This window comes from Paenibacillus sp. UNC451MF (genome assembly GCF_000686845.1).
In the GTDB taxonomy this organism is placed as follows: Bacteria; Bacillota; Bacilli; order Paenibacillales; family NBRC-103111; genus Paenibacillus_S.
Genome location: NZ_JMLS01000038.1, coordinates 1 through 41116, shown reverse-complemented (window position 1 = coordinate 41116; position 41116 = coordinate 1). Strand labels below are relative to the sequence as shown.

45 protein-coding genes and 1 pseudogene are annotated in these 41116 nt (G+C 45.1%); 30 read left to right on the top strand and 16 right to left on the bottom strand.

The window, feature by feature from the left end; translation table 11 throughout:
* Together BP97_RS0128415 and BP97_RS0128410 are read left to right on the top strand one after the other, a co-directional pair.
* A partial coding sequence (locus BP97_RS0128415) for a helix-turn-helix domain-containing protein (RefSeq protein WP_156043380.1) occupies positions 1 to 756 on the top strand: 756 nt, incomplete at its 5' end.
* A 78-nt stretch (positions 757 to 834) separates the two neighbouring features.
* On the top strand, positions 835 to 1536 hold the full coding sequence (locus BP97_RS0128410) for an IS3 family transposase (RefSeq protein ID WP_156043378.1): 702 nt from the start codon (positions 835 to 837) through the stop codon (positions 1534 to 1536).
* A gap of 430 nt (positions 1537 to 1966) precedes the next feature.
* On the opposite strand, the gene BP97_RS0128405 is transcribed toward BP97_RS0128410, so the two are convergent.
* The 5 genes from BP97_RS0128405 to BP97_RS0128385 are packed head-to-tail and all read right to left on the bottom strand — an operon-like array spanning position 1967 to position 4280.
* Positions 1967 to 2263, bottom strand: a complete 297-nt coding sequence (locus tag BP97_RS0128405; RefSeq protein ID WP_028552143.1) for a spore coat protein — start codon at positions 2261 to 2263, stop codon at positions 1967 to 1969.
* Between the two features lie 10 nt (positions 2264 to 2273).
* Positions 2274 to 2474, bottom strand: coding sequence for a hypothetical protein (locus BP97_RS0128400; protein WP_028552142.1), 201 nt, complete (start codon positions 2472 to 2474; stop codon positions 2274 to 2276).
* Positions 2475 to 2505: 31 nt separating this feature from the next.
* Positions 2506 to 3642 carry a zinc-dependent alcohol dehydrogenase gene (locus BP97_RS0128395; protein ID WP_028552141.1) on the bottom strand — a complete coding sequence of 379 codons (1137 nt, stop codon included), beginning with the start codon at positions 3640 to 3642 and terminating at the stop codon, positions 2506 to 2508.
* Positions 3639 to 4025: a spore coat protein gene (locus tag BP97_RS0128390; protein WP_028552140.1), complete on the bottom strand. Its 387-nt coding sequence runs from the start codon at positions 4023 to 4025 to the stop codon at positions 3639 to 3641. Before BP97_RS0128390 ends, BP97_RS0128395 begins: the two co-directional genes overlap by 4 nt.
* A gap of 12 nt (positions 4026 to 4037) precedes the next feature.
* Complete coding sequence (locus BP97_RS0128385; protein WP_028552139.1) at positions 4038 to 4280, bottom strand: hypothetical protein; 243 nt, start codon at positions 4278 to 4280, stop codon at positions 4038 to 4040.
* Positions 4281 to 4483: 203 nt separating this feature from the next.
* Between BP97_RS0128385 and BP97_RS0128380 the strand changes: the two genes are divergently transcribed.
* Positions 4484 to 4765 (top strand): hypothetical protein, encoded by a 282-nt coding sequence (locus BP97_RS0128380; protein ID WP_028552138.1) that lies wholly within the window; start codon positions 4484 to 4486, stop codon positions 4763 to 4765.
* Positions 4766 to 5268: 503 nt separating this feature from the next.
* On the opposite strand, the gene BP97_RS37720 is transcribed toward BP97_RS0128380, so the two are convergent.
* Complete coding sequence (locus BP97_RS37720) at positions 5269 to 5604, bottom strand: CBO0543 family protein (RefSeq protein ID WP_231506475.1); 336 nt, start codon at positions 5602 to 5604, stop codon at positions 5269 to 5271.
* Between the two features lie 109 nt (positions 5605 to 5713).
* Here BP97_RS37720 and BP97_RS0128370 point away from each other — a divergent pair, with 109 nt between their 5' ends.
* The 10 genes from BP97_RS0128370 (at position 5714) to ptsP (ending at position 16859) form a co-directional block, all read left to right on the top strand.
* Positions 5714 to 6799, top strand: a complete 1086-nt coding sequence (locus BP97_RS0128370; protein ID WP_197035559.1) for an L-dopachrome tautomerase-related protein — start codon at positions 5714 to 5716, stop codon at positions 6797 to 6799.
* A gap of 914 nt (positions 6800 to 7713) precedes the next feature.
* The gene (locus BP97_RS0128365; protein WP_331281327.1) at positions 7714 to 9828 is read left to right on the top strand and encodes a BglG family transcription antiterminator; all 2115 of its coding nucleotides are present in this window, start codon (positions 7714 to 7716) and stop codon (positions 9826 to 9828) included.
* Between the two features lie 34 nt (positions 9829 to 9862).
* Complete coding sequence (locus BP97_RS0128360; RefSeq protein WP_028552135.1) at positions 9863 to 10306, top strand: PTS sugar transporter subunit IIA; 444 nt, start codon at positions 9863 to 9865, stop codon at positions 10304 to 10306.
* Positions 10303 to 10566, top strand: a complete 264-nt coding sequence (locus BP97_RS0128355; protein ID WP_028552134.1) for a PTS sugar transporter subunit IIB — start codon at positions 10303 to 10305, stop codon at positions 10564 to 10566. The genes BP97_RS0128360 and BP97_RS0128355 overlap by 4 nt, the downstream gene beginning before the upstream one ends.
* 24 nt (positions 10567 to 10590) lie before the next feature.
* Positions 10591 to 11886, top strand: a complete 1296-nt coding sequence (locus BP97_RS0128350) for a PTS ascorbate transporter subunit IIC (protein WP_028552133.1) — start codon at positions 10591 to 10593, stop codon at positions 11884 to 11886.
* Between the two features lie 176 nt (positions 11887 to 12062).
* Positions 12063 to 13055 carry a phosphotriesterase family protein gene (locus BP97_RS0128345; protein ID WP_028552132.1) on the top strand — a complete coding sequence of 331 codons (993 nt, stop codon included), beginning with the start codon at positions 12063 to 12065 and terminating at the stop codon, positions 13053 to 13055.
* A gap of 13 nt (positions 13056 to 13068) precedes the next feature.
* The gene (locus tag BP97_RS0128340; protein WP_028552131.1) at positions 13069 to 13806 is read left to right on the top strand and encodes a creatininase family protein; all 738 of its coding nucleotides are present in this window, start codon (positions 13069 to 13071) and stop codon (positions 13804 to 13806) included.
* A gap of 43 nt (positions 13807 to 13849) precedes the next feature.
* Entirely contained in the window at positions 13850 to 14584 is a 735-nt protein-coding gene (locus tag BP97_RS0128335; protein WP_028552130.1) for an SIS domain-containing protein, read from the top strand.
* A 242-nt stretch (positions 14585 to 14826) separates the two neighbouring features.
* On the top strand, positions 14827 to 15096 hold the full coding sequence (locus BP97_RS0128330; protein ID WP_028552129.1) for an HPr family phosphocarrier protein: 270 nt from the start codon (positions 14827 to 14829) through the stop codon (positions 15094 to 15096).
* Positions 15096 to 16859, top strand: coding sequence for a phosphoenolpyruvate--protein phosphotransferase (gene ptsP, locus BP97_RS0128325; protein ID WP_028552128.1), 1764 nt, complete (start codon positions 15096 to 15098; stop codon positions 16857 to 16859). Before BP97_RS0128330 ends, ptsP begins: the two co-directional genes overlap by 1 nt.
* Positions 16860 to 17250: 391 nt before the next feature.
* On the opposite strand, the gene BP97_RS0128320 is transcribed toward ptsP, so the two are convergent.
* Entirely contained in the window at positions 17251 to 18195 is a 945-nt protein-coding gene (locus BP97_RS0128320; protein ID WP_028552127.1) for a LysR family transcriptional regulator, read from the bottom strand.
* A 130-nt stretch (positions 18196 to 18325) separates the two neighbouring features.
* On the opposite strand from BP97_RS0128320, the gene garD reads away from it, so the two are divergent.
* On the top strand, positions 18326 to 19861 hold the full coding sequence (gene garD, locus BP97_RS0128315) for a galactarate dehydratase (protein WP_028552126.1): 1536 nt from the start codon (positions 18326 to 18328) through the stop codon (positions 19859 to 19861).
* A 403-nt stretch (positions 19862 to 20264) separates the two neighbouring features.
* On the opposite strand, the gene BP97_RS41245 is transcribed toward garD, so the two are convergent.
* Together BP97_RS41245 and BP97_RS41240 are read right to left on the bottom strand one after the other, a co-directional pair.
* The gene (locus BP97_RS41245; RefSeq protein WP_231506474.1) at positions 20265 to 20900 is read right to left on the bottom strand and encodes an ATP-binding cassette domain-containing protein; all 636 of its coding nucleotides are present in this window, start codon (positions 20898 to 20900) and stop codon (positions 20265 to 20267) included.
* A 2-nt stretch (positions 20901 to 20902) separates the two neighbouring features.
* The gene (locus BP97_RS41240; RefSeq protein ID WP_231506470.1) at positions 20903 to 21412 is read right to left on the bottom strand and encodes an ATP-binding cassette domain-containing protein; all 510 of its coding nucleotides are present in this window, start codon (positions 21410 to 21412) and stop codon (positions 20903 to 20905) included.
* Positions 21413 to 22073: 661 nt separating this feature from the next.
* Here BP97_RS41240 and BP97_RS0128305 point away from each other — a divergent pair.
* The gene (locus BP97_RS0128305; RefSeq protein WP_036746688.1) at positions 22074 to 22682 is read left to right on the top strand and encodes an SGNH/GDSL hydrolase family protein; all 609 of its coding nucleotides are present in this window, start codon (positions 22074 to 22076) and stop codon (positions 22680 to 22682) included.
* Between the two features lie 303 nt (positions 22683 to 22985).
* On the opposite strand, the gene BP97_RS41785 is transcribed toward BP97_RS0128305, so the two are convergent.
* On the bottom strand, positions 22986 to 23171 hold the full coding sequence (locus tag BP97_RS41785; protein ID WP_081824398.1) for a helix-turn-helix domain-containing protein: 186 nt from the start codon (positions 23169 to 23171) through the stop codon (positions 22986 to 22988).
* Positions 23172 to 23258: 87 nt separating this feature from the next.
* On the opposite strand from BP97_RS41785, the gene BP97_RS39185 reads away from it, so the two are divergent.
* The 5 genes from BP97_RS39185 to BP97_RS40800 all read left to right on the top strand — a co-directional run bounded on the left by BP97_RS39185 (position 23259) and on the right by BP97_RS40800 (position 26859).
* The gene (locus tag BP97_RS39185) at positions 23259 to 23600 is read left to right on the top strand and encodes an amidohydrolase family protein (protein ID WP_156043376.1); all 342 of its coding nucleotides are present in this window, start codon (positions 23259 to 23261) and stop codon (positions 23598 to 23600) included.
* A gap of 679 nt (positions 23601 to 24279) precedes the next feature.
* A complete protein-coding gene (locus BP97_RS0128295; protein ID WP_028552124.1) occupies positions 24280 to 24666 on the top strand; it encodes a hypothetical protein in 387 nt (128 codons plus the stop codon).
* Positions 24667 to 25167: 501 nt separating this feature from the next.
* Complete coding sequence (locus tag BP97_RS37705; protein WP_231506465.1) at positions 25168 to 25560, top strand: site-specific integrase; 393 nt, start codon at positions 25168 to 25170, stop codon at positions 25558 to 25560.
* A gap of 267 nt (positions 25561 to 25827) precedes the next feature.
* Positions 25828 to 26493, top strand: coding sequence for a nucleotidyltransferase domain-containing protein (locus BP97_RS0128280; protein WP_028552123.1), 666 nt, complete (start codon positions 25828 to 25830; stop codon positions 26491 to 26493).
* A 207-nt stretch (positions 26494 to 26700) separates the two neighbouring features.
* Positions 26701 to 26859 carry a hypothetical protein gene (locus BP97_RS40800; protein WP_197035557.1) on the top strand — a complete coding sequence of 53 codons (159 nt, stop codon included), beginning with the start codon at positions 26701 to 26703 and terminating at the stop codon, positions 26857 to 26859.
* Between the two features lie 125 nt (positions 26860 to 26984).
* Here the strand turns inward: BP97_RS40800 and BP97_RS0128270 are convergent, their stop codons facing one another.
* The gene (locus BP97_RS0128270) at positions 26985 to 27386 is read right to left on the bottom strand and encodes a DUF6843 domain-containing protein (RefSeq protein ID WP_028552122.1); all 402 of its coding nucleotides are present in this window, start codon (positions 27384 to 27386) and stop codon (positions 26985 to 26987) included.
* Between the two features lie 305 nt (positions 27387 to 27691).
* On the opposite strand from BP97_RS0128270, the gene BP97_RS0128265 reads away from it, so the two are divergent.
* The 6 genes from BP97_RS0128265 to BP97_RS0128235 all read left to right on the top strand — a co-directional run bounded on the left by BP97_RS0128265 (position 27692) and on the right by BP97_RS0128235 (position 32153).
* On the top strand, positions 27692 to 28510 hold the full coding sequence (locus tag BP97_RS0128265) for a GNAT family N-acetyltransferase (RefSeq protein WP_028552121.1): 819 nt from the start codon (positions 27692 to 27694) through the stop codon (positions 28508 to 28510).
* 252 nt (positions 28511 to 28762) lie between these two features.
* Positions 28763 to 29140 (top strand): barstar family protein, encoded by a 378-nt coding sequence (locus BP97_RS39180; RefSeq protein ID WP_051621022.1) that lies wholly within the window; start codon positions 28763 to 28765, stop codon positions 29138 to 29140.
* A 408-nt stretch (positions 29141 to 29548) separates the two neighbouring features.
* Entirely contained in the window at positions 29549 to 29935 is a 387-nt protein-coding gene (locus BP97_RS0128255) for a hypothetical protein (protein ID WP_028552120.1), read from the top strand.
* A 45-nt stretch (positions 29936 to 29980) separates the two neighbouring features.
* On the top strand, positions 29981 to 30310 hold the full coding sequence (locus BP97_RS0128250; RefSeq protein ID WP_028552119.1) for an immunity protein TriTu family protein: 330 nt from the start codon (positions 29981 to 29983) through the stop codon (positions 30308 to 30310).
* Between the two features lie 481 nt (positions 30311 to 30791).
* Positions 30792 to 31214 carry an HIT family protein gene (locus BP97_RS0128240; protein WP_028552117.1) on the top strand — a complete coding sequence of 141 codons (423 nt, stop codon included), beginning with the start codon at positions 30792 to 30794 and terminating at the stop codon, positions 31212 to 31214.
* A gap of 168 nt (positions 31215 to 31382) precedes the next feature.
* Complete coding sequence (locus tag BP97_RS0128235) at positions 31383 to 32153, top strand: nucleotidyltransferase domain-containing protein (protein ID WP_028552116.1); 771 nt, start codon at positions 31383 to 31385, stop codon at positions 32151 to 32153.
* A gap of 135 nt (positions 32154 to 32288) precedes the next feature.
* Here the strand turns inward: BP97_RS0128235 and BP97_RS40395 are convergent, their stop codons facing one another.
* The 3 genes from BP97_RS40395 to BP97_RS0128220 all read right to left on the bottom strand — a co-directional run bounded on the left by BP97_RS40395 (position 32289) and on the right by BP97_RS0128220 (position 34105).
* Positions 32289 to 32459: a hypothetical protein gene (locus BP97_RS40395; protein ID WP_156043372.1), complete on the bottom strand. Its 171-nt coding sequence runs from the start codon at positions 32457 to 32459 to the stop codon at positions 32289 to 32291.
* A 121-nt stretch (positions 32460 to 32580) separates the two neighbouring features.
* Positions 32581 to 33186 carry a hypothetical protein gene (locus BP97_RS0128230; RefSeq protein ID WP_028552115.1) on the bottom strand — a complete coding sequence of 202 codons (606 nt, stop codon included), beginning with the start codon at positions 33184 to 33186 and terminating at the stop codon, positions 32581 to 32583.
* Positions 33187 to 33583: 397 nt separating this feature from the next.
* A complete protein-coding gene (locus BP97_RS0128220; protein WP_051621021.1) occupies positions 33584 to 34105 on the bottom strand; it encodes a hypothetical protein in 522 nt (173 codons plus the stop codon).
* 1173 nt (positions 34106 to 35278) lie between these two features.
* On the opposite strand from BP97_RS0128220, the gene BP97_RS0128210 reads away from it, so the two are divergent.
* A complete protein-coding gene (locus BP97_RS0128210) occupies positions 35279 to 35707 on the top strand; it encodes an SRPBCC family protein (protein WP_028552112.1) in 429 nt (142 codons plus the stop codon).
* A 358-nt stretch (positions 35708 to 36065) separates the two neighbouring features.
* Here BP97_RS0128210 and BP97_RS40795 read toward each other — a convergent pair whose 3' ends face one another.
* A complete protein-coding gene (locus tag BP97_RS40795) occupies positions 36066 to 37247 on the bottom strand; it encodes an alpha-amylase family protein (protein WP_197035556.1) in 1182 nt (393 codons plus the stop codon).
* Between the two features lie 165 nt (positions 37248 to 37412).
* Here BP97_RS40795 and BP97_RS40790 point away from each other — a divergent pair, with 165 nt between their 5' ends.
* Both BP97_RS40790 and BP97_RS0128200 read left to right on the top strand, forming a co-directional pair.
* Positions 37413 to 38099: a hypothetical protein gene (locus BP97_RS40790; protein ID WP_197035555.1), complete on the top strand. Its 687-nt coding sequence runs from the start codon at positions 37413 to 37415 to the stop codon at positions 38097 to 38099.
* A 358-nt stretch (positions 38100 to 38457) separates the two neighbouring features.
* Positions 38458 to 39258 carry an AraC family transcriptional regulator gene (locus BP97_RS0128200; RefSeq protein ID WP_051621019.1) on the top strand — a complete coding sequence of 267 codons (801 nt, stop codon included), beginning with the start codon at positions 38458 to 38460 and terminating at the stop codon, positions 39256 to 39258.
* 8 nt (positions 39259 to 39266) lie between these two features.
* Here BP97_RS0128200 and BP97_RS0128195 read toward each other — a convergent pair whose 3' ends face one another.
* Complete coding sequence (locus BP97_RS0128195; RefSeq protein ID WP_028552110.1) at positions 39267 to 40559, bottom strand: ABC transporter substrate-binding protein; 1293 nt, start codon at positions 40557 to 40559, stop codon at positions 39267 to 39269.
* 377 nt (positions 40560 to 40936) lie between these two features.
* Between BP97_RS0128195 and BP97_RS37690 the strand changes: the two are divergent.
* Positions 40937 to 41116 (top strand): annotated as a pseudogene (locus BP97_RS37690) (IS110 family transposase); the annotation flags it as partial.

The window sequence follows — 41116 nt, the reverse complement described above, 5'->3', positions numbered from 1 at the left end:
CACTCGAACCTCCATGATAACATGAAGGTTTTTTTTGAGTGTCTACTTGAAGGGGATAATACCATTGTAAGGGGAGCTTTTTTCATGGCTAGAGGAAAATATAATGCGCTAGAGAAACTCAATATTCTTGAAGAAGTGTCAAGGGGAGAGATTGGTTTTCTAGCTAAGAAATATGAGGTCAACAAAACAACTTTGATGAAATGGCAGCGGCGTTACAAACTTTATGGGGCTGAGGGTCTGGTGAGCCGTACACATAATCAAAGTTATACCGCTGAACTTAAACTCCAAGCTGTGAAGGATTATCTTAAAGGGGGATTATCCCAGTACCAGATCATTGAGAAATACAAGATAGCTAGTACGAGACAACTTTCCGACTGGATTAATAAGTATAATGGTCATAACAGCTTAAATGCCTATAAATGGGAACCAAAAACTATGACAAAGGGTCGTACTACGACGTGGCAGGAACGGATAGAGATTGTTCAGTATTGCTTGACCAATCAGCATGACTATCAAAAAACAGTGGGACAATTCCAGATCTCCTACCAACAAGTGTATCAATGGGTGAAGAAGTTTGAAGATGGTGGTCAAGATGCGTTAAAAGATGGCCGGGGCAGAAAGAAAGCTCCGGAAGAGTTAACGGAGGCTGAGCAGCAGAAACTCAAGATGAAGCAGATGGAATATGAAATTGAGCGCTTTATGGCCGAAAATGCATTTTTAAAAAAGTTAGAGGAACTCGAAAGAAGGCGACGCTAGGTCATATACGACAAGAAACGGTTTACCTTGCCATTCGAGCGCTTCAAAAGGATGAATCAATGAGTATTCAGCATCTCTGTGAAATTACGCTCAAGCTATTACAAGTGGTTAAATCGCGAACATAGCTCTCATGAGTTAGAGAATGAGCAGCTGATGCAAGTGATGATGGACATCTACGAGAAAGTAGAGCGTACCTTTGGGTATCGTCAATTAACCCTGCATATGCGCAAACAAACCGGAAAAGCGATCAACCATAAACGTGTATATCGGTTGATGAAGCTAAAGGCAATCCAGTCCGTAATCCGTAGGAAGAAACCAAAATATATGCGTTCTACTCCACAACAAGTGGCAGAGAACCTGTTAAACCGTGAGTTTCAAGCAACAGCGCCTAATGAGAAATGGGTAACAGATGTTACCGATTCCAATAACAACCCATTGGTATTTCAGACTTTGGAGCGAGCTTTACAAGCGGCCCCTGGAAGCAAGCCTATGCTGCACAGCGATCGTGGTTTTCAATACACATCGCTGGACTTCAAGAAGATTTTGGATGAGAACAAGATGTCTCAGAGCATGTCTCGGGTTGGGCGATGCATCGATAACGGCCCAATGGAATCGTTCTGGGGAACTTTAAAGTGCGAGAAGTATCATTTACACAGGTACGAAACTTTTGATGACCTCAAGAGAGATATTGAGGCTTACATCTGTTTCTACGATAATGAACGATTACAAGCAAAATTAAACGGCCTTAGTCCGATGGAATTCAGGAACAAGGCCGCTTAACTGTTTTATTATTTGTACTGTCTACTTGACGGGGTGCTGTTCACTACTACTCGGATGCCGTTTTCTCAACTAATTGGCAGAATAGTTCAATTAATTCTACAGAATGCCGCGGGGATTGAGTATTTTAAAATCACAAATCAGACGTTATCTGCAAAGATTGGCAACATAAGAATACCTATAGAGAAGGGTAGACGTGAGAGCAGAGATCCACAGAGTGCGTGGCGATGACAATCAGAAGCAAAACAAACGAAGGAACGCTTGTTCAAGTGTGTTTCTGACGAAGCCAAAATAAGTGCGGAGCGTGTCTGCTCTTATTGTATTGTTGGATTCTTGACACGGGGAACATTTTATTCTCTAAAGACTTCTGCTAAAATCAAAAACGCGCTTGAACCATGGTGGTTTTGCGCGTTTTGTCGGGACGAATACGGTGTCAGGACGGAATGTTCATAGCGGTCTGAATATTTTTCAGATCGAGCTGAACTTGCTCTGGAATATGGTAGGGATGGTATAGGCCCCGCTGCATCATGTAGTTTGTTATCTTTTCATGGGAGTCTATAGCTTCGTCGAGCTGTTTCATCAAAATTTGCTTGATTTCGGGGGTGGCACATTCGGTTACGGCCATGGCGTAGTTTCTGACTCCGCTCTTGGCATTCATCAAAAAATCCATTGCGATCACGTCGTCGGTCAGCGTATGAAGCCCTGTCATGTGTTCTAGTATTGTGTTCATGTTTTATCTCCTATAGGGTCACTTTAGACAGCACTCCACCGAGCTCCTGAAGCTGCTGCTGTGATAATTGCACGTCTTGCTGCAAAATTTGTATGAGCTCCGGGTCGGTTACCAGAGCTTGCATGGTTTTGGATTTGGTCATGCAAACGGTCTTGAACGCAGCCATTTCACGAACCTCCAGCATCTCATGCAAGGCGTAATTGGAATTCATTTGGATTGTCCTCCCATTTATTTATCCATATTCAAGGTTTTAAGATGACTTTGATGCAATCGTCCGTTTTCGTATCGAACACTTCATAGCCGCGCTTGGCCTCGCTGAGCGGAATGACGTGCGTAACAATGTCTCCAGGGTCCACTTTCCCCGACGTAACCAACTCGTACATATACGGCATATAATGAATGACCGGAGCTTGTCCGGAACGGATATTCACGTTGCGCTGCATGATGTCGCCGAGCGGGAATCCGTTATAGCGTCCGCCGTATACCCCAGTGACTTGGATGGTCCCGCCTTTGCGGACAGCCTGAGACGCAATGATAAATGCGCTCATGGTGCCGCCTTGCAGTTTCATACCGCTGGCTAGAAATTCGAGATCGCTCATCTTGCCGTCCATTCCTACCGCATCAATCACGACATCGGCGCCGCCTTTGGTCATTTCCTTGAGATTGTTGCCGATATTCTTATCCTGTTCGAAGTTTACGATTTCCACATTGTTCGTTCGCTTCGCATGCTGTAAGCGGTAATCGACATAGTCAACGGCGATGACCCGCTTTGCTCCCTTCAGCCAGCAGAATTTCTGGGCCAGAAGTCCGACCGGACCGCAGCCGAGCACGATGACCGTATCTCCATTCTTTACGCCGGCGTTATCTACGCTCCAGAATGCTGTCGTCATTGCATCGGCGATTAAGCTTAGCTTTTCGTCCGGTTGTTCGCAGTTTTCGGGAATCTTGAAGTGGGTAAAATTTGCGAACGGGACTCGTAAATACTCGGCTTGCCCGCCAGGATATCCGCCGGTCGTTCCGGAGTAGCCGAAATATGCCCCCATATCCCCGTGTTCGTTTGACTTGTCACATTGGCTTTCCAGCTGATTTTTGCAAAAAAAGCATTCTCCGCACGCGATGTTGAACGGGATGATCACACGGTCGCCTTTCTTTACCTTTGTCACGCCGGGGCCTACTTCTTCTACGATCCCCATCGGTTCATGCCCGATGACATAATTCTCCTGAAGGTTAGGAATCATCCCGTGAATAAGGTGAAGGTCAGAACCACAAATGGCGGTACTCGTGATCTTTACGATCATATCGTCCGGTTTCTCAATCTTCGGATCCGGTACCTCTTTGACCGCGACATTTTTAATCCCTTGATACGTTACCGCCTTCATGCATTATGTCCTCCAATATGTTCATCTGGGGTCCGATCAAACATCCCTTTACGCGACGTATCATCCGGGAACAAATTCATCTGCCCGATCATCACCGTATTTTTCGCCGAAAGCTGGTCGAGTTGGTACTGTTCGTTCAGCTCGTAAGGATGGAACCATTTTTTGCGAATCATGAGCTCCGTGATTTCTTGGTGCATAGCAATCCCCTGCTTAAGATGATTGCGCAGCAGAGCTCTTACATCCGGAGAAGCCGTTTCCGTCAGGGCGATGGACAAATTTCGCACACCCTCCTTGGCACGAAGAAGGAAGTCCATTGCAAAAGTCATATCTGCCATTTCCGGCATATTTAATGAATTAATCGGGTCTAGATAATCAGTATTCATTTGCGTTCCCCTTTAATGTGTTATAGGTGTGGGGCTATTCGGAACAGGCGCTTGGAAAGGAGCTCTTGCGTAGATTGCTTGCAGCTCGGCGATCTGTTGTGTGGATTGAAATACGTCTTTCTGCATTAACGCTTTTAGCTCTTGGTCAAAGACCAAGCCTTGCATAAGTTTTGACTTAGCCAGGCAGAGCGTTTTAAAGTTTAACGCTTCATGCAGTTCCATTGATTCGTGCGGCGCTAGCGTTGGCGTATTCATTGAGAAATTATTCCCTCCTTTTTTTATCAACGTTAGATTCTCCGACTCATCGGATCTTATACTAAAAATGATTGCCGGAAATATGGGGTCCGGATATTCCCATGCAGTCGTAAGAATATAATCAAAATCTCAACCGCATACTTATTTCTGTTTAATATTTCTGTTAAAGTTATTGATCTTTGCTCAAGGAAGGAGGACTCACCTTGCCCAATGAAAACAAAATTGATCTAGCCACCGAAAATGCAAGAAAACCGGCGGAAGGTACACTTAACTCGAGCGGCAATACGCTGGAGCAGCTTGCATCTAACGCGGTTTCTGAGGCGCAAACGGCTTTAAATCAAGCGATAAGCTCGATAAGTGAATCTAATGCGGCAACAAATTCACAAGCTTTGGAGACGGCCCGGCAGCAATTGACCCAAGCAGAGGAATTTTTAGATCAAGCGCAAACTTCAGCAAACGCATTACGTCTGCCGGACCAACAATAAAACGGTAGCTTTGGTAGTGGCGAGATTCTTCTTCTTTTTTCGTATACAAGTGGAATCAAGCTCACTAATGTCGAGGTATGGTCGTCTGTCTATGTAGACACTGCGTATGATGTTTTCCGAATTTACGCCGATACTCTCCGCAAGGGCAAATGACCTGCGTTGACGATCGGAGGAACGTATTTGCCATAGACACGGAGAGTCACCGTCAATAACCTCTTAATGTTGAAGACCATAATTGTAAGTGGATATAAGCAGACTACGGAAATTGCCCCCATTTCAATGAGACATTTTTGCACTTCGGCGAACGCGCTTGATTTGCCGGCCCAGCACAACGAATCATGACAAGCGAAAGGGAGGCCCTTAAGGGGACTCCCTCTTTCTTCTGCTTCCTATTATTACGGGTTGGTCGTTAAAATGCCGACGTTCTTCAGCACCATCGCGCGGCGGCAGCAGGAGCGCGGCCAGCGCAAGCTGGGCGACGTCTTCGGGGCATAGCCCCACATTTAGGAACGTGTCGTACTGGCTGCGTTCCTTTGTTTTGCCGTTTCCACTCGTGTCATGGTTCCGAAGTAGATCACGCAGAACGCTCGAGTCATCAGGAATGTGAGAAAAATCGTGGCCCACGACCAAAACCAGTTCCAACGAACATACCGAATCAGATCGGTATATTGTACGAGCAGCACCTCAACTATCGTCAGTACAGTAGTGAATAACACGTAATAGCCGAATTGAATCCAGCCACTCCGATGGCTCGGATAATACGCGTTAAACACCGCGCATGTCATCGGATAGGCCATATAATCGTAGGTGAAGCTCGTCCGGCTAACGTCGGCAAGCACTTGTGGGGTTCCCGTAAAAATATTTTATTATGCAGGCACTTGAACAACATTCAGTCATATAAATAGGTGATAGCAGTTCGAACCTGTTGAGGAGGATTTTATACAAGTGATGTTACCGAGTGAAAAGTATTTCGGTAAGTTTGAGGCGGTTTTTTTATTTTACGGAGCCATGCCTACAGGCGTTGCTGTTTCTGAAACCGGGCGTATTTTCATTTGCTTTCCGAAATGGGGAGACGACGTAATATTTACGGTGGCTGAAATCGTTCACGATACATTGCAGCCGTATCCTAGTTTAGACGCTAATGTGGTAAGCCCATCGAATATCACAACGTCCTTCATTAGTGTCCAAAGTGTCGTTGCTGATGGAAATGGTACGCTTTGGGTACTGGATACAGGAGCTCCTAATTTCTCAGAACCCATCAAAGGGGGGGCGAAGTTAGTCGCTGTAGATTTAAATTCAAATACCATAAGAAGTGTATATACATTTACGGAAGATGTTGTCCTGCCAACCACTTATCTGAATGATGTCCGATTTGATTTTCGTGTTGGTAAAGCAGGTTATGCTTATATAACGGATTCGTCTTCCCGAGGACCAGGAGCCATTATTGTCGTTGATTTAGAAACCGGTTATGCCTGGAGACGGTTAAACGGGGCAAATTCAACTTCGCCCGATCTCTTTCTCATACCGAAAGTTGAAGGTAAAATCCTGATGAATCGAAACAAAGACGGATCTACTTCACCCTTTAGATTGGCATCCGATGGTATAGCGATTTCCCCGGACGGCAAGATGTTGTATTTTTGTCCTCTCTCCAGTCGTCATCTGTACTCGATTTCAACGGAAGCCCTAAGAGACCGAACGATACCGGATATGAATTTACAGTATCACGTGAAGTATTGGGGAGAAAAAGGTGCTTCAGATGGAATGATCACCGATGCAAAAGGAAGCGTTTACGCTGGAGACTATGAAAACAATAGTATTCGAAAGATATTGCCGAATGGAATAATGGAAACCATCGCACATGATCCGAGAATTTTATGGCCGGATACTTTTTCTATTGGTCCAGATCAATACTTATATTTCATCGTGAACCAATTACATCGGCAGGCAAGATTTCATTATGGAAATGACCTGCGACAGAAGCCTTATAGTTTACTCCGTATGAAAATAGACGAAACACCTGCTCCTACCTTTTAGTAAATATTTCGCTTTACAAAGTTGACTCTATTTGCATAGAAAATGTATTTTATGACTTTATGGTTATTAAGAATATGGAGTCTGCCGCTCGGCAGCCTGTTCAGCTATCGGGGAACGTTAGTTTAACAACAATGCATGCTGCCACTAATTGTGTGGCAGCATGCATTGTTAAATTCAGCAATTCTAGGAGCACTCTACATGTCCTTACGTATGCTTGAACTAGAACATTTATTTGTAAAATTGGAAATCGTATAGATCTAAACGGCATGCTAGGCAGTTATTACTTTTGATCTTAAGAACTACACTACATTGTAGACTGAGAAAATAAAGTATTAGACTGGGAACGGCATTAAGCTCCCTCAATATGATGTAGTTTTTTTCACACTCTAGCCCATGAATTCGCAGGATTTCACCTTTAGTTTATTTGAGAGATAGGAGAAACAGAGCATGCGGTAACGAGTTGTACTCTATAAGGACATGCGGGAACAGAAGGGATGTAAACTCACCCATATTATTCCATATTAAGCACGTCTCCATGCTGCCCTTAGAGATTCTCGCTCCCATGTCTCAACGGGTCTTGGCCCTTTCAGCCCTATTTCTGTAGATAAGGGGCATCGGTACGATTCATTTTTCTTACGAATGCTCTCTTATCCTTAAGATTTAACTCAAGATAGGTGGGAGTAAGGGAAGATCAGGACTAAGCGGCCAGGGGCATATTCTCCGGGGCCGCCTTTTTTCGTAGCAGCACCCGATTACAGCATGTGCTCCGAGCTATGCAGGAATAGAGCTTGGACACTTGAATTCACTTTTGCACAAAAGAGCCTCCACAAATTGAACTGTCCTTCATTTGTAGTCTGTAGGTATAATCGAACTGAAAAAGGAACTACACTAAACGGCAAAGGAGTTGATGCCGTATTCTGGACGAACGCAGTACCCGGATTTTGACGCTGCTTCACGAAGCAGCCGATTATGTTTCTCTGGATGAGTTGATGCAGAAGCTCGGCATCTCCAGACGGACCGTTTATTACGATATGGAAAAAATCAACGACTGGTTGAAAGCGATTCATCTTCCGCCGGTCGAATATGTCAGGACTGCCGGCTACTATTTGCCTGATGAAAGCAGGAGCGGTCTTCCGCAGTTGACCGGAGGAGTCCATGCACAGGAGTACTATTGGTCCCCCCGGGAAAGACTGGCGTGGTTATCGCTCTATCTGTTGTCAGAGGAGGGGGAGCTCTTCGTTCATCATTTGACGGATCTTCTTAAGGTTAGCCGGGGGACCGTACTCAAGGATTTGAATAGCGTCCGGCCGGAGATGGATGCTTTGAAGCTCAAGGTAACCTATGACCGTAAACGAGGCTATGGCGTTCAGGGAGAGGAGAGAGATAAGCGGAAGGCACTGAGCTACTACTTCGGGCAGATTTTCGGCAGTTCGGGTTGGGAGCAGGCGTTTAATCGGAACGAGGAATCGGGCGCTCTCGATCTAGCCCTAGTCTTGTTCCCGCCTTCGGAGACGGAACAGCTGAAGCGAGTGTACCGGCTTATCTCGGATAGCGAAACAACGCTGGGAGTGGACTTGACGGACGAGATGGTGTTTAATCTGACCACACGTTTCCTGCTTTATACACGGCGGATTCAGAAAGCGCAGTTTATCTCGATTGACGAAGATGAACGGAGCGTGCTCCATCGGATGCCGGAGTTTGAATCCGCTGCCCGTATTGCGGAAGGGCTCGGCCAAATGTTCGCCGTCTCCATTCCGGATGAAGAAGTTTGCTACTTTACGATGCATCTGTTGGGAGCGAGGGTCAACTGGGTGGAGCAGATAACTGGTTCCGAGGAAGTGCTTGAGCAGCTTCGGGAAGCGGCCAAGCAGATGATCGATGATTTTCAGCGTCACGCTTGTGTGTTTCTACCGAACCGGGAAACGATGGAGGCGAATCTTCTTGTCCACTTGAAACCGGCATATTACCGGATCTTGTACGGACTGGGTCTAGATAATCCGCTGCTGGAGAATATCGTCTCCAAGTATGGGGAAGTGTTCGAGATGACTCGCCGTTCCGCAGCACCGTTCGAACAAATAGTAGGACGAAAGCTCAATGATCACGAAATCGGTTATCTCGCTATGCATTTCGGCGGCTGGCTGCGCAGAGAGAACACGCAACCGGCAGCAAGGCGGCAGGCCGCCATCGTCTGCGTCAACGGTATTTCCGCTTCGCGGATGCTGAAATCGCAGCTCGAACATTTATTCTCTGCTGTGGATATTACAGCGGTGCTATCGCTGCGCAATTATGAGACGTATCAGGAAGAAAACGTCGATTTTATTTTCTCCACGGTGCCGCTGCCCAACAGCAAAGTGCCCGTTTTCGTAGTGAATCCGATTCTCAGCGATAAGGACAAGGAGCATCTGCTGAACCAGATCAACGCGGTCGCCGGAAGAAAGTCAAGAACCCAGGCCAGCACGGTTCAAGCGCTGTTGGATATTGTCCATAAATACGCCGCGGTAAAGGATGAAACCGGGCTTACAGAGGAGTTGAACCGCTACTTGTCGGTAGGGAAGACGTGGCTGAGCGAAGCGCGCAAGCCTTCTCTAGCGGACTTGCTCACCGGTCAGATGATCCGCGTGGAGAGAGAAGCAGCCGACTGGCGGAGTGCCATCCGCGAAGCCGCCCAGCCGCTGCTGAAGGATGGACGCATCGATGAAGCTTACATTGGAGCGATGATCTCCAAAGTGGAGGCGCTCGGTCCCTACATCGTCGTTGCACCCGGCATAGCCATCGCTCACGGCAAGCCCCAGGATGGAGTCCGGCGGCTCGGAATCAGTCTGCTGCGGCTGGAGCAACCCGTCGCCTTCTCGGAGGAAGCCCGCCACCAGGTTCAGATCATTCTGGTACTGGCGGCGATTGATGGCGAATCCCATCTGAAGGCGCTGTCGGAGCTGACGCTCCTGCTCAGAGAGAAAGAAAGCCTCACCCGACTGAAGGAGGCCAAGACGAAAGAACAGATACTGCAGCAGTTACACGCCGGTCCCTGACCGATTAGACTACCGGATTTGGGAGAGATGAGAGATGAAATTTTTAGAACCGTCAATGATAGCCTTGGATGTTGAAGTGGAGACGTCTGAAGAAGCGATCCGCCTGGCAGGAGGATTGCTGGCGGAAGCGGGAGCGGCAGAAGCGCGCTACGCCGACGCCATGGTGGAATCTTACCGTGACAAAGGCCCGTACTTTGTCCTGGCGCCTCATATTGCACTGCCGCACGCCCGTGCGGAGGACGGGGTGAAGGAAGCGTCCGTTTCGCTGCTTAGATTGAAGAATCCTGTTGCTTTCGGCCATTCAGCCAACGATCCGGTACAGCTTGTATTCGCGCTTGGCGGCGCCTCGAGCTCGGAGCACATCGCCATGCTGCGTAAATTGACAACTTTGTTAAGCAACCCGGACAACGTGGAGCAATTCAAGAATGCATCTGATGTGGAGACTATCCAACAACTTATTAGGGGGAACGAACAATGAAAATTCTATGCGTATGCGGTCTGGGACAAGGAACTAGCCTGATTCTGAGAATGAATGTGGAAAATGTGCTGAACGGCATGGGAGTCAGTGCCGATGTGGAGCATACGGACGTCTCTACGGCATCCGGAACAGCAGCCGATTACATCATTACCAGCAACGAACTGGCGCAAAGTCTTCAAGGGCATGCTGCCAAAATGGTTATCGTCAACAATTATTTTGACAACAACGAAATTAAACAGAAATTAGAGGAAGTGCTGTAAACCATTTAAGAAGGAGGGGGCTTTATGGAAGTGCTTTTTTGGATCGCCACCAATATTTTCGGAACACCGGCTATTCTGCTCGGATTCATCGTTCTGGTGGGCCTTCTGCTCCAGAAAAAATCAACGAGCCAGCTAGTAAGCGGCACCTTTAAAGCGATCATCGGCTTCCTGGTCATCGGTGCAGGTTCCGATGTCATCGTGAAAGCCTTGAATGTATTTGAGCCAATGTGGAAAGAAGTCTTCGGCCTGGAGAGCGGATCACTCGGCACCTTTATGGGGCAGGACGCGTTCAATTCCAAATTCGGCAGCGCCGTCACTCTCGCCATGCTAGTCGGCTTTCTGATCAACGTAGCGCTGGCCCGCTTTACCAAGTTCAAATTTATCTACTTGACCGGGCATATGATGTTCTGGACTTCGACTATTTTTGCAGGCGTGATCGTACATGCTGCCAGCGATATTGCCATCTGGAAGCTCGTTCTGATGGTCGCTATCGTGCTTGGCGTGTACTGGACATTCCAGCCGGCGCTGGTTCAGCCGTTCTTGCGTAAAATCACGGGCAACGATAACATTGCACTCGGTCATACTTCGGCCTCGGTTGCTCTGTTGGCAGCCTTGTTCGGTAAACTGTTGGGCAACAAAAACAATGATTCCGAGAAAATTAAAGTGCCGAAAGGCTTCGAGTTTCTTCGCGATTCCAACGTCATTACCGCACTCAGCATGGGAATTTTATTCCTGATCGGGGCTATTATTTTATCGACCAAAGGAACCCCGGCGGCTCAAGAACTGATAAAAAAATCGGGTGACCAGAACTTTATTATTTATTCCATTATCCAATCGTTCACATTCGCAGGCGGTATCGCCATCGTTCTGATGGGGGTTCGGATGTTCGTCGGCGAGCTGGTTCCAGCCTTCAACGGGATTGCTACCAAGCTCGTGCCAGGCGCGAAACCTGCACTGGATGCACCAGTTGTGTATCCCTATGCACCGAATGCCGTTGTTCTTGGCTTCCTGGGAGCTTTCGGCGGGGCCATTATCTGGCTGCTTGTACTCGGTAACACCGTTTCTTACATTTTCGTCCCGACGATGATCGTCTTGTTCTTCCATGGGGCTACGGCCGGTGTATTCGGGAACTCGACAGGCGGTGTCCGCGGGGCCGTTATCGGCGGCTTCATCACATCAACCATTGTTGCTTGGGGACAATTCCTGATGGTTCGCTTCTTTATCGCTTCGACCGTGCCGGATACGGCTATGTGGGCAGCGGATTCCGATATGTTCATCTTCGGTCCGATTCTGCACTTCCTGGCGAAGCTGTTCTTTTAAGCATGAACCTGATCGGAGCCGCGTTCAGATGCAGGTTTTATCGCAAAAGGGAAATGCTTTTCACTGCATTTTAACGGTTTAGTGAGATTAAACATTTCTATGTGGAAAAAAGACGGTTAGTGCTGTTTAAGCTCTGCCGTCTTCCTTACCTATAAAGAGAGTGGAGGAGAAACGATATGAGCTTTATCCGTACCTTACATGGAGATATACGCAAAGAGGAACTCGGCTTCACTTATTCCCACGAACATATCGTATGCCGCCCAGCCTTCTGGCAGGAGCGTGGGGATGACGATATGCTGCTGGACGATAAAGAGAAGTCCAAGCTAGACGTTGTTGATTTCAAGCAACACGGGGGGCGCTCCATCGTAGACGCTACAGCCATCGATTACGGACGGGATGTTCAGGCGGTACAGGAAATTGCTGCTGAAACCGGCATTCACATTGTAGGTACAGCCGGCTTCAACAAAAGCTTCCTATGGGACGCCAAAATCAAAGAGGAGCTTAAGCCGCTCACCGGCGACTATGAAACCTACACGAAGTGGATTGAAGCGAAAAGCATTAATGAGCTGGCGGATTTCGTCATCCGCGAGGTGGAAGAGGGGCTCGAAGGTACCCCTTTCAAAGCGGGTCAGGTTAAATTCGGGACAGGCTACAATCGCATCACTCCTCTGGAGGAGAAAACGCTGCGCGCCGTAGCACGAGCTCATCACGAGACGAAAGCCCCTATCCACTCCCATACGGAAGTCGGTACCATGGCGCTGGAGCAAATAGAGCTGCTAAAGAGCGAAGGTGTGAATCTGTCCTATTTGAGCTTGGGGCATATGGACCGCAATCCCGACCCTTACTACCATGCGCAGATCGCGTCAACAGGAGCTTACATGAGCTTTGACGGCATCGGTAAAATCAAGTATGCACCGGAGAGCACTAGGATTTCGCTTATTCTTGAGCTCGTTCGCAAAGGCCATGAGGATCAGATTCTGATCAGCGGAGATACCGCTCGGAAAACCTACTACAAGCATTATGATCACGGTCTCGGATTGGAGTATATTATTTCCAAATGGGTGCCGCGCTTTGTGGATGAAGCGAACCGCAGCGGCTTTGACGGACAGAAGCTGGTTGAGAAATTTTTTGTAAGCAATCCGGCCAACTGCTTCTCATTCAAAAAATAAGGAGGACCGCGTGATGAAGTTCGAACTCGAAAACTCCTACGAGGTGCAGGACAAAATTCACAAATTCCGCGCGGCGATACTTCCTATCGGAGCCGTCGAGGCGCATGGTCCCCACCTGCCGCTGGGTACAGATAATCTGCTTGCGGCCAGACTCGCGGACAAATTGGCGGAGCGGACGGAAAGCTTCGTTCTACCCACTCTCCCTTACGGCCAAGTCTGGAGCCTGCGCAACTTCCCGGGGAGCATCAACGTCTCCAACGAGGCGCTCATCCGGATGTTGGCCGATATCGGTGAAAGTTTGTATCAGCAGGGCTTTCGTGTTTTCGTTATAGTTAACGGCCATCTCGGCAACGCGGTTGCGCTCAAGGAAACCGCGAGAATTTTATATGATCGGGTACCTGATTTGAAAGTGTTTTATTTCTTTTATCCCGGTACGAAAGAAATAACGGCTGAGGTGAGGGAGGCTTCCGCTGTCCACGGGACCTACATGCATGCCGATGAAATCGAAACATCTTATATGCTCTATCTCGCAGGGGAATACGTGGATATGAGCAAGGCCATCGACGGAGCCCCTCATGTAACGGCTGAGGCCGATTGTACCCCAACACCGTGGGAGGAGATTACTTCCTCTGCCGTGCTTGGGGACGCAACGCTGGCGACGAGGGAGAAGGGGGAGAAGATTATCGAGCGCAGCCTGGATGTGATGGCCGAGATGGTTCTCCGGGCTAAGCAAGCATTGAACATCCTTTAACATGTCATATCATGTACACAGGAACAACGAGGTGAAAGCGATGATGATGAACACGTATTTTGATGTAATTGGTGAGAAGTTGCAAAAAGTTCGCTCCGAGCTGGCCAAGCCGATCCGTGAAGCGGCTGAGAAAGTGGCGTCTTGCATTCAGCAGGGTGGGATTATCCATTTGTTTGGCTGCGGACATTCCCATATTTTAACAGAGGAAGTCTTCTACCGGGCAGGAGGACTTGTACCGATTCGTCCGATCTTTGTCGAGAAGCTGATGCTTCATGAAGGCGCAGTACGTTCGTCAGAGCTGGAAAGACAGAACGGCCTTGCCGTCGATTTTATGAGGGAGCAGGATATCCGCAAGGACGAGGTGGTGTTTGTACTGTCCACTTCAGGCCGCAATCCGGTTCCCGTGGATGTTGCTTTGATGGCGAAGGAGAAAGGGGCCTTCACCGTAGGCATCACCTCGCTGGAATATTCCAAAAGCCAGCCGTCCCGCCACACCAGTGGCAAGCATCTGGCGGATGCCGTTGATCTTGTGATCGATAATTTCTCGGTCAAAGGAGATGCCGTACTGAGCCATCCGGGCCTTCAGGTGCCTTTCACGCCGAGCTCGACGGTTATCGGAGCTGTCATTTTGAATGCTCTGTTCGCGGAGTCTATTGAGATTATGATTGAAAAAGGATTTAATCCCCCTGTATTTCTAAGCGGAAATATCGATGGCTCTGACGAGCACAACAAAGCTTTGGTTGAAACGTATAAAGAACGGATTGCCTTACTGTCCTAATAAAAGAGGAACCAAAGTGGTTCGTATGACTATTATAGAGCGGGTTTAGCTCAACTAGATGAGCAGCAGCCTGTCTTACAAAATAGATGATGCTCGCCATAGAGCCGGATCTATCACAAACCAATAAAGCAACCGCCGGCAAAGACTGGATCAGATGAAGCGCAGGGTAGCAGGAGAGAGAAACCATACGCCATGGTCCTGCAAGTTCTCATCACAGTCTGGCGGTTAGGAGGAGGAAAGACATGTACGCACAAACCGTAACGATACAGAATGAGCACGGCTTTCATGTCCGTCCGGCGCAGCTTTTTGCGGAAAAAGCAGGGCAGTTTGGTGCAGAAGTACGTTTGAAGAACGGGGAAGGACACGCCGCAGATTGCAAAAGCATGCTGGAGCTGATGACACTCGGTATTGAAAAAGGGGCAGTAGTGACAATCGAAGCAAGTGGCGATGGGGAAAAGGAAGTCGTCGAGGCTTTGGTACAGCTGGTCGAAAGCAAGTTTGGTGAAGCCTAATGAAAGGGCTGCATATTCAAGGAATCGGCGTATCGGAAGGAATTCGGATCGCGAAAGCATACGTATACAAACCCGCACAGGCTAACGGTGCGGGAAGCACCCCCCCAGGGGAGCTTATTTCGGATAACCCGGCCGCGATCGATGCCGAGCTTGGTAAGCTCAGAGATGCAAAAGCACGCTGTGCTGAGCAATTGGAGAAGCTTACGGAGAAAGCGAAGGAAGCCGTCGGTGAAGAGCAAGCCGGTATTCTTGCGGGACAGCGGAAGCTGTTGAATGATCCGGCCTTCTATCCGAAGATGGAAGCGCGGGTCAGAGAGCATTTGGAGTCGGCGCCACAGGCCATTTCCGAAGTGGTCAGCCATGTCGCTGCCTTGTTCGAAGGTATGAACAATGACTATATGAAAGAACGCGCCACAGACATCCGTGATATCGGAAGCCGCCTTCTTGCCTGTCTGTCGCCCGGGCAAACACGTGGCCTTACCGGAATCACCGGACAGGTGATTCTCGTCGCAGACGATCTGACACCGTCGGATACGGTGCAGCTGGACTCGACCCAAGTGGTCGGCTTTATCACCCGTACCGGAGGAGCCACATCGCATACCGCGATCCTCGCGCGATCCCTCGGGATTGCCGCTATTGTCGGCGCAGGTGACTACATCGACGCTATTAACGACGGCGATATCCTCGTCGTCGACGGATCAGCCGGGCTTTGCATCGCCCGCCCGCAAGAGGCGGAAGCGGAGCAGTACCGGCTCCGCATGAAGCAGGACCTCGCGCGCAGACAGTCGCTCGAGGAGTACGCGGCGCGTCCGGCGGTGACCGCCGACGGCGTGCGCGTGGAGCTCGCGGCGAACATCGGCAGCGCCGCGGAAGCCGAGAACGCCGTCCGGCAGGGCGCGGACGGCGTAGGGCTGTTCCGCACGGAGTTCCTGTTCATGAACGCCCCGGCTATGCCGGGCGAGGAGGAACAGTTCCGTGCGTACCAGGAGGCGGCCCGGATGATGGAGGGCCGCCCGGTGATCATCCGCACGATGGACATCGGCGGGGATAAGGAGCTGCCGTATCTGCAGCTTCCGAAGGAAACGAATCCCTTCCTCGGCTTCCGTGCGATACGGGTAGGTCTTCTCCGCCAGGAGCTGCTTCGTACGCAGCTTCGGGCGGTGCTTCGGGCCAGCGCCTTCGGTACGGTGAAGGTGATGTTCCCGATGATCTCCGGACTGCAGGAATGGAGGCAGGCCAAGGCCATACTGACGGAAGAGCAGGCTGAGCTAAGGCAGGAAGGCATCCGGTTCGACGAGAGCATGGAGGTCGGCATCATGGTTGAAATTCCTTCCACGGCTGTGCTGGCTGGGCTATTTGCGCAGGAAGTCGATTTCTTCAGCATCGGCACAAATGATCTCGTTCAGTACACGATCGCGGCAGACCGCATGAACGAACACGTAGCGCACTTGTACGATTATTTCCATCCGGCGGTGCTGCAACTGATCCGTACCGTCATTGAAGCTTCCCACACCGCCGGTAAATGGACCGGCATGTGCGGCAGCATGGCGGGCGACCCGCTGGCCGCGCCGCTCCTGCTCGGACTTGGTCTTGACGAATGGAGCATGGAGGCCGGCAGTCTCAGCCTGATGAAGAAGCAACTAGCTGGCCTGGATCGTCAGGAATGCCGCGAGCTGGCGGAACGCATTCTCCGCCTCGATACGCCTCAAGCGGTTCGCCAGTCGCTGGAGGCATTTTGTAACGCCAAGAAGCTAGGTGTATAGTTTATTGAACCTCGCCTGACTGGTTTGTATAGCAGGTGTTTAGCAGAAAAGGAAATGCCGACTCCAGAAGTCGGCATTTCCTTTCTGTTTAATATGGTTTAATTGATCCAGCGCGGGCCACATGAACCTCTTGGGCGATGTCTATGCCGATGACCAGGTGATGAACGGTAATGTTTTTCAATGAGTGATTTTGCTTGTCCTGCCTTAAACTTCACAGTAGAGCGACCTCCTGATGGGCTTTTTGAGGCAACGACCTCGTGCGTAACCCCATCGTACCGAGGCGCTCGTTTTTGTTCAAACGCCAAATTTTTCGTATTACAGGAATTCTAACGGGTACTAAAGTTCAAGAACAAAAGGACTATCAGAATGTAGTCCTTTTCTCACGGCGCATTCATCGATAGCCGGCCCGTTGAATTCCATTCAGATTTTTCATTTTTTGCAGCCAAAATTCGGTACAAATCGCGATCAATTCTTTAGCCGCTTGACTTAGATAACTGTCTTTTTTGTAGCTGGCGGCAATCTCCCAGACCGGATGCTGCCGAAGGGAGAAGAAAGAGACGTTCGGTCGAGGCTTGGCGTAGCTGATCGGAATGACGGAACAGCATATACCCTCGGCAACCATTTCATATAAAGTTTCGCAGCTCCTTGTTTCCAATAAAATAAGAGGAGAGATGTTGTCTTCCGCGAGAAGACGATCGTAGATTTCCCGAAGCGTGGATCCTTGTTGCATGACGGCAAATGAATCCTGTTCAAAATGCTTTAGGCAAGTTGCGGGAAGCGGTTCGCCGAGTTTGCCTCCCAGATAGGCAAGAGGGTGGGAGCTAGGAACAGCCAAAATAATTTCCTCTGAACAGATAGGAATATACGCATCTTTTGTTTTTTGAAAATCTTGGAGGGTTATAAAGCCTATATCCAAATTCCCCTGGGCTATTTCATGCTGTTGCTTTTTTACGGGCATTTCAAGGGGCTCGATTTTTACTTTGGGATACTTTTTGTAAAAAACCGGGTATATAGACGCAAACATGACGGTACCACGTTCCGGGGTTAACCCGATCGTTAGTTTGCCTTCTTTGATTTCCAGCAAATCATTGATTTGGTTGTAGGTTTCTTTTTTGATGTGCAGGATGTTTTTGGCGTTCTCTACATAGATTGTTCCAGCATGCGTCAGATGCCAATTGCTTCTGGAACGAACGAAGAGCTGTGTCCCCAATTCTTTCTCGAGTTTCAGGAGCTGCTGATTTAAAGCGGATTGAGTAATGAACAGCTTTTCCGCAGCTTTGGTGATATTGTTTTCCTCCGCAATTTTGATAATATACTCCAGCTGTTTCAAGTCCATTTTCAGACCCTTCTCTACTATTAATTTTATTTAGAGAAAACCAATTTTTATCACTTTTACTTTTTAATAATAACAGATTACTATGAGTTTGATTCATGAACATGTGTTGTGCAGAGAGGAGATCGTTATCATGACTGTTCAACGGTCAAAAGCTGAGAAGCCGCTGTATATCAGAGTGAATCCAAAGGATAATATTGCGATTGTTGTCAACACGGGAGGCTTGCCGGAAGGAACCGTATTCGCGTGTGGGCTTAGACTCCTTCAACATGTTCCGCAAGGACACAAGGTGGCCCTTACCCATATTGATCAAGATGAAGGCATCATTCGTTACGGGGAAGTAATCGGGTATGCAATGAAAGCGATTTCAATGGGCAGTTGGATTAATGAATCGTTAGTAAGATTGCCTGAGCCGCCTCGATTGGAGGATTTGCCGATAGCAAGCGGCGTGCGGGAAACGCTTCCTCCTTTAGAGGGCTATACGTTCGAAGGCTACTTGAATGAAGATGGCAGCGTTGGAACGAAAAATATTTTGGGAATAACGACCAGTGTACAATGCGTTGCCGGTGTACTTCAATATGCGGTAAAGAAAATAAAAGAAGAGCTGCTTCCCCGCTATCCGAATGTCGAGGATGTTGTCGCTCTAACCCATACTTACGGCTGTGGGGTGGCGATTAACGCCCCGGATGCCATCATTCCCATACGTACGATTCAGAATATTGCACGGAATCCGAACTTTGGCGGCGAACTCTTGGTTGTTGGACTGGGATGCGAGAAGCTGCTTCCCGAACGCCTAGTACCTGACGGAGAATCGGGCAAGATCACGACCTTACAGGAGAGTCATGGTTTTATTCCCATGATAAAAGAGATCATGGCGATGGCGGAGGAACGGCTTGACAGATTGAATCGCCGGAAACGCGTCACTTGTCCCACAGCGGCACTAGTGGTCGGATTGCAATGCGGCGGGAGCGATGCTTTCTCGGGGATTACTGCGAATCCGGCAGTCGGGTACGCCGCCGATTTGTTGGTACGTGCCGGAGCTACGGTTATGTTCTCCGAGGTAACGGAAGTCAGGGATGCTGTTCATTTGTTGACCCCACGTGCAGTTAATGAGGCCGTAGGCCGGGCTTTGATCCGCGAAATGCAGTGGTATGATGATTACCTGCAGAACGGTAGGGTAGACCGTAGTGCGAATCCTACACCTGGAAATAAAAAAGGCGGACTTGTTAACATTGTAGAGAAGTCTCTCGGGTCCATCGTGAAATCAGGCACGACTCCGATTGTCGGCGTACTGTCCCCCGGTGAAAGAGCTGTCGATAAAGGGCTGCTATTCGCTGCAACGCCTGCGAGTGATTTCGTATGTGGGACGCTGCAGTTGGCTTCCGGTATCAATGTGCAGGTGTTTACTACGGGCAGAGGCACTCCCTACGGTTTGGCCGCAGCTCCTGTCATCAAAGTGTCTACTAGAAATGCTTTGGCGGAGCAATGGCACGATCTAATCGATCTGAATGCAGGAACCATTGCGACGGGAGATGCGACCATCGAAGAAGTGGGCTGGGAGCTGTTCCGTCTCATTCTCGGTATTGCGAGCGGAACGAAGAGAACATGGGCGGACCATTGGGGGCTGCACAATGATTTGGCTTTGTTCAATCCGGCACCTGTCACATGAATGGAAACCCCCCGTTTTAGAAGGGGAAAAAAGTACGACAGGAGTGTATAGGGTGAGAATAGGATGCGGAATCTTCTAAATAAATACGGGAGTTTCCAAAGGTGTGACAAGATTGTTGCCTATTCCTCCGCTGAACTTATGATTTGATGCGTGATCGATTATGTATGAAGTCAGCAGCAGGATCTTCTGGGATGGTGTGCACGGGCGATATTAAACGGAGCCATGCGAGATTGCATGCTCCGTTTTCTAATCAATTCTGGAATATCACATTATATTTATTTGTGAGTTGTAATTTAAAATGCCGCTGATTTGAAGATGAAATGTCATTGAAATTGAACATGAATTTCGCAGGTTCGTGCCTTGAGGGTACGGGGCTTTTTAGGCTGTTTTCTCTAATCCATTCCTATTTTATTTTTGTTAAACCTTCAGGAGTTAGCTCATAAATTGTCGTAGCTACTTCATTTAAATAACGGCGATCATGTGAAATACTAATAATAGTACCCCCATAAGCCGTTAATGAACTGCATAGAACAGGCGTCGTTAATGGACTGAAATTCCTTGTCGGTTCATCCAAAATAAGTATTTCACACTGATCTAATATCATTTTGAGTAGGAGCAATTTCGCTTTTTGTCCCCCACTTGGGTGATCTATTGAATGATGCAATTCATCAGAGGTAAATTTCATACTTCCTAAATGCGTGAAAGCTTTAGTGATGGCTTCCTTATTTCCTGAAGTTTCTAAAAACTCAATCGGCGTTTTTGATATATCTAATAGATCTTCATAGTTTTGTGGCATGTAACCTATCTTTAGTGAAGAATGTTGGATTAACTCATCTTTCACTTTTTTCAATAATGCCGTTTTCCCTATACCATTTTCTCCAATAATCGCTACTTTTTCTGGCCCGGTAATTGATAAATGGATATTTTGCGATAGCTTTTTGTCAGCTATTTGTAGTACCTCCAATGAAAAGTCGAGTATTTTTTTACTCTTATGCACATGAATAGTTGAATCAAATTGAAAATTGCTTGCTTCTTCCACACTCAGGTAGTCGTCTTCTGAATAAATACTTCCAACCATTCCATAGTTTGAATATCCAAATCATTCGTTGGTTCTTCTAGCAGAAGGACATCGGGATCTAAAGCTAGCAGCTGTAAAAAACGGTATTTAAACCGTTCACCACCTGAAAGAAAGCCTATCTTTTTTTCTGAAACCAAGGATTCAATACCGAAATCATCCATGGCTTTTAATAAACCTTTATTCCAATTATTTTCCTTGAAAAAATCGATAATGGTCATTTGCTTCTCCTCACCGTTAGTTCCTGAGAAAGAAATCCTAATGAATAAATATTTTCTAATTATTTTTCCTTCATAGGTGCAGTAATCTGAGATTAAGTGCTCATCGTAAATTAATTCTAACAATGTGCTTTTCCCATTTCCTTCCTCACCGATGATTGCAAATTTACCTTCACGTTGAATACTTAAATTAAAGTCTTGTATCAATGCCCGGCTGTCTTTTTTTGTGTAGATTGTTATGTTTTTGATTTCAATCATTTTTGATTACCTCATTTCATTCCAAATGGTTTTAGAAGTTTTATTATTTGTTCATATACATCACCCCAAATTTTTCAACAAAAATAGATGCTCCTGTTAATAAACAGAAGCATCTCATTTAAAATCTATCCGAAAATAGAAATATAAATGTAAATTAATACTAAATATAGGTTGTATAAATAATAATGTGGGTGAATGCAGCTTCTTGTTTATTTATTAGATTATTTGCTTTTATAATAAATAAACAATTGCTCAAATGATTCACCCTCCGTTCAGAATATGTTAATGTCAATCTAGCATTTTACTATGTTTCCTGTCAAACTGGGACTACACATTAGTACTAGGTACGTCCCAGATGCAACTGTATACGAGGGCCGGAGGTTGCAGGCAAGCGATTTCGCCTTGAGCCTAAAATATGGGGTGAGAACCTATACAAAGATACAGCAAGCAGTGGACGAAAGACCAGTTGGCAGATCGGTTCCTTATCGCATTTTCATCAGAAACGGTACATATAATGAGAACTAGTGATTAACAAAGCGACCGAAACTTTTTTGACATTGGAATCGACTCGGATATTTTACTCCGACTGTGTGTCCACTTAGTATTCCGCTGTTTTTGATGGATTTTAAGGCTTTTGGTAAATGGGGAGGGGAGCAATCAAATGCGTCATGTGTTTGTCATTGGCGATAGCATCTCGATTCAATATGGACCGTATTTGAAGGATATGTTGGCAGATCGCTATGGGTATGATCGAAAAAGTGGCGAGGAAGCGGCTCTGACTAACTTGGATAGACCTATGGGAGCGAACGGTGGGGATAGTTCGATGGTTTTGGAATATTTGACCTTAGAGCATAACCAAGGGACCCGTTACGATATTCTCCTTATTAACTGCGGATTACACGACATCAAAAGTAGTCTAACGGATGGCTCCAAACAAGTGCCGCCAGACGATTATCGAAACAACTTACAAAGCATTGCTAAGCTAGCACAGAAAATGGCAAATGATGTGATTTGGATTCGAACGACCGATGTTGTGACTGAAATTCACAATGCACGTTGTAAGTCCTTTCAACGATTTGGAGAGGATGTATTGCAGTACAATAGGGTAGCCGATCAAGTATGGGAAAGTTTCGATATTCCTCGAATGGATCTGTACAGTTTCAGTCGAACATTTGGGACCTCGGCATACTGCGATCATGTTCACTTCACAGAAGAGGTGCGGCGGTTGCAGGCGGCCTATATCGCGGGATATTTGGATTCACGTTTCTGAGGAGCGGGTGGTGCAAACGTATCGACGTATAGTTATTTATCGATATACATAATGTCATAGAAATTTATTCTAATGAATTATGCAACAAATCCTTTTTTTACAGGAGCACACAGTAAATTATAATCAATTCTGCAACAACAATAACGGAGCCGCGAGAGTTTGCGGGCTCCGTTTTCTAAATAATTGTGGAATATCACATTTTATTCAGGGAATATAAAGATTCAGGCAGGGTGGGGGGATTAAGCTAACGAGCAGCATAGTTTATTTACGCACTGCTTTTTTAGAGTACTTATTAAACTGAAATCACCTTCGCCACTGCGAAGGTGACAGACCCATATACTTTTTGAATACAGTGGCAAAATGCTGACTAGTCTTATAACCTATATCCATTGCAACTGTTGTGACGCTGATTTCTTTCTGAAGGAGTATCTGACAGGCAAGTTCAATTCGTAGCCGATCCATATAATTAGCAGGTGACTGTCCATACATAAGGTGAAAGTCGACAAAACTGTACTTTTTGGTGCTATTTCTGAACCTGCTGCCATGCTGAGCGATAAGTTATCTTGGGAAGCGTACATGAAATATCCAGATAAGTTCTATCCGTTCTTCTCCGGATTTCCAATGTATGATGAAGAGGCAATTGCAATTGTTAAAGCAAAGCTTGAAAAGGGCTATTATGGTATCGGGGAGTCTGTTGCTGCATCTACTTATTCTCCGCTAACATCGCAATTACAATGGAAATCGCTTCACCCAATGGATGGTAACCTGCCTGCAATATATGAACTCTGTGCAACATATAAAGTGCCGATTTTATTACATATTGATCCGCCCTTCGGTGAGCCAATTACAAAGCTAGAAGATGCACTTCGTACATACCCAGACACAATATTTTATATTTGGTCACGCCAATGTCTTTAATCCCCCTGATAATATAGAGAGCCTGCTTAGCCGGTACACTAACCTGTACATTGACTTTTTCGCAGGTTTCACAGCTTATGACCCTAATAATGAATATCCTCTAGAAAATTACATTCCGCTAATCAAGAAATATTCTGAACGGTTCTTACTAAGTACAGATTCTGCGACTGCACAAAACCTTAACTATGAAAAGGCCATAAATGCCATGTACGAAGTTATCGTACTATGTGAAGATGAGGTTAAAGGTGAGCGTATAGGTCGACTAAATTTTTTAGAAATTATTGAGGCTCAACCTGCTACCCAATCACAGATAGCTTTAATATAACGCAACAAATTAGAATATGATTACATGGCTATTAACAAGAGGATGGCAAACGAACTAATAATCGCAAACAAATTAGATGAGGTGTAAGAAAGCACTGCATTTCAGATTAATTCGTTGAACTAACGGAGAACGAGAGTCCAAAAACCAACAACAAGAAGCTGCCGCGAGAACTAGCAGCTTTTCCGCACTAACAAACAGAATAATCAAAAGGCGTAGAGGGGGGCAAAAGCCATTTACCGTACTCATTCGGGATCTCAAAACTATGGTTTCTGCAGCAAGAGTCGTAATGATGAAATTACGCTTTATTCTAATCAAGATCAAAAAAAATTTTTAGGTTATTTTGAACTTACAACCGTGACAGGTCTAATTAATCTTATAAAATACGATATGGATATTATAGGCGATGATAAAGAATATTGTGATGAAATTGAAAGTTTTATAAATGGTAACGAAGATATTAATTATCATTACATATACCCAAGAGACGTAGAAGATGTTTCTCGTCAAGTTCCTCATTCTGCTCCTACGAATATAGATGGCTATAAATCTGTCTATATTGATATGTGGACAAAAATATTTAAACCGTGGGACATTGATGAGATTAAGAATAGCGTGAGAATAATTGCAAAAGATTTTTTAGGATTAAATATAGAAAATGTTGAACTAATTGATATTCCAACGTATGAGGAAACAAAAATATCGTACGAACAAGATTATAAGCCTTTCGTAAACGAAAAGTGATGCAACTAACGGAGAACGAGAGCTCCAGAAAGGAGTGGTAGAATTGGAGCGTATTTATAAAGCTTTAGAAGAATATTCAAAGAAGATGAAATCCAAGAATTACTTCGAAGAGGGCAAACAGAGGAATTAATCCGACTCCCCTTATCTATAGGACTTTACCATCCGAACTGGAATTTTGCTCAAAATGTCTGTATTCGATTAGCTCAACATGACGACCCTCGAATAAGAGCCAATTCTGTATTTGGTTTAGTTCACATTTCCCGTACAAAAAGGAAATTAGAGAAACACATTGTTAAGCCCATTCTGCTAAATGAGCTAAGGAATAATCTTGAATACCAAGGGATTATTCTAGATGAAATCTCAGATATAAACTTGTTCATGAAATGGAACATTGCAGCTAAAAAACATTGAACAAACGTGTACGCTAGTTTAATAAAGTCAGTCTAAAACCTTCCATAAGAAGCAAACTAGATTTAATAGCTATTATGGGAGGTTTTATTTATGATTTCGTGTGAGTTATGGCGACTGTATGAAGCTGATAAACGTATCCAGGGATTTAGTCCCAGTACGCAGAAAGCCTATACCCTTCAGTTCAAGATGCTAGTAAGAGAGCTCGGGGACCTGGATATTTCTGAGGTTACTTTGAACTTGTTGAAGGAATACTTGGCTAAGCAGTCCGATCGCTTGAAACCCAGCAGCCTGGCACATCGTTTACGTTTTGTTCGTTCCCTGTTCCGCTTTGCCTATGAAGAGACATACTTATCATCAAATCCTTCTTTGAAGTTACGTGAACCCAAAATGGACAAGTGTATTCCTAAGTTTTTGATTGAGGAAGATGTCATTCACTTGAAAATCTCTTGCCGGTGCCTGAGTCTATGCATGCAAGCTCCTTAATAACGGAGCACCATTAGATTTCATTCAAGGCATGTTGGGGCATGAAAAGCATCAACCACTCAAATATAAGCCCAGCTGCGCGGGGAACGCCGGCGAGAACTCTACCGTCGTTACTTTTAGGTTGTAGCAGCGGTTGTTGTCTTAATGATGTCACCGCTCAACTAACGGGCAGATTACGTTAAGAAATTAGATGGCTGATCTCCCCTATATACTGTAAAATTACCCAGAAGGTTAATGAAACGATAGCTTCTAGAGGAGTTGTTGAGTGTGGAGAATATAATTTCACAAGCTCGCACGTTGCTTAACGAACGTGGGCTTGATTGGTCTATTTGTGGTGGTACTGCTATCGATTTATTTCTAGGTAGACAGACCCGAACTCATAAAGACTTAGATGTTGCAGTGTTCTGGGAAGATAGAAATTCAATCATTGAATTTATGTTAAGTTCGGGATGGAGGGTGCTTCAGGCATGTGGTGGAGGAGTAGTGCATGAGCTGAACAAAAAACAAGATGAGCCATTTGAAAAGCGAAATTTGTTTTGTTTTACCGCCAACGAGAATCGGGTTATATTGGAACCACTTGGACAAGAAAGGTATAAGTTTGGTCTTGAAAAGTTGGAGCAAAGAGATTTTACATATGTAGAGTTTCTTTTCAATGAACGTGATACTGGGGATTTTTACTTACCAGGGGAAAAGAAAATAAAACGCGAAATATATAAGGCAATATTAACAACGTCAAATGGAGTTCCTTATCTAGCTCCTGAAATAGTCCTTTTTTATAAATCCAGTTATTTAGATGGATTTGATGCTGCAGACCATTATAAAGATTTTAATGTATCCGTATCTTACTTTAATCTAGAGCAAAAGCAATGGCTTAGAGAAGCCCTTGAAAAAGAATATCCTAACGGTCACGAATGGTTACAAAGATTGAACTAAAGGGTACGATAGCTTAATAAACAAAGACGCGGCTGCCGGTACTAATCGGCAGTCGCGTTGCACTAACGGGCAGAAGAGTGGAACCATACTCATTGAACATATTTACATAAAAAGGAAATTAAGTTTATTATCACGAATATCAATGGAATGGAAAATAAGATTGTTTTGTGTTCCAAAACCATGTTTTTTTCGTGAAAGGAGTCAATTATGGATGGTCTTGTAGGATTCTTAATTTTAGGCGCATTGTTTGGAATATTTGTTGCTATTCAAAAACTTAACTCAAATATCATAACTCAAATTGACCAAAACGAAAGGATTATTGAATTAATGAAAGAAAAATGCAATAACCATTCGGCTAACGGATAACGAGAGCACAACAACAACAACAACGATAGGCTGCCGGAATAATCGGCAGCCTGTTGAACTAAAGGGCAGCATAACGGAATGATGGTTCTCAAATTATTAATAATCATCCAATGTTCCTAGCAACATTATTGTTGTTTCACATAATTTTCGTATTGTTCTTTTGTACCAATAAAGAATGTTGCAACTGTTTGATTATCTTCGCCTCCACCATGCGAAGACACCCCAGAAAAATTTTCATGGCTTACTTTCTTACGCTGACCCTGATTGTCAACATAGTATACCTCAACAGGTCCACTTTCCATGGTATTTGAGGTTTTCAACTTACCTGACTTAGGTATGTAATAAATAAATGTATTTCTTTCTTTGGTAAGTGGTGGGTAATCTGATTGGTCAAAAGCAACTCTTACTTCTCCAACAAAGTTTTCTGGTAAGAGGTAAATATGAAGTGGATTTTTATTTGTTGTAGTTATTAGAAAGATTAAGCCTAGTACCATTATTGTTAAGGAAATAAATACATACTTCTTCAAATGAAACTCCTCCTTTCAATGAGATAGTACATTAGTATTGACGCAAAAATATATAAAAAGTTACCAATTTCATACGTTGTAAATTGGTGGGAAACCGTTAAACTAATGGTTACGAAAGCGTAATAACTAGGAAGCAGATCGCTGCGCGACAGCTCCTCCCCGTTTTTATTAAAATAACAGGCAGGATAGATTAATATATATTTTCTTTCCCTTCAAATAGTATTGAATTTAATGGTACTTTAATAGGGGGAACTTTCCCTAGAAAAATGTGTATAGGAGCTACAAATGTTATCAAAGGAGAAAAAATGTTAACGACACAACAAATAAAAGATATTGAAAAATTGCAAAAAGAGTGTGAAATTCATGATCATTTACAACTGAAGCTTAACTGGGAAATGCTTAGAGAACGCGAATCTGATCAGCTAGATTTTTATCATTATGAAAATGGCGAACTTGTAGCGTTTTTAGGTTTGTATGCATTTGGTTCTACAGTCGAAGCTTGCGGAATGGTGAAACCAAGTGAACGACGAAATGGGCATTTCCATCGATTGTTCCAACAAGGAATGGCAAAAGTCAAACAAACCGGGTACAAGAAAATCTTGTTGAACGCGCCTGCAGGATCAGATGCGGCAAAAGCTTTTTTGAGTAAACAAGGTGCTGAGTATGCATTCTCAGAGCATCAAATGGAGTGGCAAGAAAAGGCACTTGAAGAAACGGACGGTATTCTTCTGAGGCAAGCAACATTAGATGATTACGAAATGCGCGTACGATTATCCGTTACGGCGTTCGGGTTGGACGAAGAAGACGCCAGAGCGAGAGAAAGCAAGATCTTCGCGGATAACACTGATATGCTCATGATTGACGTAAGCGAAGGAACGGTAGGGAAAATTCGAGTGAGCCGAGAAGAGGGGCGAGCGTGGATTTATGGATTTTCCATTTTGCCAGAATATCAAGGCAAAGGAATAGGCAGAAAAGTGTTGCGCCGAATCATTAAAGAGCAAAGATCGGCGGGATATTCGGTACACTTAGAAGTCGAAACGAAAAACGACCACGCTCTAGGGTTATATAAATCGGTTGGATTTAAAACAATGCATTCTCAAGATTATTATAGGTGGATGAACTAATCGTATATCGTCGCAGATTTATGCTAAAACGATAGCTGATAAATGAATACCTCAGGCTTCTCAAATTATAAGATCACTGATATTATCTGTAAAAAAGAGGAATTTCATTGCGCTAACGGAGAACGATAACGACAGTAAGGGTCGAAATCTTTGCTGTGATAACTGCTCCTTATTTCTTTGAGCTAAAGAGTTTAGTTATTAAATTGTGATAGTATGAGGTAAACGTCTCTAGAGGAGAGGGATGATAAATATATGGTAAATACTTATACGCTTAATGGTGATAAAATATGGAGTCTTGAATCACTTTTTAAGGAATTTGCAATAGCGGTTAATGCTCCAAATAATTATTTTGGAACTAACCTAACGCAATTTGACGATTGTTTATTTGGGGGATTCGGGCTAGAAGCACCTTGTGTGATCATTTGGGAAAATCATGAGATATCGAAACAACACCTAGATTCTAAAAAGTTACTTGAATATTGCTCGGAAATTAGACAAAATGTGGAAATGATTTTAGCTGATAATGAACAAGATTATGACAAGGGTTACTTAGTCGAAGTGATTCAAAATTGCGATAATATTCTTAAACAAGGATTAGCCGGAGAATTAACACTATTTGAGATTACTTGAAGACTGTTACTGAAAGAGCGGCATTTAGTAAGACATGGATTGTAGATTTGGTACTAAAATAAAAATGAAACATTGAACTAACGGGTACGATAGTTTAATAATCAACTAAGACGCGGTTGCCGGCATGGATCGGCAGCCGCATTACGTTAACGGGCAGGATAATTTAAGTCTTGACGCATTACATCGTAATGGTTATTATTACCATAATGTTAGTGGAATGGGGTAATACAATGTATAATTTGATTTTGAAACAACCTCATCATCATGAGAGGCGTTAACAAATTCCTAAAGATTAGGGATGGGTTAACGCTCTTCGCGCTTCCCATCCTGCGACATACAACGCGCAGGACCCATGGGTTCTAGCGCGTTTTTTGTTTGCGAACCACGTAAATTAAGGAGGAGAAATTTTTGTACATTAGATATCATGGTAATTATTCTAGTCCCAAGACTAAACAATTTTATGGCATTTTTGTTGTTATTTATCACTTATTTCGTGACGATAAGCTTTCGGAAAGCGATAGCAAGCTTTACCTAGACACCAAAGAATGGTTCGAACAGAATTTGCCTAATCCGCCTTTCTACGATGATAACAATTCAGTAAATGCAGTAACATGGTTTAAGTATGGTAATAAGACGCCAGAGATGATGATCCACTTGGAGCCCTTCATTAATATTGCCAAGAAATATAACGTCGAAATAATTAAGTCCATTTCCAAAGAGCTTCCTGGCATACTTATTTATGAAGACGAATACCAAGTTGGAATTGTTCCTCGTTGCGCTAATGGAGAACGATAGTTTTAACAAACAACCAGGATGATGCTAGATGAAAGGGGAGGTAAAATGGTTCGAGATAAGTTTATGTTATGGGTGGAAACCAATAAGGGTGAGCTAGAGGATCTATTTATCTCTACCAAGTTTATAAAGCATACAACCCCTGAAAGTAGTGTTCCTAATCCTTCTACCGGCATAATTAACGAATCTGAGCAGTGTTTAGGTCAAGTTATCGTCTGGGAATCTACACAGATGGAATATGAGGTTGTTAACATTCAAACTGAGGAAATGATTTTATGGAGATATATTGAGAAGCTACCTGTAGAACCTAATTTTAATGAAATATTAACTGAGTATTTGTATATTATGCAAACTGGGTTGAATCCGACAAATCGTTGAACTAGCGGAAATGATAACTGTGAGGTGAAGCTAACGGGAGACGTTAGTTTAGCTATATTCCCCACGAGGCCCTCCACAAACATTTGAAGTAGGTTAAAAATTTTAACGCAAATTCATCTGAAATGAGGAGTTCTGTTGGAAGAAAATAAAAAAAAGGCATACTTGACGATCAATTATCAAGCGTTTTTAGATATTAAAATAGTGGTGAATTCAGTAAAGAAAACTTCAACCAAGTATTTCGAATCGCTCATGTTTTTCACAATCTTGCCTTGTTCATCATTGAAGATTTTGAAGGTTTTGACGAAGATGAGTTTTGGAGCAAAGTAAGAGGTCTTGAAAGGGATTTCGGATTAACTCATTACAAGACATTGTTTGAGAAAGCGTATAGAGACGAGTTAAGCTAACGGGCAGGATAGTTTAATAGGGTAATCGAATTATTATCTGTAAATAACAACAGAATCTTTTTTATCGGGGTCATGCTATGGAATGCTTGGGATGTAGGATTGCAAATGGAATTGAACCTAATTTGAATATATTATTTGAAAACGAACTAATTACTTGTGTACTTGATATTGCTCCATTTAATGAAGGGCACACACTAATCCTTCCTAAAAAACACTACTTGGATGTCGATGAAATCGACAAAGAAACTGCTTACAGCATAATGGACGCCTCTAAAATGCTGTCATCTGTCTTAAAATACTTATATAAACCAGATGGTATTAGAGTGAGTCAAGATGGTGGGAAATTCAACGATTTGACACATTATCACATGCATCTCATACCAAGATACGAAGGCGATGGTTTTACCTGGGGTGAACCGTTACATCCAGATGGTGCTGAAAACCGTTTGCCACAAACTAAGGAAAAAATCATTAAGGTTTTGAATGAACTATTAAGCTAACGGGTACGATAGTGCAGGAGCTGCTTCAATGCGGCTCCTTTTTTCTTTATTGAAGTAACGGGCAGGATAGTTGAATGTTTTCGCGAAAAACTTAAGTCATGACGAATTTTACGAAGTTCGCAAAAAAGACGTTAGCCGAAAGAAGTTCTTAGTTTAGGAGGAGTCTATATGATATTAGAAAAAGTTATAAATAGAATTGTAATACAAAGTGAATATAAGGATTTTGTTGATAAGTATATAGATAATATACTTACCGAATTTAAAGGTAAGATTCATAGCATTTATATGTGTGGCTCGATTCCAAAAGGAACTGCTAAACCTTTTAAGTCAGATGCAGACTTTACTATTGTATGTGTAAATCCCAAAGATATTGATTACGAAAGATTGTCAAATATTAAAGACAGGCTTTTGGAAGAATATCCAGTAGTAACTAAGATTGATACGACAATTTGCTCGATTGACGATGTATTAAGTAAACCAAATGAGTGGGGTTTTTGGGTAAAGATAATTTGTGTTTGCATATATGGTCATGACGTTGGTGAAAAAGTACCACCGATAATTATTTCTCCAGAGTTCATTTTAGACTTAAATACAGAGACCAAGAAGGAAGTAGATCGTAGACATAGTTTACTTTCTAATGCTAGTGATAACACAATGAAAAATAGATATATTAAAGGTTACTCTAAGAGATTAATTCGTGCATTATACTCTTTGGTTTTAGAAGATACAGGTGTATGGCAAGATGACATTATTAAGATGAAGAATGCCATATTAAACTATTGTGAGATTGACTCCGCTTTAGTTGATTATCTGTATGCTTGTTACTTGGATAGTAATAATGTACTTGTTGAAGAGTTTCTGGGAATTGCAGATGAAGTATATAGCTATTTTGAGAACGCGTTAAATGCAATGGCTGCTTCCAGAACTTCCTTCGACTAACACCATATTGACGCTTCGGGTCACTCTGAGAAGCGAGTGACCACATCCAGCCCCCTAAGCCCGTCAGGACGTCACTGCATTAGGTGTTCGGCAAGCCTCACAACTATAAGCAGCGACTCTAATTAAAACATAAGACTATTGAGCTAACGGGTACGATAGTTGTATCGTTCTAGGGAGCAGTTTGCTGTAGCAGCTGCTCTCTGTTTTCATTAAGCTAAAGGGCAGCGTAGTTGAACAAAGGTGAGGATGAAGAAGCTGCTCAATCGAATACATTTGCAGCAATACACCACAGATGGGCTTATTCATGATGAACTCGTTCACTCGCATTCAGCCCTTTAATTGTTTTAAATAATAGTTGATCATAATAAATAAACTGCACCTTTATGTGTGACCACAATTGGGGGTGCAGTTCGATCATCGCTCTTTTTTATTTTTGTTTCAATTGTTTGAGCATGGCTATCCAGATTCTCAGACCTGTCACCCACAGCGTCAGAGCAGAACCAAAACCGATAAAAGTAGACGTCGCAATCAGAGTTACATTATTAACAGTAGCATTCATTGGTAAAAAGAAAGTAATAATGCCTAAAATACTGAGCATTACACCTGTACCATAATAAAAATTTTCTCGAAACAATTGAGCTAAAGGAAAGAAATGGATACCGACAATGATTGCCATGATAGGAAAAAAGACTTCAAAATTATTGATGATGTTGCAAATCACACTTGCGATAAAGATAGCAAGACCTTCCAGACCAAAGATCAAACCAAATTTTCGATTTATTTTTCTCCAATGTTCTCTCTCTTCTGGTGTAACAGCAAAGTTCATGTTACGAGCTTTACCAAAAAGTGATATCGCACCGCTAAGTAAGATTAATGTCACAACACCTGAAAGAACAAGTGACCAAGGATCTCCAAGTCCATGTGAACCAATAATACCAATGGAAGCCCAAAGAGCCCCAAAAAAAGTCATGAACATCACACCATTTGCAGCACCAAAGACAGCAGCTTTCGGTAATTTTACTAATTTACTCATTATTTTGAAGACTCCTAGATCGAATTTATATCTCTATTTATCTAACCATCCTTCCCCCTAATTGTCTAGCAATTGTTAATCACTTCTTACCAGTTTGCAATAAAGGAGACAAACGCCAAACTTTCGACAAACAGATTGACGATAGCTTAGATATTTATACCCACAAGGCTACCATGGATTCGATCGGCGGCTTATTTCCGCTAAAGGGAACGATAATGAAATCGCCATATAGGAGGGGAATAATGCGGTTGCAGATTGTCGACATGTTTTCTGGCAGAATACAGGCCTGCATCTTGCAGGCTCTGCTATCTGGCCGCTGGAGTGTGTAAATGCAAGAAGGGGGTACCGCCACCGGTACGCCCCTTTTTGACCCTATCGGAACTGGGATGAAACAGGTTTAGTCCCAATACTTCACGGAACCGGATCCGCTGAAGCTTTCGTACACGTAAAATTCTGCCTTATTGTTGTCGCCGTCGACATAGTTGCTGATCCCCCGATAGATCAGCGTGTCACCAGGGTACAGTAAGTACTCATAGCCGGTCACGACTTCGTCCGCATTGCTGCCCGGATCGTATTCCCGCAGTTGATACCAGGCGCCGCCGCTCGGACCGCTTACAACCTGGAACTTAAAATCGCCGCCGCCGGAGTGAACGTAGTTGGTCGGGTTTTGCGAGGAAACCGTCGAGCGCTGACCGAGGTAATCCCACTCACCGGCTCCCATCGGGGTGACGATATTCCCGTTGGTGCGAATAATTGTGACGTTGGGAGTGGCACCAGCCGTTTTACCCACTGCTCTGGATTCCACTGCGGGTCCGTCGGCGAACGCCGTGGAGACGGGAACCGCCAATGCAAGCGTCAGGGCGGCCAGCGACGTGCGCAACCATTTGGCCTTCGTTTTGTTCTGATACTTCACAACCATCAACCATCCATCCTCTCAATTTGTTTTTTTATATGCCAGACAATGAAGCTACCAATTTATTACACAGTTTCGGTTACTTCGAATCAGAGACCATCAAATTGCTTCACAGAGGCATGTTCAGTTCTACAATGTGGTACCCCAACATTTCAGATTTGAGTAAAAATAAACGAGTTTATGCTATCGACTTAGAAGTGGGACATACAATGTCCATGGAAAATCCACAACTCACTAATAAACTCATCTTGGGTTTTTTCAACTAAACAGGTACGATAGTTCAATCTGAGCAGGGATCAGACCGCTGCGGTGCTGCTCCCTGTTTCATTAAAGCTACGGACAGTTTAGTTGAGATGTAAGACGCTGGAGTAATAATTAAGTAATAAAGATTGACTAATAATTATACAGAGGAGTTGATGTAATTCATGAAAGATCTCACATACCCTATCATTCGATTTTCATTATCAAGCTTGAAGGTTTGGAGAAACGAAGCCTTCATAACAGAGTTACTCCAGTCGATAAACAAGTTTGGCAAAGATTTCATTCCTCAAAACTACGATCGGTTTCAACCTCTTAAGAGAAAATATAATTCGGAAGATATAAACGAAGTGGTTGATCTATTCATGAACCGGGAGACTCTTGCTTGCATACAGGACTCTTCAATTCCTTCTATAGATGGCTCTCTTCTTATGGAGAAATGAAGAGGACATAAAATCAGTTATAATATCTCTTGGAAAAAAAGCAATATAGTTGGTTTCAATTTCTTTAGTATGAGAATTGATATTAACTTCCTGAGCTTCATTGGATCAACTTGTTTGGCAAGCCTTATTACGAGATCGAGATAAAGAAAACAAAGGTTCCGGATTTTGATTTCTCCGAAGTTATGTTTGATTCAAATCTTCCTATTGAACAACTAAAAATTATAAATATGTATAACAAATAATTAATCTTTTATGGGGTCAGTACTTATGTAATTGAACTAACGGGTACAAAAGTTGAATAGCCACCAAGACGAGCCAGCCGCGGAAACGATTGGTTGGCTCGTTTCGCTGTTGGGCAGGATAATAGAGCAAATAATTGCAATAACTGCAACATAGCAATCCAAAAGAAACTATTATATTCATCATATGTTATCATAAGCATCAAACATAAATTATAGCAGTTAGAAAGGAGTAAGGCATGGCAAATATCGAGCACTTGCAAACCGTACATGTTCCAGCATCGAAGGTGTATGAAACTTTAACCACCGCTGAGGGACTGTCGGAAATATGGACCAATGAACTCATTATTAATAATCAGATTGGCTTTATTAATGAATTTCGATTCGGTAGCAATGACATAACTAAGATGAGAATAGAGGAATTGATCACTAATAAAAAAGTCGTTTGGCAGTGTATAGATTCGGATCCAGAATGGATTGGTACGATTATTTCCTTTGATATTCAAGAGAAGAACGGGAAGTCTTTTATTACTTTGCGTCATACGAACTGGAAAGAAGTAACGCCATTTTATCGCTCCTGTAACTACAACTGGGCTATTTTTCTTTATAGTCTCAAATCCTATTGTGAAGATGGCGAAGGTATCCCCTATCAAAAACGTAAGTTTTAATAATTTATGTTATACTGCTCATTCCGCTAATGGGTACGATAACATAATAAGCAAGGAGCAGTTCAGAACAGCGAGTTATTGAAGAAACGGTATATCCGCATCGCTTTCAACATACCTATGCGCTCCACCTCCTTGATAACGGTGCCCCTCTGAATTTCACCCAAGTATAATAGGTCAATCAACCACGCAATTCTAGGCTCAGCTCTGCAACGAGCGCCGTAGAGAACTTTATCGACGATTTTTTTCCACTGATATAGAGGCGAAATCCTCTTTAAAATTCCGCCTCTATTCAACTATTCTAGGGTATCTGGAACGATTTTGAGCCTATTTCAGTCTGACTTTCTATCGTATAGCGAATTTAAGCCCCGCCAACTAGCCGATAGTTGACCCCCTCAAGGATTGGGAACCGGAACGCGCCGGTGATCGGCATGAAAGCGAAGTCGGTCCTCAAGCCGGAACCAGCCTCAATAACTTCCAGCGTCTCCGGATTCCAGCCCTCATTGTCATTCGTAATCAGGGAGGTTCGTTCGCCGTCGGGGTAGCGGAAGAGGTAGACGGACCCGTTCCCGGCTACCGGATATACCTCCGCAAAGAGCCGTTCGTCCGATAAGTCTCGGACGACGAGCACCCCCTTGCCGCCAATCCACACCGGAAGCTTATCCAGCGGCAGAGCGTAATCGGGCAGCACGGCAGGACCTTCGTACATTTGCCCGGTCTCATAATCGATCCAGGTGCCTTCGGGCAAATAAACATCCCGCGTCGTAACCTCGGCATAATCGCTCCCATAAGCCGGCGTCGCCAATAGGGAAGGGCCGAGCATCCATTCGTACTGCTTCGTCCTTTTATTAGCCAAGGCGTACGTATTACTATCCTCCGGGTAAGCAATCGGCAGAGGCGTCATCGTGTGCGGGTAGCCGGTTACATAGCTCTCCTGTGCCGCGCTGTACAAATAAGGCACCAAAGAGGAATGGAAGTCGCACGCCTTCTTAACCACCGCTTCATAGGCCTGATCGTTCAGCTTCCAAGGACCAAGCCCTACGGACATCGCCGGGAACACGGCTGCGAACATCGCATTCCGGACAAAATACAGCTTCTGATCCTCCGTCAGCGGAGCGTTCATGTATTTGCCCGCCACAATATCCGGATAGATGTTCGGGGCGCCGCTCGCTGCGTAATTCAAGCCGTTCAGGGCCGGACGGTCTTGATCGAAGCCGTACATCGTGTCCTCCAGGCGCAGAATGTCGCCGGGCACGGAATAAGCGCTGTTGCGTACCATTGTGAGATAGCCGGCCTCCATCTTTTTCACATTTGTTCCGTTGCACTTGGCATCGTTGCGAAGGACGAGCCCATCCTTCAGCATTGTATCCTCTTTGAAGCCGTCCGCCTCCCACAATCCGGCCAGAGCCAAGTACCATGCCACCGCCTCGGGCTTGCGGGCGTCGAGCAGATAGACCGCGCCTTTAGGAAATACAACCCGGAAGGTCAACGGCTTCCCTTCGGCATCGGAGACGAAATAGCCTCGTTCCAAGCCTTCCAGCACATAAGGGCCGTCATGCTCAGGCTCATAATTTCCGCCTTGCTCGTGCAGCGCCTTGAAGCTGATGCGCAGCCCCAGGATGAGCTTCAGTCCATGTGAGCGGAACCACGCTTTCAGCGCCTTCTGGTCCGGGTACCTGGGATTCGGGAGACCGTCGGTCCGGCCCTCTTGCCGCTGCTCGTCCCAGATCCCGAAGCTCGTCGTCGCTCCCTGTTCATTCGCCTTCCGGTCGCCCTTCCAGAAACCCGAGCCAATGACGCTCCACCTCAGCCGGTAGCCTCGGTCGAGAAAAGCTTGAAGATCGTCCAACACCGATTGCTGGTACGTATTCCATCCCAAAGAGCCGAACGCCTCATACCCAAGCTCGAAGAAGTCGATCTTTGGCCTCGCGTCTGCGTATCCCTCGCGAAGGCGGGCGTGCTTATAATCCCGGTAAATTTCCTGCATCGTGCCGATAAAATAATACAAACCATCCACCTCGCGCACTCCGGCCACACCCAAGGCATTCTCCGTTTCGTGGATTCGGACACGTTTTACACCGTCCTCGAACAGCACCTGCGCGAAGCCGGCTGCCGGGAAGACGGCAAAATTCGAGACGAAGCGCTTGCCGTCGCTAGCATTACAGAAGGCATCGTCAGAAAAGCCGAACAGATCCGCGGTGTCCCCGTAGCCTCCATGGTCGCCAAGACCGAAAACGGGCTGGAGGGGAGCAGTCCTAGATTCGATGACATACCGGCCTTCGGCCAGCGGAAAGACCTGCAGCTTAACGCAGCAAGGGAAAGGCTCTATCCGTACCTCGGCCTGATCGCCGTGACGGTTCCAGACAAGGAGGCGCACCTGGGTATCGTCGCTTGATATGTGCGAAGCGATCATCGCGTCATGAAGCCCTTCCCTGTCAGGAGAGGAGAACCGCAGGCCGGAATCTGGGTGTGCAGCTGCGATTATTGATCGTTCAGGACCGTGGAAAGAGAACCGGAAGCCAGTTTTATCGATGTACATGACATAACTGCTCGTGGTAATGACGAGTTCGTCGGGAGTTTCCTTCAAGGTGAAGCCTGTTACATTAAGCATGATTCTGGGATCCACATCCTTATTAAAATTTATCCTTTGTTTCAATATAGAGGAATTCCTTTCCTTTTAAAATGGACTGTATTAATATAAGTTTAATACAATATTTCAATTATCTAGTCGCCTGAGGGAGGGGCGGTCACCCGTGCAATGTTTATGGAATCTGAATCCCCGCATGAGCCAGTGTACATATTGGTTTCAGAAGCAGCAGTTTTCTTATAAAGAAGATATATATGACGAATGGGTCATATTTGCCGTGGAGGACGGCTCCTTTCACTATGAGATCGGTGATCAGGAGGGCATCGCATCGTTCGGCGACATCGTTATATGCCCGCCTGGCACGACGTTCTATCGGGATATCATTACACCGCTGTCGTTCTATTATATTCGGTTCCAATGGGTCGACGGCGGGGTCAGTCTTTTGCATTCTCATGAATCGATACCGGTAGGGAAGGTGAAGTTCAAGGATACACGGAGGCTCGCTTCGAATTACTTCCGGATGAAGAGCTTGGCCGGCTCTCCGGATCCTTTCTATTTGAGCTGGATTGCGGTGCACCTGCAAGACATTCTCTATTTGCATTATGCCGAGTCCATTCATTCGGAGCCCAAGGAAGATGTCCGCCGTGATCCTCTCATGGAGCGGGCATGTCGTTTAATCGAGCAGAAGGCGTACGAGGCGTTCAGCATGAAGGCGCTGTCCGATGAGCTGGGACTAACTCCTGTGCAGTTCACACGCCGGTTCCAATCTGCACAAGGCATGACCCCAAGCGATTACCTGACCGGTCTACGGCTGAAAAAGGCATGCACTCTTCTCATTACCGGCGGAGCGACTATCGAAGAGGTGGCGCATCAATGCGGCTACGAGAACGGCTATTACTTAAGCCGGCTGTTCTCGAAGAAATTGCTAATGAGCCCTTCAGCGTACCGAAGGACTCATCAGGTATAAGCTCACGATCATTGAGTGCTGCCCTGGATCATCTTGTTAATCTCTTCGTCGAGGCGGGAGAGCGCGGTATTGACATCGATCTTGCCCGTCATGTATTCGGTGAATTTGTCGCGAACCATGCTCTCGGCCTTTGACCGGTACTTGGACGCCACCGGATATTTTACCGGTTTGCTCTTAAAGATGCCCTGTACATTTTTTCCTTTCAGCACATCGCGCGATTTACCGAATTCGGTCTTGAACTTGGGATCCTTCAGCGGCGTGACGCGGCCCTTCCGGGCGCTCTCCAGCTGCACCGCATCCGAGACCGCCGTCTGGATAACCTGAAGCGCTTGCTCCTTGTGCTGGCTAGTCTTTGTAATCATCAGCATATTGACACTGGCGTTGCCATAAATGTTCGGCTTCTCCGGATAGCTCGGATACTGTACCATATCCCAGTTCAAGCCGTTCGCAGCAGCGAGCTCCAGGTCGTTAATGATGCTGAGATCGGTGTACATGGCAAGTAGCTTATCCTTGAGGAAAGAATCCTTCGGCGTCCCCTTTGGCTCGTTCCCGGGAATGGAGTAGAACGACTTCACCATCTCAAATACTTTTTTCCATTGATCATTATTCATGGTAGCCTTTTCGGTCTTCGGATCGACTACGGCGATGCCAAGCGGCTGGGATACCCAGATGACGCTGTTGCCCGGATCGAAGCCACGGATCTGCATACCGCTTGAATCCACACCGGTGACCTTCTTGGCGAGCTGCAGCACTTGATCCCAAGTCATGCCGTCGGTCGGGTAGGGCACCCCGAATTTATCGAAGATGTCCTTGTTGTAGTAGAGCGCGTGGTAATTCAGACTGAGCGGCAGCCCGTAGATTTCGTCATTCGCAGCTCCAATCTTGGAGTCTTCCAGAATGCTGGGGTCGAAGCGCCCCAGGTCGACGTTCATCTGCTTCAATAAGTGTGTCATGTCGTATAAAATGTCGAGGTCCTGATAGGAGGCAATTTTACCGTTGTAAGTGAGTATAATGTCCGGAGGCTGGCCGGCTATGATAAGCTCCTGCAGCATAGTCCCCTTTACCGCCTTGATGAACTCTACAGTGATGTTCGGATGATCCTTTTTCAATTGCTCTTGAATCTGTGTCATTAAATCTTCATCAAGCGTTGTATCCATGCTGATCTTGATCGTGACCGGCTCCGAGCTGGGAGCCGTGGTGCTGGCTGTATTCCCCGGTGTTGGCTTCTCATTGGAACAGCCTGCAATCATGATAGCGCTTACGGTAGTGGCGATAAAAAATGTTTTACACGGTTTCATCATAAGACCCCTCCGTTACATTTCATTAAGCATACTCTCTATTTCAATGTACACCATCCCAAATTACTTTAAAATGCACAATTTTAGCACTTGTCTTGCACACTGTTTCACGAGGCATAACAGGTTCAATAATATAGATCTAATCTATCCCTTGAGGTAATTTGGGTTGAGTGTATTAAACTAAAGGGTCCGATAGTTGAATCGTTCTAGGGAGCAGTTTGCTGTAGCAGCTGCTCCCTGTTTTCATTAAGCTAAATGGCAGCATTCCTATTATGAAGAAATACGAGGTTTGTGAAATAAAAAGACTCCTTGGTATGATGTTTAAGGATCCCAGAGCTGGCGAGCGAACGGATCTAAAAACAAGCCAAGGAGACTACAACATGCATTCTACTCAAGATGAAAGAATTAATCAAATCACTTTTTCTACCTTAATTATCGGAGTCGACATCGCAAAATTCAAACATGTGGCTCGTGCGCAAGACTACCGCGGAGTTGAGTTTGGGAAGCCAATAACGTTTGAGAATAACCGGGAGGGCTTCGAGGTATTCGTGAGTTGGTTT

Coding starts and splice junctions, on each gene's coding strand:
- BP97_RS0128405 (WP_028552143.1), bottom strand. CDS start 2,263: ATGAACACAATACTAGAACACATGACAGGGCTTCATACGCTGACCGAC.
- BP97_RS0128400 (WP_028552142.1), bottom strand. CDS start 2,474: ATGAATTCCAATTACGCCTTGCATGAGATGCTGGAGGTTCGTGAAATG.
- BP97_RS0128395 (WP_028552141.1), bottom strand. CDS start 3,642: ATGAAGGCGGTAACGTATCAAGGGATTAAAAATGTCGCGGTCAAAGAG.
- BP97_RS0128390 (WP_028552140.1), bottom strand. CDS start 4,025: ATGAATACTGATTATCTAGACCCGATTAATTCATTAAATATGCCGGAA.
- BP97_RS0128385 (WP_028552139.1), bottom strand. CDS start 4,280: ATGAATACGCCAACGCTAGCGCCGCACGAATCAATGGAACTGCATGAA.
- BP97_RS0128370 (WP_197035559.1), top strand. CDS start 5,714: ATGTTACCGAGTGAAAAGTATTTCGGTAAGTTTGAGGCGGTTTTTTTA.
- BP97_RS0128360 (WP_028552135.1), top strand. CDS start 9,863: ATGAAATTTTTAGAACCGTCAATGATAGCCTTGGATGTTGAAGTGGAG.
- BP97_RS0128355 (WP_028552134.1), top strand. CDS start 10,303: ATGAAAATTCTATGCGTATGCGGTCTGGGACAAGGAACTAGCCTGATT.
- BP97_RS0128350 (WP_028552133.1), top strand. CDS start 10,591: ATGGAAGTGCTTTTTTGGATCGCCACCAATATTTTCGGAACACCGGCT.
- BP97_RS0128345 (WP_028552132.1), top strand. CDS start 12,063: ATGAGCTTTATCCGTACCTTACATGGAGATATACGCAAAGAGGAACTC.
- BP97_RS0128340 (WP_028552131.1), top strand. CDS start 13,069: ATGAAGTTCGAACTCGAAAACTCCTACGAGGTGCAGGACAAAATTCAC.
- BP97_RS0128335 (WP_028552130.1), top strand. CDS start 13,850: ATGATGAACACGTATTTTGATGTAATTGGTGAGAAGTTGCAAAAAGTT.
- BP97_RS0128330 (WP_028552129.1), top strand. CDS start 14,827: ATGTACGCACAAACCGTAACGATACAGAATGAGCACGGCTTTCATGTC.
- ptsP (WP_028552128.1), top strand. CDS start 15,096: ATGAAAGGGCTGCATATTCAAGGAATCGGCGTATCGGAAGGAATTCGG.
- BP97_RS0128320 (WP_028552127.1), bottom strand. CDS start 18,195: ATGGACTTGAAACAGCTGGAGTATATTATCAAAATTGCGGAGGAAAAC.
- garD (WP_028552126.1), top strand. CDS start 18,326: ATGACTGTTCAACGGTCAAAAGCTGAGAAGCCGCTGTATATCAGAGTG.
- BP97_RS41240 (WP_231506470.1), bottom strand. CDS start 21,412: ATGATTGAAATCAAAAACATAACAATCTACACAAAAAAAGACAGCCGG.
- BP97_RS0128305 (WP_036746688.1), top strand. CDS start 22,074: ATGCGTCATGTGTTTGTCATTGGCGATAGCATCTCGATTCAATATGGA.
- BP97_RS41785 (WP_081824398.1), bottom strand. CDS start 23,171: ATGTATGGACAGTCACCTGCTAATTATATGGATCGGCTACGAATTGAA.
- BP97_RS39185 (WP_156043376.1), top strand. CDS start 23,259: ATGAAATATCCAGATAAGTTCTATCCGTTCTTCTCCGGATTTCCAATG.
- BP97_RS37705 (WP_231506465.1), top strand. CDS start 25,168: ATGATTTCGTGTGAGTTATGGCGACTGTATGAAGCTGATAAACGTATC.
- BP97_RS40800 (WP_197035557.1), top strand. CDS start 26,701: ATGGATGGTCTTGTAGGATTCTTAATTTTAGGCGCATTGTTTGGAATA.
- BP97_RS0128265 (WP_028552121.1), top strand. CDS start 27,692: ATGTTAACGACACAACAAATAAAAGATATTGAAAAATTGCAAAAAGAG.
- BP97_RS39180 (WP_051621022.1), top strand. CDS start 28,763: ATGGTAAATACTTATACGCTTAATGGTGATAAAATATGGAGTCTTGAA.
- BP97_RS0128250 (WP_028552119.1), top strand. CDS start 29,981: ATGGTTCGAGATAAGTTTATGTTATGGGTGGAAACCAATAAGGGTGAG.
- BP97_RS0128240 (WP_028552117.1), top strand. CDS start 30,792: ATGGAATGCTTGGGATGTAGGATTGCAAATGGAATTGAACCTAATTTG.
- BP97_RS0128235 (WP_028552116.1), top strand. CDS start 31,383: ATGATATTAGAAAAAGTTATAAATAGAATTGTAATACAAAGTGAATAT.
- BP97_RS40395 (WP_156043372.1), bottom strand. CDS start 32,459: ATGAATAAGCCCATCTGTGGTGTATTGCTGCAAATGTATTCGATTGAG.
- BP97_RS0128230 (WP_028552115.1), bottom strand. CDS start 33,186: ATGAGTAAATTAGTAAAATTACCGAAAGCTGCTGTCTTTGGTGCTGCA.
- BP97_RS0128220 (WP_051621021.1), bottom strand. CDS start 34,105: ATGGTTGTGAAGTATCAGAACAAAACGAAGGCCAAATGGTTGCGCACG.
- BP97_RS0128210 (WP_028552112.1), top strand. CDS start 35,279: ATGGCAAATATCGAGCACTTGCAAACCGTACATGTTCCAGCATCGAAG.
- BP97_RS0128195 (WP_028552110.1), bottom strand. CDS start 40,559: ATGATGAAACCGTGTAAAACATTTTTTATCGCCACTACCGTAAGCGCT.